Source organism: Acetivibrio mesophilus, assembly GCF_004102745.1.
Lineage (GTDB): Bacteria > Bacillota > Clostridia > Acetivibrionales > Acetivibrionaceae > Hungateiclostridium > Hungateiclostridium mesophilum.
This window is the reverse complement of record NZ_RLII01000013.1, coordinates 1-57,671: the sequence shown is the minus strand read 5'-3', so window position 1 is coordinate 57,671 and position 57,671 is coordinate 1. Positions and strand designations below refer to the sequence as shown.

General features: G+C 37.9%; 38 protein-coding genes, 3 tRNA genes and 1 other annotated feature (1 of these 42 running past the window's edge). Of the genes, 30 read left to right on the top strand and 11 right to left on the bottom strand.

Features of this window, described 5'->3' with window-relative positions:
* A protein-coding gene (gene ypeB / locus EFD62_RS10660; RefSeq protein WP_083225217.1) for a germination protein YpeB crosses the window boundary here: on the top strand, positions 1–875 show its 3' portion. The gene continues 520 nt to the left of window position 1, outside the view; 875 of the gene's 1,395 nt are visible here — the last part of the coding sequence; its start codon lies beyond the left edge, outside the window; it ends in the stop codon at positions 873–875.
* 238 nt (positions 876–1,113) lie between these two features.
* Positions 1,114–2,202 (top strand): type II CAAX endopeptidase family protein, encoded by a 1,089-nt coding sequence (locus EFD62_RS10655; protein WP_069195442.1) that lies wholly within the window; start codon positions 1,114–1,116, stop codon positions 2,200–2,202.
* Positions 2,203–2,248: 46 nt separating this feature from the next.
* On the opposite strand, the gene EFD62_RS10650 is transcribed toward EFD62_RS10655, so the two are convergent.
* Together EFD62_RS10650 and EFD62_RS10645 are read right to left on the bottom strand one after the other, a co-directional pair.
* Positions 2,249–3,277 carry an ATP-binding protein gene (locus tag EFD62_RS10650; RefSeq protein WP_069195443.1) on the bottom strand — a complete coding sequence of 343 codons (1,029 nt, stop codon included), beginning with the start codon at positions 3,275–3,277 and terminating at the stop codon, positions 2,249–2,251.
* A gap of 33 nt (positions 3,278–3,310) precedes the next feature.
* Positions 3,311–4,288, bottom strand: coding sequence for a DnaD domain-containing protein (locus tag EFD62_RS10645; RefSeq protein WP_069195444.1), 978 nt, complete (start codon positions 4,286–4,288; stop codon positions 3,311–3,313).
* 257 nt (positions 4,289–4,545) lie between these two features.
* Here EFD62_RS10645 and EFD62_RS10640 point away from each other — a divergent pair.
* Positions 4,546–4,622 (top strand) — tRNA-Arg (locus tag EFD62_RS10640).
* A gap of 254 nt (positions 4,623–4,876) precedes the next feature.
* On the opposite strand, the gene EFD62_RS10635 is transcribed toward EFD62_RS10640, so the two are convergent.
* The 3 genes from EFD62_RS10635 to EFD62_RS10625 form a co-directional block, all read right to left on the bottom strand.
* Positions 4,877–5,932 carry a DUF5050 domain-containing protein gene (locus tag EFD62_RS10635; protein ID WP_069195445.1) on the bottom strand — a complete coding sequence of 352 codons (1,056 nt, stop codon included), beginning with the start codon at positions 5,930–5,932 and terminating at the stop codon, positions 4,877–4,879.
* Positions 5,933–6,272: 340 nt separating this feature from the next.
* Positions 6,273–9,266, bottom strand: a complete 2,994-nt coding sequence (locus tag EFD62_RS10630) for a cellulose binding domain-containing protein (RefSeq protein WP_128706088.1) — start codon at positions 9,264–9,266, stop codon at positions 6,273–6,275.
* Positions 9,267–9,360: 94 nt separating this feature from the next.
* A complete protein-coding gene (locus EFD62_RS10625) occupies positions 9,361–10,191 on the bottom strand; it encodes a copper amine oxidase N-terminal domain-containing protein (RefSeq protein ID WP_069195447.1) in 831 nt (276 codons plus the stop codon).
* A gap of 396 nt (positions 10,192–10,587) precedes the next feature.
* Between EFD62_RS10625 and EFD62_RS10620 the strand changes: the two genes are divergently transcribed.
* From EFD62_RS10620 to prmC, 4 genes are all read left to right on the top strand, one after another.
* Entirely contained in the window at positions 10,588–11,418 is an 831-nt protein-coding gene (locus tag EFD62_RS10620) for a motility protein A (RefSeq protein WP_069195448.1), read from the top strand.
* Positions 11,419–11,431: 13 nt separating this feature from the next.
* Complete coding sequence (locus EFD62_RS10615; RefSeq protein WP_128706087.1) at positions 11,432–12,229, top strand: flagellar motor protein MotB; 798 nt, start codon at positions 11,432–11,434, stop codon at positions 12,227–12,229.
* A gap of 318 nt (positions 12,230–12,547) precedes the next feature.
* A complete protein-coding gene (locus tag EFD62_RS10610; protein ID WP_069195450.1) occupies positions 12,548–13,504 on the top strand; it encodes a DUF1385 domain-containing protein in 957 nt (318 codons plus the stop codon).
* A 12-nt stretch (positions 13,505–13,516) separates the two neighbouring features.
* The gene (gene prmC, locus EFD62_RS10605) at positions 13,517–14,413 is read left to right on the top strand and encodes a peptide chain release factor N(5)-glutamine methyltransferase (protein WP_069195451.1); all 897 of its coding nucleotides are present in this window, start codon (positions 13,517–13,519) and stop codon (positions 14,411–14,413) included.
* Between the two features lie 8 nt (positions 14,414–14,421).
* Here prmC and ytvI read toward each other — a convergent pair whose 3' ends face one another.
* Positions 14,422–15,489 carry a sporulation integral membrane protein YtvI gene (gene ytvI / locus EFD62_RS10600; RefSeq protein ID WP_069195452.1) on the bottom strand — a complete coding sequence of 356 codons (1,068 nt, stop codon included), beginning with the start codon at positions 15,487–15,489 and terminating at the stop codon, positions 14,422–14,424.
* 548 nt (positions 15,490–16,037) lie between these two features.
* On the opposite strand from ytvI, the gene rsxC reads away from it, so the two are divergent.
* The 6 genes from rsxC to EFD62_RS10570 are packed head-to-tail and all read left to right on the top strand — an operon-like array spanning position 16,038 to position 21,028.
* The gene (gene rsxC, locus EFD62_RS10595) at positions 16,038–17,357 is read left to right on the top strand and encodes an electron transport complex subunit RsxC (protein ID WP_069195453.1); all 1,320 of its coding nucleotides are present in this window, start codon (positions 16,038–16,040) and stop codon (positions 17,355–17,357) included.
* A 1-nt stretch (position 17,358) separates the two neighbouring features.
* On the top strand, positions 17,359–18,315 hold the full coding sequence (locus EFD62_RS10590) for an RnfABCDGE type electron transport complex subunit D (RefSeq protein ID WP_069195454.1): 957 nt from the start codon (positions 17,359–17,361) through the stop codon (positions 18,313–18,315).
* Positions 18,308–18,901: an RnfABCDGE type electron transport complex subunit G gene (locus tag EFD62_RS10585; protein WP_069195455.1), complete on the top strand. Its 594-nt coding sequence runs from the start codon at positions 18,308–18,310 to the stop codon at positions 18,899–18,901. The genes EFD62_RS10590 and EFD62_RS10585 overlap by 8 nt, the downstream gene beginning before the upstream one ends.
* Before the next feature lies 1 nt (position 18,902).
* Entirely contained in the window at positions 18,903–19,565 is a 663-nt protein-coding gene (gene rsxE, locus EFD62_RS10580; RefSeq protein ID WP_069195456.1) for an electron transport complex subunit RsxE, read from the top strand.
* Positions 19,565–20,185 (top strand): electron transport complex subunit RsxA, encoded by a 621-nt coding sequence (gene rsxA / locus EFD62_RS10575; protein ID WP_235832634.1) that lies wholly within the window; start codon positions 19,565–19,567, stop codon positions 20,183–20,185. Before rsxE ends, rsxA begins: the two co-directional genes overlap by 1 nt.
* A gap of 39 nt (positions 20,186–20,224) precedes the next feature.
* Complete coding sequence (locus tag EFD62_RS10570) at positions 20,225–21,028, top strand: RnfABCDGE type electron transport complex subunit B (protein WP_069195457.1); 804 nt, start codon at positions 20,225–20,227, stop codon at positions 21,026–21,028.
* Positions 21,029–21,079: 51 nt separating this feature from the next.
* Here EFD62_RS10570 and EFD62_RS10565 read toward each other — a convergent pair whose 3' ends face one another.
* Entirely contained in the window at positions 21,080–21,316 is a 237-nt protein-coding gene (locus EFD62_RS10565; protein WP_069195458.1) for a hypothetical protein, read from the bottom strand.
* Between the two features lie 216 nt (positions 21,317–21,532).
* Between EFD62_RS10565 and EFD62_RS10560 the strand changes: the two genes are divergently transcribed.
* The 11 genes from EFD62_RS10560 to EFD62_RS10510 all read left to right on the top strand — a co-directional run bounded on the left by EFD62_RS10560 (position 21,533) and on the right by EFD62_RS10510 (position 43,596).
* Positions 21,533–22,042 (top strand): shikimate kinase, encoded by a 510-nt coding sequence (locus EFD62_RS10560; RefSeq protein WP_069195459.1) that lies wholly within the window; start codon positions 21,533–21,535, stop codon positions 22,040–22,042.
* A 567-nt stretch (positions 22,043–22,609) separates the two neighbouring features.
* On the top strand, positions 22,610–23,215 hold the full coding sequence (locus tag EFD62_RS10555; RefSeq protein WP_069195460.1) for a tetratricopeptide repeat protein: 606 nt from the start codon (positions 22,610–22,612) through the stop codon (positions 23,213–23,215).
* A 140-nt stretch (positions 23,216–23,355) separates the two neighbouring features.
* Positions 23,356–23,898: a hypothetical protein gene (locus tag EFD62_RS10550; protein ID WP_069195461.1), complete on the top strand. Its 543-nt coding sequence runs from the start codon at positions 23,356–23,358 to the stop codon at positions 23,896–23,898.
* Positions 23,899–24,020: 122 nt separating this feature from the next.
* Complete coding sequence (locus EFD62_RS10545; RefSeq protein WP_069195462.1) at positions 24,021–24,725, top strand: class I SAM-dependent methyltransferase; 705 nt, start codon at positions 24,021–24,023, stop codon at positions 24,723–24,725.
* Positions 24,726–24,892: 167 nt separating this feature from the next.
* Positions 24,893–25,183, top strand: a complete 291-nt coding sequence (locus EFD62_RS10540) for a chorismate mutase (protein WP_069195463.1) — start codon at positions 24,893–24,895, stop codon at positions 25,181–25,183.
* Positions 25,184–25,394: 211 nt separating this feature from the next.
* Entirely contained in the window at positions 25,395–37,967 is a 12,573-nt protein-coding gene (locus tag EFD62_RS10535) for an S-layer homology domain-containing protein (RefSeq protein WP_128706086.1), read from the top strand.
* Positions 37,968–38,307: 340 nt separating this feature from the next.
* Positions 38,308–39,588: a radical SAM protein gene (locus EFD62_RS10530; protein ID WP_069195465.1), complete on the top strand. Its 1,281-nt coding sequence runs from the start codon at positions 38,308–38,310 to the stop codon at positions 39,586–39,588.
* Positions 39,575–40,561 carry a radical SAM protein gene (locus EFD62_RS10525; RefSeq protein WP_069195466.1) on the top strand — a complete coding sequence of 329 codons (987 nt, stop codon included), beginning with the start codon at positions 39,575–39,577 and terminating at the stop codon, positions 40,559–40,561. Before EFD62_RS10530 ends, EFD62_RS10525 begins: the two co-directional genes overlap by 14 nt.
* Positions 40,562–40,596: 35 nt before the next feature.
* On the top strand, positions 40,597–40,839 hold the full coding sequence (locus EFD62_RS10520) for a hypothetical protein (RefSeq protein ID WP_069195467.1): 243 nt from the start codon (positions 40,597–40,599) through the stop codon (positions 40,837–40,839).
* Positions 40,840–40,973: 134 nt separating this feature from the next.
* Complete coding sequence (locus tag EFD62_RS10515; RefSeq protein ID WP_069195468.1) at positions 40,974–41,912, top strand: S8/S53 family peptidase; 939 nt, start codon at positions 40,974–40,976, stop codon at positions 41,910–41,912.
* Positions 41,902–43,596 (top strand): ABC transporter ATP-binding protein, encoded by a 1,695-nt coding sequence (locus tag EFD62_RS10510; RefSeq protein ID WP_069195469.1) that lies wholly within the window; start codon positions 41,902–41,904, stop codon positions 43,594–43,596. The genes EFD62_RS10515 and EFD62_RS10510 overlap by 11 nt, the downstream gene beginning before the upstream one ends.
* Positions 43,597–43,604: 8 nt before the next feature.
* Here EFD62_RS10510 and EFD62_RS10505 read toward each other — a convergent pair whose 3' ends face one another.
* The 4 genes from EFD62_RS10505 to EFD62_RS10490 all read right to left on the bottom strand — a co-directional run bounded on the left by EFD62_RS10505 (position 43,605) and on the right by EFD62_RS10490 (position 52,557).
* Positions 43,605–46,850, bottom strand: a complete 3,246-nt coding sequence (locus EFD62_RS10505; protein ID WP_069195470.1) for an SNF2 helicase associated domain-containing protein — start codon at positions 46,848–46,850, stop codon at positions 43,605–43,607.
* Positions 46,851–47,009: 159 nt separating this feature from the next.
* Positions 47,010–48,818 carry an oligoendopeptidase F gene (gene pepF, locus EFD62_RS10500; protein ID WP_128706085.1) on the bottom strand — a complete coding sequence of 603 codons (1,809 nt, stop codon included), beginning with the start codon at positions 48,816–48,818 and terminating at the stop codon, positions 47,010–47,012.
* 43 nt (positions 48,819–48,861) lie between these two features.
* A complete protein-coding gene (locus EFD62_RS10495; RefSeq protein WP_069195472.1) occupies positions 48,862–49,218 on the bottom strand; it encodes a nucleotide pyrophosphohydrolase in 357 nt (118 codons plus the stop codon).
* A 210-nt stretch (positions 49,219–49,428) separates the two neighbouring features.
* Positions 49,429–52,557: a fibronectin type III domain-containing protein gene (locus EFD62_RS10490; RefSeq protein WP_069195473.1), complete on the bottom strand. Its 3,129-nt coding sequence runs from the start codon at positions 52,555–52,557 to the stop codon at positions 49,429–49,431.
* Between the two features lie 449 nt (positions 52,558–53,006).
* Between EFD62_RS10490 and EFD62_RS10485 the strand changes: the two genes are divergently transcribed.
* The 6 genes from EFD62_RS10485 to EFD62_RS10460 all read left to right on the top strand — a co-directional run bounded on the left by EFD62_RS10485 (position 53,007) and on the right by EFD62_RS10460 (position 57,550).
* Entirely contained in the window at positions 53,007–53,660 is a 654-nt protein-coding gene (locus tag EFD62_RS10485) for a hypothetical protein (RefSeq protein WP_128706084.1), read from the top strand.
* A 326-nt stretch (positions 53,661–53,986) separates the two neighbouring features.
* Positions 53,987–54,063, top strand: a tRNA-Arg gene (locus tag EFD62_RS10480).
* Between the two features lie 199 nt (positions 54,064–54,262).
* Positions 54,263–54,745 (top strand): tRNA adenosine(34) deaminase TadA, encoded by a 483-nt coding sequence (gene tadA, locus EFD62_RS10475; RefSeq protein ID WP_083225219.1) that lies wholly within the window; start codon positions 54,263–54,265, stop codon positions 54,743–54,745.
* Positions 54,746–54,826: 81 nt separating this feature from the next.
* Positions 54,827–54,917 (top strand) — tRNA-Ser (locus EFD62_RS10470).
* A gap of 295 nt (positions 54,918–55,212) precedes the next feature.
* Positions 55,213–55,479 (top strand) — a binding site (T-box leader).
* An 88-nt stretch (positions 55,480–55,567) separates the two neighbouring features.
* Positions 55,568–57,211, top strand: coding sequence for a methionine--tRNA ligase (gene metG, locus EFD62_RS10465; RefSeq protein ID WP_128706083.1), 1,644 nt, complete (start codon positions 55,568–55,570; stop codon positions 57,209–57,211).
* Positions 57,212–57,232: 21 nt separating this feature from the next.
* On the top strand, positions 57,233–57,550 hold the full coding sequence (locus tag EFD62_RS10460) for a hypothetical protein (RefSeq protein ID WP_235832633.1): 318 nt from the start codon (positions 57,233–57,235) through the stop codon (positions 57,548–57,550).
* Positions 57,551–57,671 lie beyond the last annotated feature (121 nt).

Here is a 57,671-nt window from a genome sequence, read left to right as displayed (position 1 = left end):
GAGAACTCGCAAATAAAGGGACCCCGTTGTTTCAGAAAACATCTCAGAACATGCCCATGGAGCAGTTTGAGAACATAGATAAGACCTTTCAGGATTATCCTACTTTGATTTATGATGGTCCTTTTTCCGACCACATGAGTTCAACAGAGCCAAAGGGACTTACTGGAAATGATATGACCTCGGAAGAGGCAAAGCAGAATGTTATAAATTTCTTTGGCAAGGATAAGGTTAGTGCAGTAGAGGATACCGGAAGAAATGATGCGACAACTATAAAAACCTACAGCTACACGGTTAAGTTTAATAATATGCCCGAGGATCAGACAGCGATTGTGGATGCGACCCAAAAGGGAGGCCATGTTTTATGGATGCTTTACAATAGACCGATTGGGGCAGAAGAAAATATAAACATCGACCAGGCGAAAGAGTTGGGGAAGAAGTTCTTAGATGAGCGTGGATACAAGGATATGGTGGATACCTATTACTTGAAAGAGGACAATACAGCGATTATCAATTATGCTTACAAGCAGGGAGATGTTGTTGTATATCCTGACCTTATAAAAGTAAAAATTGCATTGGATAATGGTGAAATAATAGGCTTTGAGAGCAAAGGGTATCTTTCCAACCATATAGAGAGAAATATTCCGTCTCCAAAACTTACTATGGAAGAGGCACGGTCCAAGATTTCATCGAGGATGGAGATTTTAAGCTCCGGCCTTGCAATAATACCTACAGACTACAAGACGGAATTATACACTTATGAGTTTAAGGGCAAGCTGAATGATAAGGATTTTCTTGTCTATATCAACACCGAAACCGGTAGGGAGGAAAACATCCTTATGATAATTGATACACCAAACGGAGTGCTGACAATGTAGAGTTGTTGTTTTATATGATATATTATTGATCCTTCTTCTATAATAATCGGGCATGCTAAATTTGCCCGATTATTATATTTTGGCCTCTTGGAATGAAATGAAAGAGGCAAAAGCGAAGGGACTCGATGTACCAAGATTTTATTTGGCCTCTTGGGAATCTTTAATAATTATTTTAAATAGTCTATAATAAATACATAGTACTTTTAGCTTTGCATTAATTACGAAGGGGGAATTAATCGTGGAAGAGTTTTCAATGGAGCAAAGCAGTTTGGATATGCAGGGAGTAGAAAGTCAGACTGAAGATATTAAAATGCCAGGCATAATGCAGGTGGGAGCCCTTTATTCCATTGTAGTGATACTTATGGTGTTTGTATCCACGAGATTGCAGAAAGGATTGGGGTTCAACCTTGGAGGAGCTCTTTCGGAGGTTCTTCTCATAATGTTGCCTCCTTTGCTTTTTTTGGTATTGTTCAGGTTTGATGTAAAAAAAGTATTGAGAATAAATAAAACGGGCTTTATGAATTTCTTTCTGGTATTTTGCATCATGTTCTTTTCCATACCGGTAGTAGGACTTTTTAATATTTTGAACATGCTTCTGGTAAAGCTTTTGTTTGGTACTGTGGAAATTACCCAGGTTCCTGTTGGAAGTGACGCTGTAGGTTTTCTTATCAGTATACTGGTTATAGGGGCTTCTGCAGGAATATGTGAGGAATTTCTGTTTAGAGGAGTAATCCAGAGGGGATTGGAGAGACTTGGGATAGTCAAATCTATTCTAATAACTGCATTTCTCTTTGGACTTATTCATTTTGATTTTCAGAAGCTTTTTGGGACTTTCTTGCTAGGCGCGTTAATAGGATTTCTGGTATACAGGAGTAATTCTATACTTATCGGAATGTTTGCTCATTTTACCAATAACTCTTTAGCTGTAGCTGCCCTTTTCTTGTCTATGAAGATGACCGAGTACATGGAAGAAGTGGGTATTCCCGGTGCATCCGGAGTGAATGCATCGAATGCAGGAGATGTGTTTGCGGAGCTTCAAAAGTTTTCCGGGGTCCAACTTGCCATAGTAATAGTCTTTTATTCGATGGTGTTTGTTATCACGGCAGCAATTCTAGGGGTTTTTCTTTATGCTTTTATTAAGAATACATCAAAGGATGCCAGAGAAATAAAGAAGGAGAAGTCCGGGATTAAAGCAGTAGATGTTATTACCTTTATGCCGGGGATTCTGATGGTGATTTTGATCTATATCTGCAATGGGCTAATGATGGCAGGCACTATTGATGCTGAGACTATGAGGATTATATTAAAGGCTATAGGGGTAGGTTGATACGTACTAAGAAGGACATAGCCTTTGTTGGCTATGTCCTTTGTTATCAAGCCTGTATGGTCTTTTTTAACATCCTAATATCATTTCCTGCAAACCTAAACAGGTCAAATCCACCTATAATTCTTGATACTATTCTTTCATCATAGTACTCATTAAGTAGGTTGATTCCAAGGTTAGAAGCTATAATAGTCTTGCAGGGAACAGACAAATTGTTTTCCTGCCGAGTGTTTAAAATATTAAGCAGTTCTGCGTATCTTGTTGCCGTTGGAGACTCGGTTCCAAGATCATCTATAATAAGGAGCTCAACATTGAAAATATCGGAATAGACGGTATCTTCAAATTCATTGTCCTTTAGAGCCGATAGCCTGTAATCATTAATAACCTTGAACAGGGACTGGGCTGTCTGATACAATACGGTTCTGCCCTTTTTTAGAAGTTCTGAAGCTATACAGTTTACCATAAAGGTCTTGCCAACCCCTGTGGGTCCACTGAAAAAAAGGTTCTTATCCTGCGGGTTGTCGATATTCTCAATAAAGGCTTGGGATCTTTCCCGTATTTTAATAATATTCTGCCTTGGAGATATTCTGATTCCAAACTTCTTTTCATTTACTTCATCAGGATAATAGCCTTCGTTAAAAGTGGAAAAATTCTCCGCGTCAAGGACCTTTATATTTGACTGCTTAAAAAGGTGATTAATATATTGCTGACGGTAGCAGGAGCATTTTTCCGTACCGGTGGAAGTTTCAACAAAGCCTGTATCCTTGCATTGTTTGCATTGGAATTCAAGCTCTAGATAATTCTCCGGATAGGAGAAATCCAACAGAAGCTGCCTTTTTTCCCTTTTAAGGCAGTCTATCTTGTCTAAAAGCTCGCTTATCGCTCTGTCCGATGGTTGGATGCCTAAAAGTATGGCTTTATTGTATTTTATCCCCGTAAGATGTATCTGATTATCAATTTCCTCAATACGGGGGATCTTTTTATAGACCTCTTCCTTTTTCAATAATTGCCTGTGAGAGGCTGCTTGCTGTCTGGATTCATATTCATTTATTATTATGCGGTGAATATCCCTGTTCATGCTGCCTCCTTATTTCCCAGTACCTTTTTAGGTTTATGCGTTTTCATAAAGACTGTTCAAATACCCATCCTCGTATTTTCTTTGCTCGAAGTTGCCTCTTTGAGGCACAGCGGCAGATGCCACAGAGCTGGTTTTATTTGAAGTCTTCTTTCTTCTTGCGGTTTCATAAACGGCAATATCTTCTTTGGTTTTTAGGCTATTTTTGTGCCAGTCGGTAATTATGCTGTCCAGATAATTGAAATTCGGGTTGGTTTTAGAGGTTGTCTTTTTTAAAGCAAGCTCAATGGTGTCAATGCTGTATCCATAATCCATAACCCACTTTTCAACATATTCCTCCTCAAACTCGGTGAGGTTTCTGCCGAGCTTCAGCTTTTTAACAATGGCACTGCGAACATCCTTGAACTTTTTGTATTCGATAGAGTAATTATCAAGGTCGAAGGAGTTCTTGATATTCCTGTTTTTCCAGTTCTCAGCTACTTTTTCTATGTAAGGTTTGACAAGCCCCTTCTGGTCAAAGCAGTATTGAAACAGTGCCAACATAACATCTTCGTCAAATTTGTACCTATCAAACCAAGTATCGATATCGGTATACCATGAAGGAGACATAATACCTTGGAAGAATGTATTGTTTATCGTATAAATTATTTCATTGCGCTTCTTGTTCTTTTCACAGTTGGACACAGCTTCCTCCGGTGTGGAGGTGGTTTTTAAGCGATACATTTTCTTAATTTCCTTTTCTTTAAGGTCATGAAGCACAAGGCCGTTTTCCTTCCAAGAGAGTACACCGAGGTTTTCAAGCTGGGCGAGACATTCTTTTACCTTTGTGACTTCAAGTCCCAAGCTTTTGGCAAACTCTTCTGTTGAAGCACTCTTGTTGTGCTTGCTTAAAAAAAGGCAGTATAAATACACCTTTACACTGTCGGAACTGAGCAAAGGCATGTACTCGGTAATAAAAATATCCGGAACTTGGGTATCCGAATACAAAATTGATTTGTAAGACTCAAAAAACATTAAATCATCCCCTCATTATTATGGGAAAATATTCTTTTCAAATATCCTTATTATATCATATAAAATTGACATGTTACAGGAATAATAAACCTTATATAAAGTATTCAAGGAAAATAAACTTCTTTTAAACTTGTTTTTGAAGTGTTTTGGCAATCTAGCAGGTGTTTTGAATTTTGCTTTTGAGAAAAAGAAAATAATGTTGTTGATTTTTTTTATAATTTATATTATTATATTATATGTTCATTAAAATTACTTTTGCGCCCATAGCTCAATTGGATAGAGCGTTTGACTACGGATCAAAAGGCTAGGGGTTCGACTCCTCTTGGGCGCGCCAAAAATGACGGTATCAGGTGGTTCTAAAAAGGATCACCTGATATTTTTTAGCCTCTTGGAGTGAAATGAAAGAGGTTAAAGAAAAGGGACTCGATGGCATGAGCTTTTATTCTTAAATGAAGTATTCAAAAATCGATGATAATAAAGAACTATAATTTCTTTTAAAATAAAACATGAGTTGAAGAAATATTTCTTCAACTCATGTTTTATTTTAATTTACAAGAAGGAGCTAATATTATAAGCTTTTTAACTTAACTAAAAATCCTCAGATTTAAATATGGTGTCAATAACAGTTATTGAGTTGTTGCTCAAATCCAGCTTGCACAGGTCAAGCTTTTCACTTATGGAAGCGCTGTCTTTAACTTTTTTTCTTGCCGATAATATGTAGTAAAGACTGTTATCGTTTTCATTGTAACAAAAACCTGTAAGAGAATTATCAATAGTGTAATTATCTTCTGTAACCGCATCATATTTGGTAATAAGGTTAAGCTTGTTGTCTTTTTTTGAAATACTAAATATAGCTGCATCTTTAGGTTCCTTCATGCGTCGTCCTTCAAAATACATTGTATCGCTGACAGAGTATTTCGAACTTCTTACAGAAAAATTATTATTATCTTCACGGAGGTAACTGTCAAGCTCCGATTGATTGAAAGGATAATTCAGTGTCATTATTGAGTTGTATTGTTCCTCAGATACATCGCTGACATGTTTGCTGTCTTCAATCAATATTGCGCTGTATTTGCTTACAAGCTTTCCTGTCGGCTCACCTAAATCATTTGTACCACCGTCACCCTCAAATACGATAAGTTTATGTATTATCAGGTCATTGGCTACTAGCATTGACCCTACTCTTTGACAGTTTACACTGGCAATTTCAGTTTTTTCTGAGCCGTCAAAAGACTGCTTAATAATATTATGAGTATAATTGGTATTAGCTATGGTTTTGTCTTCGGTAATTCTTTTAGTATAATATAAGTAATTATTATATATATTGATATTTAAGATTTCTCCAGACTCCAGTTCGAGTTTGTTTGAGCCGTCTTTATTGGTTCTGTAAAGACCTTCGGTGTTTGAATAGAAAATATATTCATCCGTTACAGCAAGAGAATCACATGTCAAAGCGTTTTTCACATTTGTATCAAGACTTATGGGTGCGTTTAACCTTGAACGTATAGACTCGGGTTGAGATGGCTGAGAAGGCGATTCCGAGCCAAGCTTAGATATAAGAACCACAAACAGCAAAATAAGAATTACGGCCGAAGAAACCAACATTATTTTGGAGTTATTTTTGTTATTTTGTTCACTGCTCATTATTTGACCTCCTGACAAATTACTTGCAGAATTTTGCTATTAGTAATGTTTGAAAATCTGCACATAAAGCATTATCATATAAAATTACACGTACGTACATATTATAACATATAACTTCACAATATTACATAACAATTATCTCACATCTTGAATTTTTTGTGCTCGCAAAAATGAAAGAGCGTAAAGAGTTATGTTAGATGAATAGTACTATTACTAATTATTGCTTAATGAACAGCGTAAGCATTTAATGGATAATCGCTAATTAGAGTTGCTAAATATTAATAAAAGCTCTGGGATTTGCGCCCCAGAGCTTTTTGTAAGAGTTGCTTTTTATTTCGGCTTAGTTTATATCCTTCTTATAGACTACGTTAAACTTTATGTTGTCGAAAGGTACTACAACTTCAAACTCATCTTCACCTTCGGATTTTATGCCGTCACCATTTTTATCTTCGTACAATTCGTATGTTACCTGAGGTCCGGCAATATCAACAACACCTTCAATGGATAGAGTATTCTCGGTGAAGTCATCAGAATAGTTGACAATCAGTGTGAGGTATAGTTCACGGCTTTCTAAGTCGTAGCTCAAACCGTCATCAATACTTGTGAGGTTCGCAAGCTCATCATCGGTGAAGATGTGACTGATATTGTACTTGCCACCGGATGGCGTAAGCTCAGTCAAATTAACAATTGATTCTTTCGAACCATCTGCTTTCTTGAAGAACAGTTCAACCGGCTTGAGGTGGCTTGGCAGTGACAATTCAAATTTCGCTGAATTGATTGTCAAGTTTTCCACAGCCAATTTAGGTGGAATAGTGTTTGAAATATATGCCAGCTCATTAATAATTGAAAGAGATTGTATATCCTCTAATGAAGGACAATAGTAAGCTTTCTCTTCAGAGTCATAGACACTAATTCCCAAGTCGGAAGCAAGACTTCTTAAATCATCGATTTCAATATCAGACTCTTTCACACCATTTTTTATATTTGATTCTTTAATATAGGTAGTCAAATCAATAAGTATAGGTCTTATTTTACCATTGCCTGAGGTGCGATTATAAGCATCTATTAATTTCATTATTTCTATAACATATTTATTTCCATTATTGTTGCTTCCAGTTTCATCAGAAATATAGAAGTCACTAGTGTCGTATGCTGGGTCGGTTTCAAACTGGCTTCCAGTATGAGATCTGGTATATGCATTTGGATCAAGGCCTGTGAAGATATATATATATTTCTCAGACTCAGGGTCGGAATGTTTAATAAAGACATCCAAAGCTTTTCTTAAGCCATCACCAAGATTGCTTTTCTTGGAATCTACGTCTGCTGACAGCTCTATAGTATAATCTAAGAACTCCTCCCGTTCAGTGGAAGAATCAAAGAATTTCCAACGATCTTTAATGTGTGAATCATTTATATCTGCATAGTCGGAATAGGTTATGATTCCCGCTCTTGTATACTCATCAAATATATAAGGAAGTAAAGCTATTGCATTCCTAATTGTGTCAAAACCCTCAGTAGTTTTTAAGGCATCTTCAATGTCGTCTAATTGGCCATCACTGGGTCCCTTAAAAGAGGTATTACCTGAGGTGCTTACAATAGAGTTTCCAACAAAACTACCTTGAAGAGTGTTGTTTTGACCATTAATTTTAATTTCTCCATTTGGGGCAAATGCAATTCCGGATATAGTAGAACCAGTTGTTTCAATATTAATATTTCCATATTTGGTTATAAGATATACATCTTCAAAGTCTGCATCTGTACCTTGTAAGGTTATGTCACCGTAAGCATATATAAAAGCGGATGTAGCTCCACCAATTAATTCTTGCTTAATGTTTTTGACACTTATTACAAGATTACCATCAAAAAACATATTAGACTTAAGTACAAATCCGCCGTCGTCCCTATCTTGTTTTATAAGATATTCTGGGAAAGTATTATCATAGGTACGATTAAATCCTCCAGCTTCTTTTGAACGATATGCTATAGATACAGACCTGTCAGTATCATCATAGTAAAACTCTGCAGCTCTTTTACGCCAATTGGGGTCTGTATGGGCTGCAGGGTAATAGTTTGGGATAATATCTTCCATAAACAAAAATTTAGCATCATCTTTCTCAGGCAGTTTTGCAACTTTATCCTGTATCATTGAAAATAGAGTTGAATAGTCTCCATTTTCATCAGGTGCAAGATAGCGATCATATCTGCTTGCTTCCTTACTATCCATCTTTGATTCATCAGAACCTAATGGTCCACCATAGGATTCAGTAGTTCTTTCGCTATACTCAACTTTTCCTGTCACATCGATCCTTGACATTCTAACATCCATCAGATTTCTTGTGAACACATCGCCCTCTATTGTTATTCCTTCTCCTTGATATAAAGAATCACCGCTTGAGAATAGACAATATTTAAAAATGTTACTTAGTTCAGATTCTACTTTGGTAGATTCATAAGATGAATCAAGCAGAATCAGGGCTTCTTTTTGACGAGGAGAAAAACCGACATCTATAGAACCTTGATGAGGGAATCCTATATTGGCTGGCTCAAATAACCCAGCAGGAGTAGGGTTTGGTCCAACTATATTTCCGTCAGCAGTAGCCAATATTTTCTCACCTGGACTAACCGCAGGAGAAGGAGAAGGGGAGGCTACAGGTGTTGTAGTTGGCGTTGGAATCTTGGATGTCTCACTAGGTAATACGCCAGACAGGAGTACAAAATCAGATTTACTTGAATCATAAATAAAAATTGGTACTCTTCCCGATGCAAAAAAGTTTTCAGGTAAAAAAGGAGCATAGTAATTATTATTGGAATAGTCATTGAATTGATTGAAGTCATTGTATATGTCGCTTTCTTTTATATGAAGCTCAATGTATATAGGTTTTCTATCATAACTCAGTTCTACAGATCCTGTAAACTTTATTTCAACATAGCTATCAGCACCTGCATAAGGCAAACCTTTCACCAATGTGGTTTTAACCAATCCTGGATTATAGATCAGTGCAGCTGTACCGAACGATTTTACATCTATGTCTATAGGACTGCAGCCATCATCAGAAAAGTAGTATCTTAATTTAAGGTCGTCTAAATTTATATTTCTTCCTTTATTTAAGTTAATAATACCAAGTTGCAGAGCTATGGTGTCTGATGGAACATCTTTCCTAATGTTTTTTAATGTTACAGAAACCCTATTACTTAAGACCGGGAATTCGACCTCTTCAGCCGCAAATACATTTTCTACAAAAAGGCCATTAAAACCTGTCATTAATGAAAGGTTAAGAAAGATACCGAGAACCATCAGAAATGCAAGAGTTCTAAAACAAGAATTTCTTTTCATGTACATACCTCCCTAATATTTTTTATAGTCTTTCTAAAATACCCGGTTAAAAAATTGAGTGGCTATGATGTCATATAAAAGTTTGTTGAAATCATTAGATATCATATCTTGCAATTCTTATATATTTTTCATCCTTAAATGGCGTTGTTACATACATTACTTCTGGAACAAAAGATTTTGAAGCAAAAGCCGAGCCGGAAAACTCATATGTATCAGATTGTGATGGTTGGGCATAAACTCTGACTTTAACAGATTTACCGGTAGTACTGTAAAGCTCAAGAAGTAAAGTCGAACCCTTTATATTGGTTTTGCCTTTTACAGTTATTCTAACGTCATTAGTTCCTTCTACTTCTTTAACTACAACTTCGTCAAAGGAAAATGTCATGTCTTGATATGTAGTTTCATCGCCTAAGCTTTTCCTTTCTACAGCTGGTGGCGTTTCTCCTGAGGAGGACGGCATATTTTCAGGCATTGTTATGTACACAGACTTGGTGCTGTCATCCCAAGCAACATCAGCTCCACAGTTTTCACTGACAAATCTTAATGGAACAAAGGTTCTGCCATCGGTTATTTCCGCAGCGACATCAAGTTCCTTTTCTTCTCCGTTTACAAGGGCAATTTTTTTCCCTATGTAAAGAGTCATTTCAATGTCGTTTCCATTAGCTGTAACCATACGGAGCGTAGAATCCCAGCTAACATCCATACCCAAAGCTTCAAATATTCTACGGAAGGGAATAAGTGTTCTTCCTTCCTTAATATAAGGAGCTGGATCGTTGGCGTTAGTTCCAAATTCCATTAGTTTGCCATCAAAATATACTTTTACGTTGGTAGATGCAATACTTTGAAAGGTGGTTGATAGAAACAGCGTACAGAGCAAAATAGAGTAGACAACAAAGCGAAAAGCAAGAGTTCTTAACTTTTTCATTGTGATTCCTCCCCAAAATTTCTTATCTTTGTTAATCTTCTTTCTAAATTATATGATTTTTACATAAGGTTGTGAACAATAAGTTCAAACGAGGTTAATTCTATCACTCCTCTTTTACATATGATTATATGAGTAAGACTACAGATGTTTATAAAAAGGAAAAATATACTTTTTCCCAGTATCATTATATCGCAAATAAGATAAAAAATAAAGCGATTTTTGCCATTAATACAGAAGAATATGTTTATTTAAGGACACAGATGCAGTAGTTATCAAGGTTTAATGAGTCAATAGAATAAAAGAATAAAAAAACATAGGAAATTATAATCTTATTACTTAATTATTCCGATATATAGATAGCAGGTTCAAAAATATAAGGATAGAAGGCGAGAATTTATGGATCTAGCTACTCTTATAGGAATGATTGTAGGTATTGTATGTTTAATATGGTCTATTATGATTGGAGGAAGAATATGGTCCTTCGTGCATCTCCCGTCGATTATTATTGTTCTTGGCGGAGGACTTTGTGCCACTCTTATCTCCTGTAAGATCACCGAGTTTGCAAAGATTATGAAGGTGGTTGTAAAGGTGCTGGCTGGGAAGGAATCTAGGCCTCAGGACACCATCAAGATGCTGGTCGAGCTTTCGCTTAAGGCTAGAAGAGAAGGTTTGCTTTCTCTTGAGTCAGAACAGGAAAATATCGATAATGACTTTCTAAAGCAATCTCTCCAATTGGTTGTTGACGGTGTTGAACCGGAAGTTATAGTTGACACAATGGATCTTGAGTTGGAGAATATGAAAGCCCGCCATGATAAAGGTGCAGGATTATTTAAGACCATGGCTTCACAATTTCCGGCATGGGGAATGATTGGTACTCTTATAGGGCTTATACAGCTGTTGGAAGCATTGGATGATCCCTCAGCAATTGGTTCAGCTATGGCGATAGCATTAGTTACAACTTTCTATGGAAGCGTTCTTGCCAATCTAATATGTAACCCTATTGCAAGTAAGCTGTCTCAAAAGAGCAAGGAAGAAATACAGGAGAAAAAGATGATTATTGAAGGGGTTTTGTCTATACAAGCAGGAGAAAACCCAAGGATATTGGAGCATAAACTGAAAACCTTCCTTTCGCCAAAACAAAAGCTTGAATATGATCAGATGACAAATCAGGCTTCAGAAGAAAGAAGAAGCGAGAGAAATGAAAAAGGCAGAGAGGCTGCTGTATAAGTGAGGTGTAATTATGAAAAAACCAAGAAGGCAGATGCCGGAGGATGAACCGTCAGAAGGTGCACCCGAATGGATGACAACTTACAGTGATATGGTTACACTGTTGCTCACCTTTTTTGTGCTCTTGTTCTCCATGTCGAGTGTTGACAGCGAAAAATTTCAACAGATTACAAATTCGCTGAGTGCGGCCTTTATGGGAAGCGGCAGCGGAGGTATTTATGGTTATAATGACGGAACAGTGGTTTACAATGTAAAGGAGAACAACGTTTCCGGGGATATAATGGAGGACGGCGACGAAGCTTTTAATGAAGGAAAAAGTGCTGAAATTGGGGCTTTTACAGGGGGAAATGCTGCTAGTGAGGCCCAAAAAATCGAAGATTTTGTTGAGGATGTGCAAAGTCTTGTTGAGGAAATGGAACTGAATGAATATGTAAAGGTGATTGAAGATAATACATATTTGACAGTCAGAATAGACTCTGTCATACTCTTTGACCTTGGTAAAGCAGACATAAAGCCATCAGGAAAAGAGGCATTAAAAAAGATTGGTGAGCTTCTAAAAGAGCTGAATAGAGGTGCTACCATACAGGGGCATACAGACAATTTGCCGATAAACACGATGTTGTTTCCTACAAACTGGGAATTGTCTACGAAGAGGGCAACCAATGTAGTGTTGTTTCTTGTAGAGGAAAGCGGAGTAAATCCGGAAAAGCTTACTGCTACCGGTAACGGTGAATTTAAACCTATAGCACCTAACGACACAGAAGAGAATAGACAGAAAAATAGGAGAATTGATATCGTAATAGATAAATAATGGATACAATAAAATTATGATAACAAAAGGCTTTATGGCAAATCAAAACCATAAAGTCTTTTTTAGCTCTTCGAGTAAAATAAAAGACGTAAAAGCGAAGGAACTCAATGTCCCGAGCTTTTATTTTTGTCCTCTAAATCATACAAAACGGTGGAAATATCAAGCTTGACTGTAATAAAGAAGAAAAGAAAATTGTTTGAAGCCTTGGAATAAGTGAAATCAGTAATAACGAGGGATCTCGATAAGCTAGAGTTTTTATTGAGTTTATAAATTTAATAATGTATAATAAATTTAATAAAACTATAAGTGAGGTCTAGGATGAAACAGGATATTTTTGAGAAACCCAGGCATATGACTAGCATAGGTGGACAGGCCCTAATTGAGGGACTTATGATGATAGGCCCAAAGGAGGCTGCCATTGCAATAAGAAAGCCTGATGGGGAAATCATCGTTGAAAAAAGACCTGTTCCCAAAAAGAGTAAATTTTCGAAGCTCCCAATAATACGGGGATTTGTAGGTATTTTTAAGCAGATGGTTCTTGGAATTAAGGCATTGATGTATTCGGCAGAGTTTGTAGATTTGGAAGAAGATGAAGGCAAAGAGCCTTCGAAGGTTGATAAGTTTCTTGACCGAATTTTAGGTGATAAGCTGCAGGATGTATTGATTTATATCTCGGTTATATTTTCAATAATTTTCAGTGTACTGTTATTTATGGTGCTTCCAAACCTGGTTGCCTCATTTTTGCCCATTGACAAATCAACAAGTGTGGGGTCAATCATATATAATGTAGTTGAGGGTATTGTGAGGGTTGGACTTTTTATACTGTATATGGCTCTTACATCGACAATGAAGGATATCAAAAGGGTTTGGCAGTATCACGGAGCAGAACATAAGACCATACACTGCTATGAGAATGAAGAGGAGCTCACTGTTGAGAATGTCAAGAAATATTCAACAAGACATCCCCGGTGTGGGACATCTTTTCTGTTTACAGTTATGATAGTAAGTATACTGGTGTTCTCGCTGGTAGGTCAGCACGGCTTGTGGATAAACATACTTCTTAGAGTTATTTTGATTCCTTTGGTAGCCGGCATATCCTATGAGATAATAAAGATAAGCGGAAGAAGTCAGTTAAAAATAGCAAGGATTATCAATACACCGGGATTGATGTTCCAGGGATTTACTACAAGGGAGCCGGATGATAGTCAGATAGAGGTGGCTATTGAAGCCATGAAGAATGTATTGGTGGACAACAAGGAAGAAGATAAATGGTGATAGGGTGATAGCGTGATACTAAAGGATGCCCTTTTAAAGGGGATAAAGCTGCTTAAGTCAGCAGATATTGATACCCCGGCACTGGAGGCCGGGGTACTTTTGTGCCATGTATTGAATGTTGATAGGAGTTTTCTCTATTCTCATGATGATTACAGCATGAAGGATGAGGAGTATGAAAAATTTGCAGCATTTCTTGACGAAAGAGTTAGGGGAAAGCCTCTTCAGTATATAACCGGACATCAGGAGTTTATGTCTCTTGATTTTATCGTAACACCGGATGTGCTGATACCGAGACAGGATACCGAGACCCTTGTTGAGGTTGTATTAGGGCATGTGAAGGATACCGGACTTAAGAATGCGAGAATACTTGATATTGGTACCGGATCGGGATGTATAGCTGTAAGCCTTGCTCACTTTGTAAAGGACTGCAGGGTTCTGGCAGTAGATATCTCGGAAGGAGCGCTGGCAACAGCCGAAGCAAATGCAAGAAGGTGCGGTGTGGAGGACCGGGTGTCTTTTCTAAAGGGCGATGTTTTTGGAGGACTCTTTAATGCTATAGCTCAAAGTCCCTTTGCAAAAGTCACTGAACACAATGAGGAAGGTATTTTTGACATCATTGTTTCCAATCCTCCCTATATACCTGCGGAAGAAATAAAGACCCTCCATAGGCAGGTTAAGGATTTCGAACCCGGTACGGCGCTAAATGGGGGTGAGGACGGCCTTGACTTTTATAGGGTCATAACCTGTGAAGCCACAAAGCTTCTAAGCCCGGGCTCATTGCTGGCCTTTGAAGTGGGGTATGGCCAAGCAAAAGATGTTTGGGGCCTTATGGAAAGAAGCTATTGCGCCATTAAAAGCGTAAAGGACCTAGCCGGTATTGACCGGGTAGTTATGGGCTATAGAAAGTAGTTGATGTATCAATCGCTCCATACACTTATAAGACCGGACTTGTGGAGACTTTTTAGAATTGTCACAAACATGGGTCCTATGAAAAGTCCCGGAAATCCGAAGAGCATCATTCCCAAATACATTGAGATGAGGGTTACAAAGGGGTGAATTCCTGTCTGGCTTGCAACTATTTTCGGCTCGATTATCTGTCTTAAAATTACTCCAAAAAGGTATACTGCCGTTATGCCTAGAGCCATTTGAATGTTTCCGCCGATAAAATTCCAGGCTATAAGCGGAAATAGAACAATGCCTGTTCCTACAATGGGCACTGCATCTGCTATCGCAGCAATAAAGCCGATTAGTACTGCGTATTCGGATTTTATGACAATAAGACCCAAAGTGGTTTCAATGAAGGTAATGCACATAAGTATGAGCTGAGCCTTTATATATCCGGCTATAGTTGAAAAGGTGTCGCTTTTGATGCCGATAAAACCTTGCTTAAAATTTACAGGGAGCTGTCTGTAAATAAAGCTTCTAATCTTTCTGCGGTCACTACTAATAAAGTAGGAAGATAAAAGAGTCACAGTAGTGAACACTGCAGCTTTAGGTATTGAGGCGATACTATTTATAATTGATTCGGCTATTCGACCGGTTATAATCTCAAGCTTGGGCAGCAATGATTTAAGATTATACTCAAAGATACCGGACAGGTTCTCCGGAAGATAATAATAAAAAACGCTGACACGGCTGTAGCAGTTTGAGGCGGCGGCAGAAAAAGATTCTATATAATGGGGGAGATTGGCATTAAGCTTTACCAGTTCATAATATACTTTAAATACACATAAGGAAATCAAAACGATAATTATGCTTACCGTAATAGTGAGGGATATGACTGAGGCAATTTTTCTGCTCAACCTAAGCTTTGTTTCCATACAGTTAATAAGAGGCTCGTTGACAGAAGATATTATTATGGCAATTAAAAAAGGCAGAATAAGAGCAAAGAGATAATTCATTATAATATAGAGCAAGATTAGCAATATTGATACGATCAACAGACTAATTATTGCTTTTTTTTGCTTTTTCCATAAAAAATTCATACCATTACTTCTCCAATACTATTATTTAATAAAGGGATATGCTTTAATCAAAAGTCCTATATAAATATATATGTTGGTAAATTTATAAAAAAACCGATGCAAACGAATATAAGGATAACGCTGTTTTATAGAAAATAGAATGCAAACGGGTATTATGAGGTCTTGAAATTTGGCAAATTCTTATTTGACTTATTAGAGAGTTGCAAATATAATATTCAGTGTAAAAAGATAACCTGCCGAAGAAAATAAAAAAGACCTGTCAATGGGGATGGGGTTTATTGCTCTACTCGAATAGCTTATTGTAGAAATTGCTCATTTTTAGTATGCATTGTGGAATATTTAAAGTTGTATACAGTATACCTACAAAGATTACAAAAATCCACTAATTTTGCGCCATGGTAATAATTGCCTGTTTTACACAAATCAAAATATTTTATTAAAATTGCCGATATGTTATTATGAAAGAGTGAGCATATAAAAGACAGATACTTGCGCTATGTGTAATTTTATTGCAGGAAATAAAAACTATTTTAAATGGGGTCATTCAAATGTTTGTTAAGAATTTCTTTAGGGGGGGAACTACAGTTCCTCATTCGAAAAATACTGCTGGATGTGAAACGGTCAAAATGGGGGTTCCGGAAAAGGTAACAATTCCTATGCTTCAGCATATCGGAGCACCGTGCGAACCCTGTGTGAAGAAGGGAGATACTGTTCGGGTGGGACAGATAATTGGGAATTCTAATAAGTATATATCGTCGCCCATCCATTCAAGTGTATCCGGAACAGTAACCGATGTAGCTCCGATGCTTTATGCGGGAGGGGTTTACGTTACATCAGTGGAAATTAAGACCGATGGAAATCAAGAAGTCTATGAAGGTATTAAACCACCTAATTTTTCCAACAGCAACGAATTTATTTCAGTCATTCGGGAATCCGGACTGGTAGGACTTGGCGGTGCGGGATTTCCGGCTCATGTCAAGCTTTCACCTCCTCCAGGCATAAAGATAGACACATTGATTATCAATGCCGCTGAGTGTGAGCCATATATAACTTCCGATTACCGAGAAATTATTGAGAACTCTTGGAATGTAATCAGCGGAATCAATATTATTATGGAAGTTCTTGAAATCGATAATGTACTGATAGGTATTGAGGATAACAAGCCGGAAGCCATAAAAGAGATGACTCGTGTTGCGGCAACAAACGATAAAATAAATGTAATCAAGCTTAAATCCCGGTATCCGCAAGGTGCAGAGAAAATGCTTATTTATGCCACAACCGGAAGAAAAGTTCCACCTGGGAAGTTGCCTGCGGATGTTGGAGTAATTGTCATGAATGTAAACAGTGTGTCGTTTATATCGGAGTATACCAAGACCGGAATGCCCCTTATAAAGAAAAGGGTCACGGTGGACGGACCTTCAGTTAAGAGACCGTCCAATGTGGAGGCTTTGATAGGGACACCGGTATCTGAAGTTTTCAATTTCTGCGGAGGTTTCGGTATCGTTCCAAAAAAGATTTTGATGGGTGGACCAATGATGGGAATAGCCCAGTTTACGCTAAATACACCGGTGCTTAAGCATACAAATGCGCTACTGGCTTTTGATGAAACAAGTGCTGTATTGCCTCAGGAGCAAGCTTGCATAAGGTGCGGAAGGTGTGTAAAAGCGTGTCCGATGAATTTACTTCCTCTCTATCTGAATAACAATTCGTTAAAGGAAGAAATTGAAGAGCTTAATAAGTACCATGTAATGGATTGCATTGAATGTGGCAGCTGTTCCTATGTGTGTCCGGCAAAGATAAATCTTGTACAGTCAATAAGGCTTGGCAAGGCACAGGTAAAACAGGCGGCAGCGAAAGGGGGTAAATAATTTGGAGAATAGTTTTGTAGTATCATCATCGCCTCATATAAGGGATAATGCAAATACAAGGCGGATAATGCTGGATGTAATTATTGCCCTTCTTCCGGCGTCATTGGCAGGCGTGTTCTTTTTTGGGCCTAGGACACTGCTGGTGATTTTGGTAAGTATCTTGACCTGCGTGTTGTCAGAGTATTTCTCAAGAAGGCTGATGAAAAGAAGCAATACAATTTCAGATTTGAGTGCAGTGGTTACAGGGCTTCTGCTGGCGTTAAACCTTCCGCCTACAGCACCTCTGTGGATGGTTGCGATAGGAGCAGTTGTGGCAGTAGTTGTCATAAAACAGTTGTTTGGCGGTTTGGGGCAGAATTTTATAAATCCTGCACTGGGGGCAAGAGTGTTTTTGTTTATTTCCTATGCAGGACACATGACAAATTGGGCAATACCGGGTGTGGATGAAGTTTCTTCGGCAACTCCTCTTGCTTTGTTGAAGGCAGAAGATACGGCATCAATTGTTTTTCCGTCCTATAAAGACCTTTTTTTGGGTAATGTAGGAGGATGTATAGGAGAGGTTTCTGCTGCAGCTCTTTTGCTAGGGGGGATTTACCTTGTGGCAAGAAGGGTTATAGGTCCACAAATACCTCTGGCATACATCGGAACCCTGGGTTTGTTTACATGGGTGTTTGGTGGCTCGGTATTATTTAACGGTGACTTTTTATATCATATACTATCCGGCGGTCTGATTCTGGGGGCAATTTATATGGCTACGGATTATGCAACTTCGCCTATGACCATTAAAGGGCAGATAATTATGGCGATAGGATGTGGACTTCTTACGGGAATCATAAGACTTTTTACCAATTATCCGGAAGGGGTATCCTTTGCAATCCTTATAATGAATATTATGGTTCCATTGATTGATAGATATACTGTTCCCAAAAGTTTTGGAGGTGGAAAAGCAGTTGAGTGATATAGTTAAACCAACAGTAGTTTTATTATTAATATGTTCCGTTGTTACTTTGGCTTTGGCATTTACCAATTCCTTGACAAAGGATAAGATAGCCGAGGCGGCAAGACTAGAGGAGGAGAGTGCAAGAAAAGAAGTATTGTCCTTGGCCGAAAGCTTTGAAGAAATTCAAGGTCTTGAGGCAGTAATAAACGATAATGAGGCTCTTTTTCCTGTAAAGAAGGCATTTGTAGGATTTAAAGGAGAAGATGCCATTGGCAGAGTGTTCCTTACAGAAACAAAGGGGTATGGAGGCACGATAAAAATAACAGTGGGGATAGACAGCGAAGGGACAATAACCGGAGTAAAGATTGGTGACAACAATGAAACACCGGGTCTTGGTTCCAAAGCAAAAGATGAACCTTTTATATCCCAGTTTCAGGGTATTTCGCCAAAGGGTGCGCTGACTGTGGTGAAAAATAACAAGACAAAGGATGAAGAGATTGATGCCATAAGCGGAGCGACCATAACTTCAAAGGCTGTAACAAAAGCAGTTCAGGCAGCTCTTAATGTTAACACGGAGCTTAGCAAATTAGAGGGGGATTTATGAAATGAGCGGTTTTAAGACTGTAACGAAAGGGATAATAAAGGAGAATCCGGTATTCAGGCTCGTTCTTGGTACTTGCCCTACTTTGGCTGTAACAACATCGGCCGAAAATGCTATTGGAATGGGTGCTGCTGTTACACTGGTGTTGATGGGTTCAAATGCAGTGATTTCCCTTTTGAGAAAAGTAATACCTGACAAAGTCAGAATACCAGCCTATATAACAATTATTTCGGGTTTTGTGACAATAGTGCAGATGCTTCTTAAGGCATACCTTCCTGCTATTGATAAACAGTTAGGCATATTTATACCTCTTATAGTTGTAAACTGTATAATACTTGCCAGGGCAGAGATGTTTGCAAACAAGAATAATCCCGTTATGTCGATTCTTGATGGTGTGGGTATGGGGATAGGCTTTACCCTTGCACTTCTTGTTATGGGAAGTTTTAGAGAGATACTTGGGAACGGCACATGGTTTGGAATGAATGTTACCGGTGGAGTTTTTGAACCGGCAATAATCATGATACTTCCTCCCGGAGGGTTTCTGGCGTTTGGATTTATATTGGCAGCCATAAATAAATTCTCAGCAGTAAAGATTGAGCATAAGGGCTGTGAATCATGTCCCATGCCTTGCGGGGCTTCAAATAATGGCGAGGAGGCTCAAATGTAATGGAGTTATTTTATATAGTAATGGAGGCTTTATCTAGACTTGGTAGTTTGATGACTATAACTATATCTGCTTTGCTGGTGAAGAATTTCGTACTTTCGCAGTTTTTGGGAATCTGTCCGTTTCTCGGGGTTTCGAAGAAGCTTTCAACAGCAACAGGAATGGGCTTTGCAGTAACCTTTGTTATGACCATTGCTTCATTAGTGACAAGATTGCTGTATAACCGTTTACTTGTAACCTATGGGCTTGAATACCTGCAGACTATATTGTTTATTCTTGTTATAGCTGCGCTTGTACAGCTTGTTGAAATCATATTGAAGAAGTTTGTACCTCCGCTTTACAGGGCATTGGGTATTTATCTTCCGCTTATTACCACTAACTGTGCTGTGCTGGGGGTTGCATTGCTGAATGTTGACGTGGGATATGATGTTTTGGAATCCACCGTTTATGGTTTTGCGGCAGGGCTTGGATTTACTCTGGCACTGGTTTTATTTGCAGGGGTAAGGGAAAAATTGGAGTACAGTAATATACCGGAATCGTTTAAGGGACTTCCGATAGCACTGATTTCAGCGGCTTTTGTTTCCCTGGCATTTTTTGGTTTCCAAGGACTTCTTGGTATATAAGAATGTTTTTCCAGATCATTAAGAGGGGTTGTTTAGAATATGGTTTACGATTTGTTAATACCAACTGCTATTATTGGAGGTATAGGCCTTTTGTCGGGGCTCGGTCTTTCCATTGCGTCAAAGAAATTTGAAGTGAAGGTTGATGAGAGAGTTGGCATGATAAGGGAGGTTTTACCGGGTGCCAATTGCGGTGCCTGTGGACAGACGGGCTGTGATGCATTTGCAGAGGGCGTTGTTGAGGGAAAATGCAAACCCAATGCCTGTCCTGTAGGAGGCCAGGAGGTTGCCGATAAAATTGGTGAGATTCTCGGGGTAAAGGCTGAAGCGGCTGTGGTCAAGGTTGCTAGGGTTATGTGCTCTGGGACTTATGAATCCTGCAAGCAAAAGTATGAGTACTCGGGAATTGAGGATTGCGCAGCAGCAGCGCCCCTTTTTGGCGGACCTTCAGCATGTACTTATGGTTGCGTGGGTCTGGGTAATTGTAAAAGAGCTTGTCCCTTTGATGCAATTGTGATGATAAACGGTTTGGCTAGAATTATTGAGTCAAGGTGCAAGGCATGTGAAAAGTGTGTAGCTTCTTGCCCTAAGAGAATAATAAAAATAGTTCCAAAGTCCAATGAGTATACAGTTGCATGCTCTAGTCTAGATAAGGGAGCTGTGGTGAGAAAGAACTGCACTGTGGGATGCATTGGCTGCGGAAAATGCTCCAAGGTTTGCCAACATGGTGCTATAGAGGTTCAGGGAACGTTGGCAAAGATAAATCCGGATGCCTGCATCAACTGCAGTGAATGTATAGGCGTTTGTCCTACCGGAGCAATTAAAAAGTATAAATGCGAAATCTAAATATCTTGAGAGAAAAGCTCAGCATTCGCTGAGCTTAATTTATTTGGATTATTATCTGAGTTGTCTTTTGGTAACAAGTATTTGATTTCTGCCGTTTTTAAAGGACTTTCTTACATCGTAGCCCTTCATAACCAGTGTATCGTATATGGTGTCCGTTTGGTCAAAATAGTTGTTTCCAACATCCAAAATCAAAGTCTCATCGGGTTTTAGCTCATTTGACAGCTTTTCCAAGGTTGCATCTATATTCAGACTTTCCGCATTCATAATTCTATCGTTGTTTTGATCCATTCTATTTTCCTCCTGATTTTTGGATAAACTAAATGATAAATGATTTAAGCCGAACTGAAAAAATGTTTGCAAGTACAACTTAATGCATATATATTCTGTATATAGTATTGACATATAGGTGTTATTATAACACCCAGGTTCAAAGAAAATTTTTCGGTTGCAGAAAAGTTTTCTTACCTCATATAAATAAAAAGATTTCTTATTAAGGGGTAGATTATGAAGAAAACAAATATTGTACTTATAGGTATGCCGGGAGCCGGCAAAAGCACTGTGGGAGTACTTCTGGCAAAAGCAATGAAAATGCCTTTTATCGATACGGATCTGCTGATACAGCAAAAGCATAACAAGTACCTACAGGAGATTATTAATGAAATTGGTGTTGAAAAATTCCTTTCTATTGAGGAGAAGATAGCTCTTGAGCTAAATGTCAAAAACCATGTTATTGCAACGGGGGGAAGTATGATCTACAGCAATTCGGCATTGAACCATTTTAAAAAGGATAGTATGCTTGTCTATCTGCAGCTAAGGTATGATGAGATTGAACGCAGGATAGCCAATATATCCAGCCGGGGAATTGCTATGGATAAGGACCAAACTCTGATTGCATTGTATAGTGAGAGGGTGCCATTGTATGAAAAGCACGCGGATATTACCGTGAATTGTTCGGGTAAGGATATAGAAGCTATTGTAACGGAGATAAAAAACAGATTTAGAGGGGAAGAATAATTTTTTTAAAAATTTTTATAAAGTTTGTATAAAAAGCCCGGATATGGGTCAATACTATAAATGACCTCACAAAATACATTTTGACCCCCTTTACATGGGTTAGTCTGTCAAAGGACTAACCTCTTTTTTTTGCCTCTTGGAATGAAATGAAAGAGGCAAAAGCGAAGGGACTCGATGTCCCGAGCTTTTATTTATGTATTAAAAGTATTGTTTATCTTAATGGCTACTAGACGTTAAAACAATAATGTCTATAAAAATTCTTGTTTATGATGGTAATAATTTGTTATAATGAGTTTATACAAATACTTTGGTAAATATTTTATTGATTCTCCAAGAATTACTCGCATATAAAGTTAATAAGGAATTTAGCTAAATTAGAGTATTAGCGACAGTAGTAAATGCCTATAAGTTGGGGTGTTATACGACGTATTTCTGAGATAAAGGATGCATTATAATTCCAGAGAATAACTTTGAGGCCAAACTATTTTAAAAGCACATATAAATTAAAATGAAATACTGAGAATAAGGAAGATATTAAGAAGATAACAGTATATTAGGGGGTGAATTATGAGAAAATCGATAGTAATAGTTTTTTCAAGCATTCTAGCTGTATTGATAATAATTATCATTATAAATTCCTTTACTTTTAATAGTATTAATTCTTATGTCAATTCGAATGAGTGGGATAAATATTATACAGCAGGAAATCAATATTTTTATGATAATGATTATAAAAATGCTATTGTGCAATATGAACAGTCAATTAGTGCGCTTAGAAAAGAAATTTCAGAAGACATCACCAAAAGAATTTTTATTTTTCAGGTGCTTTTAAGTAAAGCAAAATGTTTGGAGGAAATTGGTGAGGATGAGGAGGCGATGCAAGTTTATGAGGAGGTAATAGCAGAGAATGAAAAAGTTCATTTAGATCAATATAAAAAGTCTTGCAATTCTTATACTGCGGTAGCGTTAATTCAGCAAGGACTTATTTACTTGAATAAGGATGAAAAGGATATGGCGGACAAAAAGTTCACTGATTGTATAGTATATTTACAGAATGGAGATAAAATTGATTATAGTACAAAGAAGAGCATTGAAAGAATAATTGAATTTTATAAAACAGATAATGATGAAAAAAAGTCAAAGATATTTGAAGGATTTTTAGGTACTAATTAATAAACAAACATAGAAATAATACTACCCTAAGGCAGTAATAATCATTGCTTCAATATTTACATGGGTTTATGCTGCAATAATTTATATAATGATAACAAGGAGAAAATGATTTTTATGACTAGAAAGCTTAATGCTGATGGGTGAGTATACAAAGAATAGTTATAATTGACGGTTTGGAGAGGGTGGTACAAATTAACAGAATTACTCAGGAAAAGATTATGGAAATATTATCAAATTGCAGTGATGTTAAAGAACTTGAAGATACTGTACAATGTTGTGGTCTTATACTTGAAAGAATAACTTTTAAAGGTCAAAAAACTGCCATTAATGAAATTGATGACCTTAACATTGATGATTTTGACGGTGAACAGATTAAAAAAGCTTTAATCTCATTGCTTAAAAGAGAAATTATTAATGATTACAAAATAATTTGGGCGCTATCAAAGAGTTTTGATCCTACACTTAAAATGCTTTATTTAGAAAAGTTACAACAGTATTATAAAACTATTGAATCTCAGTATACAAATATGTTTCAGACGATTATAGCACTTGATAATATCGGCGAGATAATTATTCCATGCGACAACGTAAATCCACGCTATATTTCTCTCTTGGACATTCAAAAAAATATAGAATCGGTTCGCTCATATATAAACAATATTGATTTAATTAAGAATGAATAAGTGCAATTACTAAAATTTGGGAGAAGACAGCTCTGGAGGGCGGGTGGTATAACGCTGTGAATCAAGGTGTTACTTGAAACTGACTAAATCCTAATATATTAGTTGAGGAGAGTTGAGAAGAGATGAGTAGAGAAATTGAATTTAAAGGATTAGATTTGCCGGAGATCGTATTTATCGGAAGAACTTATGATGAATACAAGGCAATGTTTGATTTGTCAGATGATGTTGTTAAGAATAATACAATTCTAGATGTACCTGCGGGTTCTTGTTCCTTCGCTGCAATTGCAAATTCTTTAGGAGGAAAGGTAACAGCTGCAGATATTGCCTATTATCATTCTGCTGTAAAACTCTATGAGAAGGGATTAATGGACATTTCACAAATAGTTTCAAGTTTATCTATGACTAGGGAACAGTATATATGGAATTATTTCAAGGATGTGGATTCCCTTAAAAGGAGCCGTCGCCAGGCATTGTGTGATTGTGTGGCTCATATGAAATCAAATCCGGATGTTTATGTTCCGTGTGTTTTGCCAGAATTGCCTTTTGAGGATGAACAGTTTGATATTACGTTGTCTGCGCACTTTCTCTTCACCTATGCGGACCGGTTAAGTCTTGCTTTCCATAAGGAAACTATTAAGGAGCTATTACGTGTGACGAAAAAGCAGGTTCGTATTTTTCCATTGGTAGATTTAAAGAGCAAGAGATATAGTGAGATGGAAACACTCCTTGAATTTATTCAAAGCAGTGGTTGGAAGGTAGAAGAACAATTAGTTGATTATGAATTTCAAAGGAAGGCAAATTCAATGTTGAGGATCTATAAGAGCTAATGGGAGAATTTATTTGTACCAAATACTTTTTTATCAAGAATAATAGATTTAATACGATTATTAGGTATATTATGTTAAAATGGTTGCATTAAAATAGTTTAGTTTACATTTGTTTTATAGAACTAAATGCTGATTGCTTGCAAAAATCAATTAAGGAGGAGTATGAAATGGAATGTAAAAGTTTAGAGGAAGTTCGTATCAATATTGATAAAATTGATACTCAAATAGTTAAGCTTATTGCTGAACGTAGCTCGTTTGTAAAACAGGCATCAAAATATAAAAAAGATAGTAATGATGTTAAGGCGCCTCAAAGAGTAGAATCGGTTATTCAAAAAGTGAGGATTTTAGCAACTGATTACGGAGCGGATCCTGATATGATAGAAAAGATATACAGAGTTATGATAGATGGTTTTATTAATATGGAAATGGATGAGTTTGAGAAGAATAAAGGGCTATAAATATTAAACTGAGGGAGAATAAATGGGGATAATTGAAACACTTATTAGACTATAGACACAGAAGAAGTAAGAGCAGGCATCACACCGATTTGTTGAGCTTAAAATAATTTTTCACTTCTTAGTTGAAAATAATATTATTATGTCAAATACATGATATAATCATATTATATAATTATATATTTTTTATTTTATTATTGGGGGGTAAAATATAATGCCGAGAAAAATAGCCAATAGGCTGGTGCTATTGGTTGTTGTGTCGTTATTGGCAAATATGCTGATGAGTGGTATATTTGTTTTTGCAAATAGCGATGTGCTACAGCAACCAATTGAGTCTTCCGACATTATCGAAAACATTGTTGGGAGCAATGAAAGCGATATACGCTTTTCGGAAAGCTATGATGGCGATAAAAAAAACATAGTATTGCCATTGTTACAAGAAGGAGATCAGAAAGACAATTTTCGAACCTTAAAGGAACCTGTCACAGTAACAACCCAAGTTTTTGACAAATCTTTTCAAATCAGCGATGGAGCAGCAACTACAAAGACTCAAAAAAGTATGAATACTGGATTTTCCTTAATGTCCATTCCACCGGATGCAATTTATGTTAATGAGGGTGAAATCAAGATACTGAATGATAAAGGCAGTGAAGAAGCTACTACTTATTATAGTTTTGTATTTACGCCTTTGGCCACCGACTGCTATATAATAACCGCGTCGGGCTCAGAAATCCCCTACATATACATTTATGACAGTGAGTACAACAGCCTGGGATGGAACCGTACATATCCTAAAAAAAGTGATTCTGTGGCGGTAAAATTAAATAAAGGTCAGCAGTATTTAATAAGCTTATCGAGTGTAAGCCTTGACAGTGCTACGGAGTTTTCAATAAACAAGTATGAATCCACATCAAACGACATTATTTATACCTTTATAGATAATACATATATAGCCGATGAAAATGCTTCAGTAGTTGTGACTGCCCCCTATATAGGAGCAGATATTTTGTACGGAATATTGGACAGAGATATACTTATTGAAGCCAGGCTATTAAAAGATGGAATATTGATTGACACGATAAATGAAATTCCTGAAGAGTGCATAAAGGGAGCAAGAGGAACCCCCGATGATAATATATTGCAATTTGTATGTGAGTTCGGTAATAAGGTTGAACACGGGGAATATACTATTGAAATAACCTGTAGAGACATTTTGGGAAACATAGTTATAGATACCTGTGAAAGCGTAATAGCAATAGGTAATTCACTATCGGTCTATATGCCATCTGACAGTGTGTCATATACCGGAGACTATTACTCGGATTACAGAGTATTTTTTAAGGACGTAAATACCAACAGAGGGAAATTTGTAGTATTTGATGGGGATAGATTAATTGGAACCAGCGACACTGTAAACATTAATAGTACCAGACTAAGTTATAGTGACTTTTTTTCGAATTACAACACTATAGACAGTAAATATGATCCTAATAAGTTTGAAAAAACTTTATATTATTCAAGTATACCTTCTATCACTCTTAATGAAGTTTCCAAGCAAGGTAAGAGTTATGAGATTAAGCTTGTGGCTGGGGTGTCGGAATATGATACGACTGCGAAACTAATACCTACGGACGCCTTAATTCTTAATTATGTTTCTAGCGGCTCACTAAATGAATCGGTTACGCATTTTAATGTATATACACAATTTTATAATATAAAGAATATAAATGCCGACGATATTTTTGTTGAACTGTTAGACTTGTACGGAAATGTTATAGCATCAAAAGCGGATTATGTTTGCTACAGCGCAATAAACAACGAGGAGCAGGCATATATGCAATTTAAATTGCTTGTTGAAAAGCCTCTGGAAGCGTACAAAAATTACAGTATAAAAATCAGTTATCCGGGAGAGTTTTATACAAATACAAGAGGTTCATACATAACGGCTTATTCCGGGAGTGACTATTTAAGCCTTGGCACTCCTAAAATATTGGACGCTGAAAAATCAATTATAAGTGTTCCTACATATAACGTCAGCAATTCGCTGGAATATGACGTAGTCCTAAATAGAATAAATAACGGCCTGGAATTTCCCATTTCTGAGCTGTCGAAAGAAAAACCCAACGAATATGGCACTTTTGTATTGGATTTTTCGAAGAATATGGGCGGACCCCTTCTAATTCCGGGAGAAGAATACAGCATTGTATTTTCATATAAAACATCTTCTAATTATACAGAATATGCGATCACAACCTTTAAAGTGCAGTCAAAGGAGTATGCTGCTGTTGGGGACAAAAGCGTTTTATTTAGTCCTCCAATGATTCCGGATACAATCACAGAGACTGAATTTACAATCAGCGGATACGAAATTGAAAACGGAATTATGGGTGCGGATAATGAGAATATAAACATAGAATTGGTAGCCGATAACGAGGTTTATGGGGCAATTAAAAAAGATACCCTTAAGAAAAATGCATCGATCTATAATGCAAATCCAAATTACAGCATGAGTCAGGTAAATATTACCGGTATACTGGAAGTATTCAAAGAGTTGAAAGAAGATACACAGTACTACATAAGAATTAACGGTACTGATTATGAGTATTTCTATAATTCATCAGAAGGATTTGTATACAGAGACTGTGAGATAAAGCATTCATGTTCCAATGCCGAATTTAAAGAACTATCCGGTTCAAATTCAATTGTACATGAGATTTCCGAAAGAGAATCACTAGAGCTTAGTTGTACCTTTGTTAGAAGAACCCCTGAGGACTTGGTACTTATCATGAAAGGCATTAATTCAGGCAAAGCAATTGAAGCTGGGAAATGGGATACAACTAAAAGTCATTTTAATGGGGAATTTAGGGATATTTCAATAAAAGTTGATATGGAAGGTGTTGCCGGGAACGAGATATATGACCTGTATTTGGGGGCTGGTGAAGAAGAGTACCGCCTAAGCAAATATATCAGGGTAATCGAGCCTAGAGAAGCAAGCACATTTACCGTGCAAGAAGCGGTATATGAAGGTGATAAAATTACAATTTCAATACCTTCTTGTGACATAATAGATGGATATTCCTTTGATATTCTCGATTCCATGGATAATGTTATCGACTGCGAAATTATTACTGAAAGTATAAGGCAGGGCGCAGACAACATTAAATATTTCGATATAAAGGCAGAGAAGGCTTTAACATACGGCGTTTATCGTATTCGTATGTACGATGCGGATAATGAGTTGAAGATTTCGCAACAATACACTGTTTCAGTTAAATACTCAAGCCCGTATCTTGAATACATTAAGAATGGGATTCCATACCTTATTTTTGGAAAGAACCTTCCGGAAGAGGGAGACTATACTGCCGACATTATGGATGCAAATAATATCAGAGTGATAAAACGCGGAATTCCTCTTGTAAAGAGAGCAGGAGAGAATGTTTTAGAGCTGCATGAAAATAGTATCGGTGCTTTACCTATTAGTGATTATTATAGTGTTTCTGTGAAGCTAAACGGAAGCTTTATAGGGTCTGCATACTTAAATTATTACGGACCACTTGACCTCAAACCTTTGATTATTGCAAAGGAATGGGCAGAGGCGGCAGGGAAGAGTCCAATAATTAGAAGCAATAATGTTGAGTTGTTGATAAAGACTATGTATTATACCAAGGTTCGTTATGCTGAAAGCTTGGATGAACTTCAAGATGAGGAATATCAAACCTTGACCAACAATGTTTCTTATGAATTTGAAAACCCGGAAAAGCAGAAAACCCTTTATTTCCAGTTTGTTGATGATAACGGGCAGGAAAGTGAGATAATCACCTTCAAGGCTTATTACCCGGGAGAACAAAATAAAATTACAATTATCTCTCCGGATGTAAATGAGCCTATAGTTGATAATTGTCTTATTAAAGCCGAGGTTTCCGGCAACCCTTATTCGGTGTGGGCGGTAATTAAGCTCCCGGAACCTATAGTTACGATGATGTCTGCTTCCCAAATATATAAGAGCGGCAATGATAATTGGATGATTCCTCTTACCCGGGAGGAGGGTACCGATTATTATTCCTATGAAATAACGGCGAATGACCTAGGGTATTTTGACAGAATTGATATTTATGCGATGGATGAGTATGCAAATATAACAGGCTCTGAATCGTTAATACTAAAAGAACCCGAAACACCTCCGCCGACCACACCAAAAATTCAAATTACTAGCCCTAATTCAGGCTATAACAAAAGGAATATAACCATATCAGGAAGCAATGCATATGCCCACAGCAATGTTAGAATATATGCGTACGAAGTTGATGATTATGGCCGAATTATTGGATCATCCTACAACGTAACAGTTGTTGCAAATGAAGCTGGGGAATTTGAGGGAATGTTGAATATTTTAAAGGATGGTCGTTGGCGTATTTCTGCATCGGATTCCAGCGGAAGAGCAAGCGGCAACTATTATACAAGAATTGACACAGTAGCTCCTGCGTTAAAGAACTATTCTACGGTAGCTCAGGGAGTTAACAGTGTAAGAATTTCCTGGGATGTATCTGACAGTAGTTCCTGTACCTATACTCTATGGAGAGATGGCAAGCTTATTGCAACCCAATATAATGATAAGCAATATATTGCGACGGGACTATCTAAAGGGCAAACCTATATTTTTAAGGTAATGGCAACGGATAGTGTGGGAAACAATTCGGAACCGGTTGAAATAACTGTTACGGTGGGAGACGAAGAAGCACCGGGCATACCGAAAAACCTGCATGTAAGCTCCCGCGCAGGAAAAAGTATTACGCTTTCTTGGGATGCACCGAGTGACAATAGTTATGTGGCAGGATATGATATCTATAGGGATGGTAAAAAAGTTGGGACGTCTTATACAACAAGCTTTACCGACAAGGGATTGACAACGGAAGCAGAATACAGCTATTGTATAAAGGCCTTTGATCCGTCAATGAACTATTCCGACTTTAGTGAAGCTACGGTACACGCTCCTGCAGCACCATTTATACAGGATGCCTATGACGGAAGCTACAATGTTGTTTCGATAACTGCCAAAACATTGACACTTAAGGCCTTGTCCAAGGACATTTTAAATAACAACAACATTTCCGTGACTTTTGAATATTCAAAGGATGGAGGAGAAAATTGGATAAGGATAGGCAAAGTAACTGATTATACTACAACGCCTAATGGTCTTCTGTTTAGCACAACATGGAGAATAGAAAACTATGATAGTGGGGACTATGTTGTAAAGTACATTGTCACAGACCGTGACGGATTGACCGATGAAGACTTTTCACAGGTCATACGCCTACAAAAAACCGATGATTTTACAAACCCAGTCATTTCATCCATTTTACCTTGGCCGTCATGCTTTAGGGAGTCGATACCTTTGACAATTTTGGCTGAGGATAATGCCGCATTGAGGAGAATAATTCTGCAAGGCTCCCTGGACGGTGTAATATGGGAAGACATAACATCAGTATCAATATCCGGCACATACAAAAAATACTACTGGAATTATACCCTTGATGTTTCCGGAATAGATGAAGGTGCTTATTATATACGAGCTATTGCGGAAGATACTAGCGGAAACCGAAGCAACAGCACCGAGACCGCAGCGTCTAACCAATACATAATCGACAGGACCGCTCCGGAAAAGATGGAAGATGTGACGGTATTAAGCGGTATAGGGCATATTGAGTTGAAATGGGGAATTAATTCCGAACCATATATAAAAGGTTTTACAGTTCAGCGTTCTGTAAGCATCGATGGACCATACCATACTGTTGCTTCAAATTTAAACACATTAAACTACATTGATCAGGATGTAAGACAAGGTGTTGTGTATTATTACAGGGTAATTTGCAATGATATTGCAGGAAACTCAAGCCTTCCTAGCGATCCGATAAGTGCAAAAGTGCTTGATGTTAATGAAATAGCAGATAATATTTCTCCGGAGATTATCAGCTTGACTCCTAAGGATGGCTCTACCGTCGGCAGCAATTTCTCCATAGCGGTAACTGCAGAGGATGATATCATGCTATCTAAGATAGTTGTTCAATACAGCACGGATGATGAGGTCTGGCATGATTTGTATACACATAATACGGCATATTCCTATGATGGATTTAACCAAAGTATGGATACAACTGGGTTTGAGACAGGAACCGTACTTAAAGTAAGAGCCTATGCCGTTGATGCTAAAGGAAATATCGGGGACTATGTGTACAGGGATTATATAATTCACAACACTCCTCCCACAAAGCCTGTGGTTAGTGTGGTAGCTAGAAATAGAGGCCTTGAAGTGTCTTGGTCTTGTGATGACGAGAATGTAAAAGTATTCAGAGTTTATCGAAAAACAACGGTTTCGGATTTCTTAACCGTTATAGGTGAATATACCAAATTAACTGGTATGATTCTGGATCAGAATTTAGATCCTTCATATCGGTATATATATAAGATTGTTGCAGTGGATGCCTATGGAAATACATCATCTTCAGAGAGTATTCCTATTTCTCCTTTGGATATAGATGATACAGCGCCCTTTGCCCAGATAAACTGCACTTCATCGGCTGAAGCGGGTGCAGATATTGAGTTTGATGCAAGTGCTTCGAGAGACAACATAAGAATTGCGAGATACGAATGGGATTTTGGAGATGGCACAAAGAAAAGCGGGGTAAGTGTCAGACACTCTTACAGCAAAGAAGGAGTATATGAAGTTGTGCTTAAGGTTACCGACCCTTCAGGAAACTCAAGTACGGCTTCTAGGAATGTAACAATTGTGAAGAAGGGAATGACGGGTACTATAAACGTCTCCGTGTTCGACGGCGATGGAGGAAACTTGGCTTATACAAATATATATGTCAATTTGGGAGACGACAACATTTTTAAGAAGATTTCAGATTCTAAGGGAATGACATCCCTGCAATTGGAACCGGGGATCTATAAAATAGGTGCCTATAGAGATGGGTATGCGCCACAACAGCAGGAGGTTCTGATCGAGGAAGGAAAAGAAAACAATCTAACCTTTAGGTTAAGGAAGTCCCAATTGGTGGTAGGAAGCCTCACTGCTACTAAAATGACCCTTCAGGAAATAAAGAATGCGGGTATTGATGTAACGGCACCGGGAAATCAAAATGTGTTCAGATACCAGATCAATCTTGTATACCAGAACAAGCCTTACAATATTATCCATCTATCAACGAATGATTCGGAAAATTCTATTAGCAGAAATCATATTATAGGCGATAGAATTGTTCGTGTAGGCACAATAGGAAATACAGGTAACAATAACAGGGCACCGGTGGTGGTGATTCTTGATATCCCGGGTTCTGTGACATGGCTCAAGGATTTCTTTGATGTAAAATTGCATTTAGTCAACACCATGGGGGACTATGACATAAACAACTGCGTAGTAAATTTAAATACTCCTGCAGGGGTTTCCATAGTCGGCGGCAGTAAAGCAATTGAAAACATAGGCACGCTTCCAGCCAGCGGCAGTAAGACTGTAAACTGGATAGTTCGAGGTGAAAGGGCTGGAAGCTACAACTTGTCTGCCGACTTTAACGGTATGCTTGAGTCGTTTAATGAAGTTATATCTGCAACATTTGCTTCGGATGCTCCCATTGTTGTGGAAGACAGTTCAAGACTCAAGCTTATAATTGAAGTGGAAGACAGGAAGTATCCGTCAGATAAATTGTTGTACAGGGTAGGGTTTAAAAATGGAAGGAACTCGGATTTAAACCGTCCAAGAATAACAATGCAGGATTCCGAATTTATTAGAAGCTATAAGACAACGGAAAGCATGCAGCTTGTTAAAACATCTTCCGAGGTTGTAAAGCCCGGAGAAATATTGTGGAACGAATACTTTGTAGATCCAAAGTTTTTTAGCGGTAAAAACAGTGCTATACTTACCCTTAAAGAATATGCAGCAAAGGCTTTGGGCGGGATGAGAATACCGATAGAAATAAGACCTGTTGAATATGGCACTTTTGGAAGGGTAAAACCCAGCATATATGTTATTGACCCTGTTACGGGCAATGAATCAAAAGTAGACCCCCTTGAACTCATAAAATATCGTTCAAAAGAAAATGATATAATGCCCGACTTGAAAATAAAGACAGGAAGAGGAATATCCAAAGATGTTATTGTAACAGAAGCGTGTGATCTGACTATTACAGATTCACTCTTTGGCGTAACAAATAAAATAACCACTGATAACAATGGCGAGTACATTTACAAAGGCGGAAGTATTGACGATGTATTTGTACTTCCGGGCAGGGGATATAGCGATTACATTATTAAAGTTACATCGGACACAAACATTTCCGATAGGTTAATGGTACGGGTAATCGATCAAAACCTTATATCCAAAGAGGACTTCGGAAGTATAACGGGATGGGTCTACAATGAAGATGACAAAAAGAGTATTGAAGGAGCAACGGTAATTGTTGGATCCAACACAACCATTACAGACAATCTCGGTAGATTCCGATTTGAAGATATCATGCTTGATGAAGACAAGATAACGGTAAAAGCATCCGGGTTCCCGGAAAAAGCCTTTTATGAAAGATTAAGGGATGGAAGACACATCATAATCAAATTAAGTAAACAGCCTGAGATTACCGAAGTTTCGTCAGCGTATTCCAGCAGCAAAAATAACAGGAGTTCTATCATTCCTTTAAATCTTTTGGAAAACTCGGTTACATTCAAGTTAACCGCAGATTTAAAAGGTGCGGGAGAAGTTATCGCTTATCTCTATAGAGTGGTTGACAAAAACGGAAATGCAAAGTCGGAACAAGCTTTCCACACTAGCACTATTACTATACATAATATAAAATCAAAAATGACGGTGGGAGACAGAATCCAGTTTGCGGTTAAAACCAGTGGAGATTATGGTGAGTTTACATCCGATTATGTTGATGCAAAAATGACTATAGCACCTGAACTGAGAATATTAAATCAGTTCACTTGGAGAAATGCGCCATGGGACGAACCTATAGAAATTTCTGCAACTGCCTTTAATCCGAAAATATCAAGTTTTAATAATGTGGTGAAATTTTTTACCGGTTCGAGTGATGAACTTCCGTTCCCCGATGATTGCGGATTGTTTAAATCAACAAAACTTGTGCCGATAACGCCAAGTATGAGTCTTAAAGTCGAATATGATCTTTTGGACGGTAAAGTTACTATTTCCAATATGAACGGTGCAGAAGGCGAGATATTGGGTGACTTAATGAAATGGGATTACGGCGATTTGGGAAAAGAGAGCCGCGCGATAAAATTTGGCGGAGATTTAAAAGCAACATTTAACGCAGAAATTGTATATAACGACCGTTCCATGAAGTGGGAATTTGAATCTTTGGAAATGGAATGGAGTTCCGGCGCAAACATAAACATTGAATTTAAGTTTAGAGCACCTTTGGATGGTGCTTTAGGAGGAGTCTTACTTTCGGGGTATGTGTCTGTGAAATTTGAAGGGGGAGTAGAGTTGGTTTATAATGTAGCTGTCCCGGATGTTTCGCGATTTGAAAGTCTTTCTGACTTGGTGGTACAAATACAGCTTAACATATATCTTGCGATAAGGGCTTCATTAGGTCTGGAAGTTGGATACGGTTTGCTTTCTGGAGAAGCATTTGTTCAGGGACAAATTGATGTCAATCTTCCTTCATTAAGAACCGAAGTGACTTTGACTGTCGGAGTTGGATATGGCTACCTGTGGTTTTTCTCGGAAGAAAATATTTTGGGAGAATATACTTGGACATTGTATGCCGGGCGTTCGCCAAGAAATTTAATGATGATTGCCAATAATGCATTTGACAGTGAGGGAATGAAGTTTGTCAGTGCTACTCGTGAGTACCTGGAACGCCAGGAGTGGATCGGAGAGGATGAAATTGTACGGTATGCTTATCCCGATTCGAAGGCACAGATAAAAGCTGTTGACAAAGAAATCGGCGATTTGATGATGGTGTTTATTGGCGATGACAGCAACAGAAGCGATAACAACAGGACAGCCGTTTATTCATCAATATATAAGGACGGAAAATGGTCTAATCCAATACAAATTGAAAATGACGGTACCGGAGATGCTTTCCCAGCCCTTGCAGCAGACGGAAAGAATGTATATTCTGTATGGCTTGATATGTCGGAAGAAATGGGAGCAACCTCAATCATGACAGAGGATGATATAACCAGGAATGTACTCGGTAAAATGGAAGTATCAATAGCTAAGTATGACATTGGCAAAAATACTTGGAACAATGTGCTGACCAACAGAACCGAAGGGGTTAACAAGCTTCCAAAAATAGCGGCCGCAAACGGCAAGGTTATTGCCACATGGGTAAACAATACCGGCATGAAAATGACCGGAGACAGTAAGAACCCGGACAGCGTATACTTTGTGTACAATGACGGTACAGGCTGGACAGAACCGCAGGCTTTTGTAACAAATGTAGCCAATGTTTCCGAAAGTGAATTGTACATGTATGGAAATAAAGCATATTATGTTTTTGTTACAAACGAGTATTCGGAAGAAGGCATATACAAGGTTTACTTCACAAGTTTTGACGGCAGAAGCTGGACCAAACCTATAGAACTTCTTGACAATATGTATGAGGACAGCCACCCGGCAATAGCCGTAGAAGGCGGGGAACCGGTTGTATTTTGGCACAATGACGGAAAGATATACAAGGTGTCCTTGGAAAGACCCTTTGGTGCTGAGATAATAATAAACTCAAACCAGGCTGAAGACATCTTAGAGCTTAGTGCAACCAATACAGAACAGGGAATTGCACTGGCTTGGACAAATGCAGTGGGGGGAGAACAAAGACTTTATATAAGCACTTATGAAGAGGAGAGCTCTACATGGACCGAAGGAATTGAAGTGAATTTCAATTCCATGGAAGTACCGCGTGGTGTGACCATTGCCGGTTTTAAAGACACAATTATGGCGGTATACAATAAGACAGTATACAAGCTTGATGAAGATAAAAACACTTATTTCAAAGACGGTACGCAGCTTACTTCAACCAGTTATGTGAGGAAAACCGACCTGGCTGTTTTGGAGGACGGGTTGTATTTTGAAGGTGATACTCCGCTGCCCGGAGAGGAAACAACCGTTGTGGTAAAAGTAAAGAACGTGGGTGATTTAACGGCAAAAGGCCTCAGGGTATCGCTGTATGAAGGTAAAAACCTGATTGCTGAAAAAGATATGGGAGATGTTCGTCTAATCCATGGAGATACGATACTGGCAAGCTTTGATTGGAAAGTTCCTGGTAATTGCTCTGCCTTTGAGTTGAGGGCGGTTTTGGAATCCGATAACGATAATAATTCTTCCAACAATGAAGCATCATTGAAGGTGCTATACACCGACGTCGAAATAACCGGGGTTTACAACGAGCTTTATACCGACAGCATCGGAGCAGTTTATGTAGATGTAAGAAACTCCGGCTACAGCACTATAGAGAGTGCCACAGTACAGATCTCGACCGATAAAGAGTTTAAAAATATAATCGGTTCGAAAGAAATTAAAGGCCTGAAACCTTATGAAGAAAAGACGGCGGTATTTGAACTTGCAGTAAATGAAGAGCAAATATCCGAAAGAGCAAGAATATATGCAAGAATTCAAGCAGACAAAGATGAGATTACTTATTTAAACAATACAGGTTTTACGATTATTAGGGGATTGGATTTCTATTCGGCAGTGATTGCGACGCCAGAACCAACACCGGAGCCAACGATAGAACCAACGCCGACTCCGACGCCAGAACCAACACCGGAGCCAACGATAGAACCAACGCCGACTCCGACGCAAGAGCCGTCACCGGACCCAACGACAGAACCAACACCGACTCCGACGCAAGAGCCAACACCGGACCCAACGACAGAACCGACACCAACTCCAACACAGGAGCCAACACCGGACCCAACGACAGAACCGACACCAACTCCAACACAGGAGCCGACATCCGAACCAACATCGGTGCCGACACCGAGTCCCACACCAACTTCGACACCGAAGACAAGTCCGATGCCTAGTACAACGCCGGACCCGGGTTCGATTCCTGGAGGAGGAAGCGGCAATGGAGGTGCTTCCGGAGGAGCGGGAGGAGGCAATAACAATATACCGGAGACTCCTATGGTGGTTGAGCCGACGCCTTCACCTACGGAAATTCCAATGCCTTCACCTACTGATATTCCTTCATCCGGGGAGATTGGTAAATTAAAAGCATATATGAGAGGGTACGAGGATAATACCTTCAGACCGGAGAATAGTCTTACCCGGGCTGAGATGGCTGTGATTCTTGCCAATCTCGACGGAGCTGAAAAAGGCAAAAATGTAAATATAAATTATAAGGATGTTTCAAAAGACCATTGGGCAGCATGGGCGATATCTTATGTGTCTGAAAAAGGGTATTTCCGCGGATATGAAAATAATGAATTCAGACCGGACAGATATATTACCAGGGCAGAGCTTTCTGTGGTACTTTGCAAATACCTTAATCTTGAGGCGACAGACATAAGTGATAATAGGTTTGCAGACATAGAAGGTCATTGGGCTCAAGGCTTTATAGAAAGGCTAGTATCCGATGGATATATTAGAGGATATCCCGACAATACATTCCGGCCGGACAACAATGTAAAGCGTTCCGAATGTGTCTCACTGATAAACAGGATACTGGGAGCGGAGCCTTTAAAGAACGTTGAAACACGATTTACAGATGTAGACAAAGATTACTGGGCCTTTGGAGACATCATGGCAGCTGTATTGGGAACAGAGGAGTAAGCTGCAAATTAAAAGAAAGCAAGAAAGCGTCAGGTTGGATATCGGCCGGGCGCTTTCTTTAATTTGCCCTCTTGGAATGAAATGAAAGAGGCAAAAGCGACGGAACTCGATCTCCCGAGCTTTTATTAAGTGGCAATATTAGAGATCCAGACCTTTTTGACTCAAATCATTTCCTTGTCCCTATTCTATGGACACGGTCGAATTTTGATGTTGTAATATGCAGATGCTTGTTGAAATATATACAAAACATGTTTAAAGTTTACAAGCATAATGAAGTGATTTATTATCTAATGGAAGACATGAGATAATATTCCTTTTTGTCTGGAGAGAGGGGGATATAATGAATTTTGGTTATGCTGTTAATTTTAAAAAGGCGGTAAAGATAATTAAAGGAAATGAAAAGTCATTAGTTTGCAACATAGATAATGCAGAGAGTATTTTTTTGAGTAATGAATGTGTGGATATTATCAATGCTGCTATAAAAGAAAAGATGACATTTAACGAATTGCTTGACGCAATTGAGGAGGACAAGTCTAAAGAATACATGAACAAGCTTGTCAATAAGCTTGAATCTCTACATATGTGGAGCTACGAAAATAATGAACTTATCCAAAGCAATCAATTTAGTATTTCAATAGATATAACAGATAAATGTAATCTCAGATGTAAGCATTGTTGTATTAGTGCCGGAGAAAAGATAAAAGGAGAGGATTTATCACATGAGGACCTATTGAATGTGGTATATAAGGTGGCAAAACTTAATCCGCAAATCCTTACATTGTCCGGCGGCGAACCTCTTATGAGAGAGGATTTTAAAGAAATAACAGAATCCATTAGAGCTATCTATGATGGAACCCTGACATTAATGACCAACGCAGTTCTTATAGATGAAGATATGGCTGCCTTTATTGCAGAGAACTACGATGCAGTTGACGTTAGCATAGATGGCGTAGATGAGCAAAGTTGCGCTCTTCTAAGAGGCGAGGGCGTTTTTGAAAAAACCATACATGGAATTAACTTATTAAAACAGGCTGGAGTTAAGCAAATCTCCGCGTCAATGGTAAAAACTAAAGAAAATCATTATGCTGTTAGTGATTTTAATAAGCTCTGTGAAGAGCTTAAAGTCACACCAATGATAAGGGCTTTAGACAATTCAGGTCGAGCGCGAAGCATCTATGACAATATTAATATAATCGATAGTAGAGAATATGATGAAAAACGTGCAGAAGATTCATTTGTCAAAAACAAAATTTACAGACTTCGTCCTCAGATATTCGCATGTCAAGGAGCAAAACGTCAATTTCAGATTGATTACACCGGTAATATTTTTCCCTGCGCAGCATTAATGGAGGATGAATTTTGCCTTGGAAATGTTCTCAATATTGATGATTTGAAAGATTATCTTGAGCAAAGGAAATTTGAAAATACAAAAGGATATAAAAAATTTAATTCATTATTGCCATATAACCTCAAAGGATGTAAAGAATGTGATGAAAATATACTTTACTTTACATGTGTTAATGAAATTAGAAGATACATTGAGCAGGGAAAATTAGAAGAGGTATGTAAAGAAAGTGAGCATTACTATAAGTTGTACTGGGGGAACTATGAAAGCGTTTAATATATGGGTTACCAGAAGGTGTAACCTTAGATGTAAGTATTGTTATGAAGGCATCGAAAAAAGAAATCTTGACTTTAGTAAAGAGAATATAGGAAAACTTATTGATTTTATTAGGTGCAGTAGTATCAATGAACCTGAACTGACTATTAATTTCCATGGTGGGGAACCCTTGTTGCGTTTGGATATCATAAAAGCAATTTGTGATCGACTAAATGAATTTGATATTCCCGCACGTTATTCATTGACTACCAACGCTCTTTTATTAAATGAATCAATAATAAGTACTATTATGGAATATAAAATATATCTTTCTATAAGCTTGGATGGCGATAAGGTGTCAAATGATTCTAATAGAATAGACATGTTTGGAAACGGAACATATGAAAGAGTTGTAAAAAATGCTCAAAGGGTAGCCGAAATGGGGCTCAATCCAAGGATAAGAATGACGGTTACACCCAATAATGTGCATAGCTTTTATTATAACATAGAGCATCTCTTAGAGCTTGGATTTAAGAATATAGTAGCAGTCCCGGACTTCTTTGATAAATATTGGGATGATGAAAAAATTGAATTATTGAAAACAGAATTAATTAGAGTCAAAGAAAAAGAGGTTGCTGAGGATGTAAGCATTACTTTTTTCAAAGATAATATCTCAAAGAAAGGTCTATGCGCAGGTGGGATTGTCCAATGCAATATAGATGTAGATATGTTAGTTTATCCGTGTACATATGGAGTGGGAGATATTGACTTAAGTATAGGCAATATAATAGACGGCATTGATAAGAGCAAGAATGCCGTATTAATGGAATTAAATCAAAAAGAAAATATAGAATGTAGAGGTTGCACATATGGTAAATACTGTACGTCCACCAGGTGTAAAATACTAAATAAAGTATTGACTGGAGATTATCTCGGTACTTCACCGGTGATATGTGAATTGGAAAATGTGTTTTATCAAGTATATCATGATTGACCAATCACAAAAAAAGTAAAGGGGAGGTTTAGTCAATGAAAATTAAAAAGATTGAAAATATGTTGGATATTGAAGAACAATTTGATGTTGAGTTACAGGCATGTCATGATGATTGCAAAGAATACTTCAACAAAACACAAGCTGATTATTCATTCTTGAATCGGGCTGGATGTAAGGTTGATGGAACTGCAACCGTTGCTGAAATCAGGGAGATTTTAAATGTCTTCGGTTTCTATTGTTATAGATTATTGACTCCGAAGACATCGATTTATCTATAAGAAGTACATACACTTTGTGATTGGTTATCTGATAAATATCTGGCGGACATTTTTATCCGCCAGATATTAAATATGTGGGATTATACTAAGGTTAATTAGTGATAAAGGGCAAAAAGAAGGATTGATGCATTATTATGAAAATTGCGGTGATAGATGACGGAGTAGATATTGAAGATATAAAGCCGGGAATAGTCATTAAAAAAAGTGACTGCAAAATTAGCGGTTCGAATACAGGAGTAAGGCATGGCTCTAAGGTTGTGTGCACTATCGAAAAATATAACAGCAGCTATAAAGAATACTATATATATGATGTAATATCAGGCGGGGATAGTGCTGCAAAAATCATTAAAGCTTTAGAAGAACTGCTGACAGATAAAGCTGACGTAATTTTGATGTCTTTAATTATACATAATAAAACTTATCATAGCAGAATAGAAGAGCTTTGCAGGAAACTCACAAAAGAAGGAACTATCATTGTTGCTGCCGGTGCAAATAGAGAAAGTGTCTATCCTTTTCCTGCATGCCTTGATTGTGTAATTGGAGTGGGGAGAGCAGCATGCTTAAGTGGTGTGATGATTTGGAATAATAAAGAAGACCTTCAAGTGTTAGGAGATGTGACTCCTGAGTTTGTTCCGGTGAATGAGAATAAATTTTGGCTGTTTAGCGGCACCAGTAAAGCAGCTGCAATTGTGGCGGCAAAAGTAATGAAGTGTGTTGAATTGGGAAGTGTTGGAGTTGAAAGCGTTCTCAATATGTTAAAATTAGAATCCGGTGATGCAAGCACAAATATAATTCATAGCCTTGAAGATGAGAATTCTGAAAATCTATTATATTATCAATATGTATATGAAAAAATAATAGGTATTGTTAAAGAACTAGGCTATGAAGTGCCAGAGGATGGTTCAAATTTGCTTTTCGGAAGTATTGTAAAAAATATTGATGAGTTTGGATTATTAATATATGAAATATGCCTAAGGCTTAAGTGCAATATTGACATTACAAACATGAAATATTCGGCATTTAAGTCAATATACGATTTGACTGGATATGTTGGTGGATTAAATGAAAAATAGTAAGTATTCCAAGGTGAAAATTGTTTTTGAATTATTTACTAGATACTTTAAGTATAATATATGTTTTGCTGTTTTGTCGTTGCTGACATTGGCAGTAGCGTATTCTTCTCCTATGATAAATGCTGTTATTATTGATAATGGTATAAATAAAGGTAGCGTAAAAGTACTTATATGTGGCGTTATGGCATATCTAGCTATCAATTTTATAAATGAGTTGATGTTATATGCCAAAACAATGGTAAATTTGAAGTATCAGTATATTGTCGAGAGGGATATTAAAAATGAGGTTATAAAATACTATGTCAATACATTTAGAGCAGATTTGAATAGTACTTCCGGAGGCGAGTTGGAAACATTAATTAAGAGCGATGTAAATAAGTTTATAAACCTTATATCCAGAAACATTCAAGACATATTAATCTCTTTTTTAAGAATGATTATATCATTATTTTTTCTGATAAAACTTCAGACTACTTTGGGGCTTATAGTAATAGCAATTCAATTTGTCATTGTTTATGTTAAAAAAGCATTTAATGATAAACTAGCAGAAAATAGTACCAATATTAGAAAAAGCTACATAACCGTAATGGAAAGGATTAACGAGATCATATATAATATTAAGGATTTATCTCTTGTTAAAGCAGATAAATACTTGGTAAGCAGATACAATGATGCATATTATGAGTCGTACCGACAAGATAAAAAGAGTACTAGGATATCACAGAACATATTTTCTATTGTAAATATATTAAGACTATTTATGGATTGTACTATATTGGTGCTTGGCGGGTTCTTTGTAATAAATGGTGAAATGTCTTTGGGCATACTAATTTCGTTTATTAGCTATGCCTCAATGCTTAGTAGTCCGTTAAGTGAAATTCTTGATATACCTTCACAATATAGTAATGATAAAAAATCAATAGATTGTGTTTTTGACATATTGGTATTAATGAAAAATAAAAAGAATATGAATTGCTATATGAAAGATATAAAAAGTAAAAAACATGTTGAAAAAATATCTATTGATAATGTTGCTTTTGAATATGAAAACGGCAATTGCATTTTTGATGGTGCTAGTGCAATTTTTGCAAAAAACAAGATAAACTATATTGTCGGAAGAAGCGGTGTGGGTAAGTCAACTTTGGTAAAGCTTATTTTGGGCAAGATTGTTGCAAAAAGCGGAGAAATTCTGTTTGATGATATCAGTATCAAAGATATCATTGACAATAACGAAATACCTCAGTACATATCTTGGGTGCCGCAGGAGCCTGTACTTTTTCGTGATACAATTAGAAATAATCTGCTTTTAGGCTCGGATGTTTCAGAAGATAGACTTATATCTGCTTGTGAGGAGTGTTCGATTCTCGAAGATATAAATAATCTTCCTGATGGATTTGATACGATGCTGGGGGATTTCGGTGATAACTTGTCAGTCGGTCAAAAACATAGGTTGGGATTAGTGAGGGCATTACTTCAGGAGAATCCTATAATTATTATTGATGAAGGTACAGCAGGCCTTGATTATCAAACCGAGCAGATGATAAAAGATAATATTCAAAAGTTTTGTAAAGATAAAATTGCTATTATCATAACTCATAGTGAAGATTTTATAGTAGATGGCTCAACTGTGTATGAGATAAAAGATAAAAAAATAGAAGAAAAGGTGGCAGTAAAATTCCCGTAGTCATGTTACTAAAGCTCAAACAATTCCCGGATTTCACTTTCAGACATTTTGGAAAGAAGGGTTTCGCCGGGCTGAATGACGGAATCAATCATTTCCTTTTTCTTCTGCTGAAGCTCAAAGATTTTATCCTCTATTGTTCCCTGAGTAATAAGCTTCATCACATGGACAACGTTCTTTTGTCCTATCCTGTGGGCACGGTCCGAGGCCTGATCCTCAACCGCAGGATTCCACCATGGGTCAAAATGGATTACTGTATCGGCTCCGGTAAGGTTTAGGCCTGTACCTCCCGCTTTTAAAGAAATGAGAAACAGCTTTCCTGTACCCTGATTGAAGGCCTTAACCATCTCCACACGGTCTTCGGACTTGGTAGAACCATCCAAATAAAAATACTCAATACCTTTTTGGTCAAGGAACCGCTTTATAATTTCCAGCATGCTTGTAAACTGCGAGAACAGTAAAATCCTGTGCCCGCTATCAATGGCATCTGTCATTATTTCTTCTAACAGCTGCATTTTCCCGCTTTCACCGTTATAATTCTCAATAAAAAGGGATGGATGGCAGCATATCTGGCGAAGTCTTGTCAGTATGGACAGTATTTTTATATGACTTCTTTCAAACCCGTGTGTTTGAAGCTCTATAGCAACTTCACTTTTCGCTTTCTTAAGATACGCCAGATAAATTTTCTTCTGCTCTGGGGTCATTTCACAGATCATTTTAGTTTCAATTTTTTCGGGGAGGTCCTTTAACACATCCTTTTTCAGTCTCCGGAGTATAAAGGGACGTATGTGCCTGCCCAGCTCATTTAGAGCATTTTGGTCGGAATATTTCATAATCGGGCTCTCAAACTTTTTAATAAACTTGGCATGGGACAAAAGATATCCCGGCATAACAAAGTCGAAAATCGACCAGAGCTCCGTGATAGAGTTCTCAATAGGGGTACCTGTCAGGGCAAAGTTCATTCCTGAATTGATTTGCTTTGCAGTTTTGGCATTAAGAGTATTGGGATTCTTAATATGTTGCGCCTCATCAAGGAAACAGTATTGGAATTTTATATCCTTATAGAGGTCAATATCCCTTCTTAATAAAGGATAGGAAGTGACCACGATGTCAGCATTTCCTATATTCTCAAACTTCTCATGACGTTCCGAAACAGACCCGGAAATAACCAGGACCTTGAGCTCCGGGGCAAATTTTTTGACTTCCTCCTGCCAGTTGTATACAAGGGAAGTTGGTGCGACAACAAGGGAGGGGGCTGTTGCATTGTCCTTTTCCGACAATATAAATGATATAACTTCAAGGGTTTTACCCAAGCCCATATCATCGGCCAGAATCCCGGATAATCCGTAAAACGCAAGGGTTTTAAACCATTTGTAGCCAACCTTCTGATAATCCCTTAGAACATTTTTTAGTTTGTCTGGGATTTCAAAATCCATATCCCCCGGTTCCTTTATATTCTGAACCATATATTTAAAATCAAGGCTTCGCTCAATACCGTTCATATTGGCTTCACGGAGCAGACTGTCAATATACATGGCTCTATATTTAGGGAGCTCTATAACCTTTTTGGATAAATCTTTCCCTTTAATATCAAGCTGTTCGACCAAATTGCTCATACTTTTAAGTTCCGGCAAGTCAAGGGGCAAGAAGGACCCGTCCTTGAGCCTGTAAAACTTCCTTTTTTCTATTATGGAAGAAAAGATATGCTCAAGTTCGCTGCCATCAATATCTCCATAATCAAAAGAGAATTCCAGCATATTTGAATCCTGATTGAGGCGGATTCCACCGGAAAATCTGGGAGGAAATTTTACAGTGATATTCTTAAATGCATCGGAATAGTATACCTCCGATAACTCCTGAAGCCGGGGCAGGTCATTTGTCAAAAACTCAAATAATTTATTCTCATCTACCAGGTAGATTGTGTTTTTATCCACAATAAACTCTGCTGCTTCAAAAATCCCAATGATATTTCTCTCGGATTCCATATCCCTTACGACTATTTTGTCAGGGTCATTAATATAATTTTGTCCGGAGAAAGGATTTAAAACCGATTCCCCATAATGAAAATTGATAACGGCACAAATACCTTCTTTGTATTTGTCAAAATATATTTTTGAAACAAGCTCTTCCTTAACAAGCTTATCCTCTATTTCCTTATCCATGGAAACGTTGCCTAGCTTGCGAATATGGGGCAGAACCTCAGAAACAAATCTTTCTGTCTGAGCCGCGGAAAAAGGAAGGCTATCTGTTTTGCTGTCCAACAACTTGGAAATAAAAGGGATATAGTATTTTTGCTGTTTTTCGGAAGGGTGGTATATTCTGTCGTTGTAATAGAAATAAACCCCTTTCTCGGTGAGAGGCACAAGGGACCTATACGATTTTAAGTGCAGCAAAACCTTATCGCTTCTACGGAATAGAGAAAAATCAAGGGGAAGATCCTCATTGGCTATTGACATAAGTTTTTCGCCGTTGTTCAATACCTTTGCATAAAAGTTTTTATTTTTTAAAGCATCAAATACCCTTAGCAAATATGGTGTTGAGAGCAGCACCTTTTTACCGGTGAATACCCCGGATGTTGCCTGATAAGTATATCTAAATCTTTGCTCTAAAAGCTTCTCATTTTCGTATATTTCCATAAGTATATCGATAATTTTTTGATCCCCTTCAGAAAACGTATGTTGTGCAGGATCAAAAGTGAAATTTTTACCAAACTCTAAAGGTGTATTGGTGTATATGTGGGACAAAAATTCCTTCATATCCTTTACAATGTACAGTTTACCGATGCCCAGTCTAAGCTCCAGTGTGGATGTATGACTATTAAAATAATCTCGGTTAAATTCGTAAGTTATTTCTAGTTGAACTTCCTGCCTTGGATTTTCATCCAACAAGCCTTCAAAAAAAGTAAATACATCTTCAAAGGTATTTTTATTCTGTTTCCTAGGGTTACCATATTTGAATTTGAGAAGCTCGCTTTGAGCCGTTTTCATTACTGCCACAATATGCTTGCATGCGCCGTAGTAACTGTAGTAGGTCGGACATGTGCACTCGTATTCGTTGATATCGCCACTATCGTCAAAATATATTGAGACATCATAATCCTCCGAGCCTCTAACCACAGCATTGATTACCAATTTATCATAGTCGAATTCAAAGCGCCTTACCCGATGATTGAGACTATATAATATGCCCTTTTTATAGGTTTCATTGTTTGACGCGTGATGGAGTATTGTTTTATCATGAACATTAAGTACATTCATATGTTAACACCTCTAAAGTAACAGCTATAACTTCAATTAATTAGTATATAACAATTTATAAGCAATTAAAACAGTATGGAAGAACAAGAAATAGTGAAAATTGGGCAATTAAAGAATATTGCGAGTTCAAAGCCGTATAAGAACTCGCAATATATACTGCTATATCAGTGCTTCAAGTTCGGTCAGAATTTTTTCAAATACATCCAAGGCATCTTGTACTGGCTTTGGTGTGGAAAGGTCGACTCCGGCAATTTTAAGAAGCTCTAAGGGGTAATCGGCGCTTCCGCTTTTTAAAAACTTAATATACCTATCCACTGCAGGCTGTCCTTCTTTCAGTATCATGCTGGATATAGCGGTTGCAGATGAAAAGCCGGTAGCGTATTTGTAAACATAGAAGCTGGTATAAAAGTGGGGAATTCTTGCCCATTCCATGGAAATTTCCTTATCTACGTTTACCTCGGCTTCAAAATACTTTTTATTAAGGTCATAGTATATATTGCTTAAGATTTCCGATGTCAAGGGTTCTCCATTTTTATGTTTCAAGTGAACTATTTTTTCAAACTCAGCAAACATAACCTGTCGGAAGATAGTTCCGCGGAACTGCTCGAGGTAATGATTCAAAAGATAGGCTTTTTCCATTCTATCTGCTGTTTTGTCAAGAAGGTAATTCATAAGCAGGGATTCGTTAACCGTTGATGCCACTTCGGCAACAAAGATTTTGTATTCCGAATAAACATAGGGCTGGGTTTTGTTGGTGTAATAGGAGTGGATTGCATGGCCCATTTCATGAGCTAGGGTAAAGACATCATTTATTGTACCCTGGTAGTTTAAAAGGACATAAGGGTGCGTCGTATAAGCGCCCCATGAATATGCACCGCTGGTTTTACCCTGGTTTTCATACACATCTATCCAGCCTTTTGTAAACCCTTCCTTAAGGTATGAGAGATACTCTTCTCCTAAGGGATGCAGTCCCGATTCCACCATCTTTAGGGCCTCTTCATAGGGGATGTTCTTATTTGATTCTTGAACAATTGGAACATATAGGTCATACATATGAAGCTCATCAATCTTTAAAGCTTTTTTCCTTAGCTTCAAATACCTGTGGAGAAGAGGTAAGTTTTTATTTACCGTCTCAATTAAATTATCATATACATCTACGCTTATATTGTCGGCATCTAAAGAAGCCTCAAGGGATGAGCTGTACTTAGCGGAAGTGGCATAGAATTTAGAAGCCTTGATATTACCGATAAGAGAAGCAGCAAGGGTGTTTTTGAATTTGCCGTAAGTGTCGTAAAGGGCCTCAAAAGCATCTTTGCGGACTCTTCTGTCCGTGCTTTCAAGGAATTTAACGTATCTGCCCTTGGTGAGTTCCACTTCTTCACCATCTTCATCCTTTATAAAAGGAAACCGTATATCTGCATTGTTGAACATGGTAAAGATTTCTCTTGGAGAGCCGGCCATTTCTGAGGAAAGGGCCAACAATTCCTCTTCCTTTTCCGAGAGTACATGCTCTTTTTGCCGCAGAATCTCATGAAAAAATTGGCGGTACAGCTGAAGGTCCTTATTCTCTTCAAGAAAGCTATTTAGCTTATCCTCGGGGATAGATATTATTTCAGGGACAATAAAAGATACAGCAGCATAGGCTTCAGTCATAAGGGCAGATGCTTTATCGGCCAGACTCTGATATGTAGAATCTGCGTTATTTTCATCCTTTTTCATCCTTGCATATACAAAGACACTGTCGTTTATGGACATTAGCTTGTTGCTGAGCTTCAAACATTCTAGGAGAGTATTTGAATCCTTATTCAAAGTACCTTTAAACCCAACTATTTGGGATACATATTCCTTAACCTTGCTAAAGTCCTTCTCCCAGTCATCAATACTGGCACATATATCTTCGAGCTTCCATTTGTATTTACTATCTATTTCATCTCTTTTGGGAAGTACTTTTGCTTTTAATTCCGGCATACGAAAGAGCCTCCTTTAACTAATTTTATTGTTAATGTTAAGTTCATAGATCATTGTATTTATTGTTTTTACCCCGGCACTTAGCGACGGGATATTTTAGCTCATTCTTTTTGACTTTGTCGAGAATTGCTTGGTTAAGATCAATTCCGAGGTCATGGCTTAAAAGCAGCAGGTATGATGCAATGTCGGCAATCTCGTCTTTTACATCGTCAAATTTGGATGAAGAAAGATACTCTTTTGCTTCATCATCGGTTTTCCATTGGAAATGCTCCATAAGCTCTGCCGCTTCTATTGCAATCGAAATGGCCAGATTCTTTGGGGTGTGGAACTTGCTCCAATCGCGCTGAGATCTGAATTTTAGCAGTACATCTAAAGCGGCAGTCAGGTTTAAGCTATCCATTATACTTAAAAGTCCTCCTTGTAAGAAAAGGGATAAGAGTTGTATATATTTTACTCCAGATTACTATACCATTATAACCCAACATATTGTGTTTTCCAAGGTTAATATTAACGAAAAAGCAGAGTTTTATTACAAAAAAAAGTGCGCCTTCCATGGAAGAAAGGTGCAATAAATGGGTTTTTTCATATTAGGAGAGTGTATGAAAACAAATTATAATTTTTTTAGAGCTTTATATATTATTACCGCAGCTTCTGCCCTTGTAGCATAATCTTTTGGAGAAAGCTGCGTACTGCTTTTGCCGTTTATGATTTCTTCTCCGTTCAATATAGCCATACTCTGCAAGGCATAGATGGATACAAGGTTTTTGTCGGAGTACTTATCCAGGACTGAGTTGCTGTGATTTGGCAGCGGTTTGCCGACGATCTTAAAGGTTTTTGCCAGAATTACAGCCATGTCCTCCCTTTTTATAGGCTCATTGGGATAGAAGTAGTTGTCACCTGTCCCTGAAACAATGCCCATGTTTTTGGCAATCATGACGTTTTTGTAGTACCAATGATTGGGCTTCACATCGGCGAAAGTGCCTGTTGGTGTTTTATCCAATTGGAAGGCCTTTATTATGAGAGTTATAAACTCTGCGCGGGTTATACGGTCATTGGGTGCAAATATTCCAAGTTCCTCGGATTTTCCATGTATAATTCCTCTTGCTGCCAGACTTTCTATGGATTCCTTTGCCCAAGGAACAGAATTTAAATCCTTAAAGGTTTGGGAAGGTGTAGTTTTGGCCATTCCAATATTGGTGTAATTGGTGTATATGTTTTTGTCATAGCCTTTTATTCTATAGTAATAGGTGGTATTGGAATAAAGCTGATTATCTGTGTATTTTTCAACATTCCTGCCTACCCTCGCAATTTCCGCGAATTCCCCTTGATTTGACTTTCTTTCAATGACGAAGCCATCCTCATCATCGGAATTATCCTTCCACTCCAGGAGAATTTGATTTGGTGAAATAACCTTTACTACCAAGCCTGACGGCGCGGATAGAGATTTCATAAGCACCTGAATTTCCTCGCTGTATACCTCAAAACGATAGGATGACCTTTCGGCTACTACTCTAAAATAGTAAAGGGTATCGGGTTTTAAGTCTTTAATTGTGCAGCTGGTGGTGTTCTTAGAAAGCGAAGCGGCTTTTCTCCAGCTCTGGTCATTCGCTGTTTTCATTTCTACCCTGAAGCCGGATTCATTATCGGTCATGTCGATCCAGCTCAAAATTATTTCGGTATTTGATACAATGGAAGCATTCAGGCCCTCGGGCGGTTTGAAGCTCATGCCGTCCACAGAAGATTCATTTGAATATTCCGACGAGTTAAAGGCATTAGCGGCCCTGATTCTGTATGTGTAACTGGTTTCCGGGTCTATGTCGTAATCATACCATACAGTTTTATCTGCGTCCTGCTTGTCGATTTCTATAAACCTGCCATTTCCAACTTTTCGTTCAATTATAATCTCTGACTCGCCCCAGGACTCATACTTCCAGGAAAGTTTCACAAATCCGGATGTGGTCCAGGCCGATGTCAATTTCTCAGGAGCTTCCAAATAAGTATAGACTCCAGTTCCGTCGGCTTTTTCAGGATAAGGTCTTGAGTAAACTCTGCTGGCAAGATTTGTTCTTACCCTGTAAAAATATTGGGTGTTTGGAAGGAGGTCCGTATCTCTGTAACTTGTATAGCCTGCTGCCAGGGTAGTTATTATTTCCCAGGCATCATTATCGCCGGTTTTTCTTTCAATAACGGTACTATAACTTGCGGAGCCCGCGTATCTCCAGTTGAGTTCAATCTCAGTTGGAGATACCGGTGTAACGGTCAATGATCCGGGAGCCACCTTTAAAATAGAGGTTGTGCAAGAAACTTCATTGCTGTAGGCTGAAGCATCCCCTGCCGAATTAAAGGGTATGACCCTATAGGTATAGGAGGATAGGGTGCTTACGTTATTGTCAATATAGGAAGTGGTATTTGCGTTCAAAGTTGCAATCGGAACAAAGTCACCTGTGTCAACCTTTCTTTCAACTCTAAAGCCGGATTCATTGCTGGAAGAATCCTTCCAATTCAAAGTTATTTTGGTAGGAGATGTTATTTCTAATCTCAGGTTTGATGCGGCGGACGGTACTCCGGTGTATATGGAATACACGGGAGATGAAGCAGAGTTGCCGTTCTCATCATAAGCTGTTATTCGGTAATAATAATACTTGTTCGCAAGAATTCCCTCAGTGTCCGAATAAGTTGTTATATTACTGTCAAGGACAGCTATTGTAGAGTAGCTTCCCGAACCGATTCTTTTCTCTATTTTAAGGGTGAAGTTGCCTTTTGAGGGGAGGCTCCAGCTTATGTCGATTCTTCCGGAATCGACTGGGACACATTGAAGATTTGAAGGAGCCAAAAGCCTTGACACAGGCTTTGATATATTACTGAAACCTTTATATTTTTCATTGTCAATACTTAATCTGTACCTGTATGTTCCATCGCTACTGAGGTGGTCTGTGATACTTGTGCTGTTTTTCGGCAAGTTAGTATTTATTATTTGCCATGAATCCCATTTCTTTTTATCTTCCAGGTACTTGGATCTCTCAAGTCTAAATTCCTGAATATAAGCATGTTGTCCCCAGGAAATCGTTGCTGTGCTGTTTTTTATCGATGCTTCTATAACTGGAGGGGCTATAGGTATTATAGAAACAGGAGAGGATGAGGTTGATGAATATCCGTTCCCGTCTATTGACATAATGGTGTATTGTGATTCGACGCCATAAGTTAGGGTTGGGTCTACAAAACTGATAGAGGTTTTTTTGCCAGACACTTGAGCAACCTGTCCAGCTCCAGACTTATTCACTATGGTACTGCTGGCAGCAAGAGAATTGTTTAGCCATGTCAGCGTAACCTCATTATTATTAATATCCAGGTATGAGGAGATAATGGAAGGAGCTCTCATTTTTAACGTAGAAGCCGTGCTATAGGCTGATTTGATGGCCTTTCCGTTGGGATCTACAGCAGTTAGAGTATAGCTGTAGGAGGTTTGAGGCACTAGCCCGGTATCCTGAAAGCTCAAATAGTTTCTGTCAACGTTAACATCTATATTGGCAATATGTAAACCGTCTCTTGAAATGCTGTAGTAAACAGCATTTGTGACTGAAGTCCAGTTAAGATTTATTTGAGTATCGGAATTGAAGTCTGCAGGAGTAGCATTAAGGCTGAAATTAGCTAGAGCAGTGTCCCTTAGGCAAAAAGTTGTAATTAAGATGATAAGGATGAAAATGATTAGTTTTTTGAAGTTATCTATGATTAATTTCATGGTTACCCTCCCTTGTGAAATAAAAGAAAATAAATAGGCTGTTAAACTTTCTATCGAATAATTTTGAAACAAAGTTAACGAGTTTTTAATGGCATTATATTTAAATTAATTTCTGACATTAACAAAGTCACTGTTGGACAACTTTGCTAATTAACATATCCTTATAGGGCAAGAGCAAACCGTCGGATTAGCTGGTGGTCATGATTGCAAATTGCAATATTGGTTACATAATTATATATCAATTTATAAATTTAATACTTGAATGGATGAATATTACATGATATAATAATGCTGAATTATCTTCTTTTAATTGTTGCAACAATTAAGATATGTCAAAAGTGCTTAACAGAAAAATATGAAACGAGTGTGTCTTTGTGAAGAGGAAGAAAGTAGGGATAGTTTTATTTGTTTGTTGTTTTTGTTTACTTTTAATTAGGGAGGGTGGAAAAATGATTAATAAAAAAGGTATAGTCTTAATATCTGCTGCTGTAGCCCTTCTTTTAGGGATTACCGGATGTAATACAGGAAAAGATGAAAGTGTTAGTAACGCAGGAGAAGCTATTGTTACAGGTGGAGCTATGAGTGCTATTAAGGCTGAAGGATTTAATAACATATCTGAATTGAAAAAAAATGCAGAGGAAATTGTGCATTTAAAAATTTTGTCAACCGAAACTGTTGAAGACCAGGAACTATTTTTTACATATAGTAAAGCAGAGATATTAAACGTTATCAAGGGTAACCTTGCCAAAGGGGATATAATAAAACTTATTCAAACGGGTGCAATTATAGACGGTCAAGATATCAGTATAATGGGGGATCCAATTTATAGATTAAATGATGAAGCAGTGCTTTTTTTAAAAAAAGGTAAAGATTCCACAGGAGAATATATATATCGAAGCTTAGGAATAAGCGACGGAAGGTTTGATGTAATAAATTCGAAAATTATTGCCAGAGGACTTGGTTACGGTGATGAGTCTATGTCAAAAGAAAAGGGCAAACTGAAGAAATCTGATTCCATCGCCGAAATGAGTTTCAGCGATATTACTGGACTTGATTTTACGGTAGAAGAGTTTATACAAAAAATCGAAGGGGTAAAGGAATAAACGGTAAGTGGAAACTCGTTCGGCTTTTGCTGAACGAGTTTGTGTTATATGTGCGCCACGCATGGCGCGTAACTTGGTAAGGATGTCATCTCTTTTTTAGGCTATAGTAGACTTTATTGCTTACCGATGACTAGTTAAGGTTTATTGACCAAACGGTCAAGGCAGGATAATTAATAGGTTTAAAAGCTTGAAAAAAGGAGGCTTATTTTGGAATGTAATGGTGTTGAAATATAAATTTAATTTTGGGAAAAAATACTCTTGAATTATTTGTGCTTTTTTAGTATACTATTAATCGTTGATTTTGGATATAATATAATATATTATATGTGCCCATAGCTCAGCAGGATAGAGCGTCGGTTTCCTAAACCGCAGGCCGGGGGTTCGAATCCCTTTGGGCACACCAGAGGAAAGCCGCTCAAATTAATGGTTTGAGTGGTTTTTTAATAATTTATTTATACAAAAACCCACAAAGCATGAAGTAATATCAAATCACCTAACAAACAATGGGTTTGACAATAAGCATATTTTTAGTTATAATTTTATTCGCAACGTTTGGCAGTTATTCCGCCTTACACTCGTTTAATTGGAGGCTTGGACGTAAGTTGGAGTTTGAAGAGGGCTCACAGCATTGGTTTATGAGGGAGGCCTTGAAGGAAGCCTATAAGGCATACAGCAAGGATGAGACTCCCATAGGGGCAGTGATAGTCAGAGACGGCAAAATAATTGCCAGGGGGCATAATGAAAAGGAATTAACCAATGACCCCACCAATCATGCTGAGATAGCTGTAATTAGGGAAGCATCTGCAAAGCTTGGTACCTGGAGACTTAACGACTGTGATTTGTATGTTACATTGGAGCCTTGTACAATGTGTGCCGGTGCAATTATACAGGCTAGGGTTGGAAGGCTTTTTATAGGGACTGTGGATCCTAAAGCAGGGGCAGTTGGGTCGGTAATAGATGTACTTAGGGTTGATGCTTTTAACCATAAAGTTGAAGTGACCTACGGAATATTGCAGGAAGAATGCTCTGAGATTTTGAAGAATTTTTTCAAGGAGCTTAGAAAGAGAAAGCCAAATCAAAAATAAAGAATATGATTTTTATAGTTGATTTTATGGAGTTTTTTAGGTATTATTAAAATCTGAATAAAGATGTTTTAAATAATATATGGAGACGTATCGAAGTGGTCATAACGAGCCTGACTCGAAATCAGGTTGTCGCGTGAGCGGCACGTGAGTTCGAATCTCACCGTCTCCGCCATGAACCTGTTTGCGGTTAATGTCCGTAGACAGGTTTCTTCATTTTGTCTGTATATGTGGGGGGTAAAAATGAGCCCGCTTGCGTATATCGCGTAATCGTGAAAAAGTAATAAAATTCAATTAGATGGTTATTTCTGTTGATTATTATTACTGTAAACTATTGATTGCAAATGCATATCATGTTAATATATTTATATAACTTGCATAAAATTACATTCAGACTAAAAATGTGAATGAAACCGGATTTATGACATATCCTATTAAAGGTGGATATATAGTTTGATTACAATAAAATTATAGATGCGATGAAGAGAAGAGTAAGTTATTGATGTCTTTTACAGAGAGCTCCGGTAAGCTGAGAAGGAGTAAGGAATAGATAACCGAAGATGGTCTTGGAGCTTTCGCACCGAATCCTTTTAGGGTTTAGACTGCGACGGGTGCTCCCGTTATAGTGCCGGAGTATAATCAGGATTCATTTATCCTGCCGTACTTGCTGAGGTTGGTGTTGCGAAGCATCAATGAACCGGGGTGGTAACACGAAGTATCATGCTCTCGTCCCCAGGATTTTATCCTGGAGGTGAGAGCTTTTTTAATGCGCATTTTGCTTATATAAATATGTCAATCCAAATCAATTAGAAATGAGGTGTGTTTATGAATATTTTAATAGGAAATGCATGGCCTTATGCCAATGGTTCTTTGCATATAGGTCATATAGCTGCATTATTGCCGGGGGATATATTGGCAAGGTATTTTAGATCAAAAGGAGACAGAGTGTTTTTGGTTTCAGGCAGTGATTGTCATGGTACGCCAGTCGCAATCAGAGCTAGGCAGGAAAACAAGACACCTGAGGAAATAAGTGATTATTACCACAATGAGTTTGTCGATTGCTTCAATCGTCTTGGCTTCACTTATAATCTATACGGAAAAACATCCAGCAGCGAACACAAAAGCTTTGTTGAAGATTTCCACAAAAAACTCTATGATGGAGGGTATGTTTATGAGAAAAGCACTTTGCAGGCATATTGTATCCAATGCAAGCAATTTTTGCCGGATCGCTTTGTAAAAGGTTTATGCCCCCATTGTGGTAAGCCCGCAAGGGGCGATCAATGTGAAGTGTGCGGAAGTGTACTGGAGCCGGAAAACCTGCTTCAGGCAGAATGTAGCATATGCAAAAAGGCACCGGAATTCAGTTCTACCAATCATCTTTACCTTGCTGTCACCCGTATGAAGAAAGAACTGGAGGAATATATTGAGAGTCACAAGGACTGGAGAAAAAATGCTTATGAGATGTCAAAAAGATATATTCAGGAAGGACTGCGTGACAGAAGCCTGACCCGTGACCTCGATTGGGGTATTGATGTTCCGAAGGATGGGTTTGGCGATAAGAAAATATATATCTGGGCTGAAAATGTTCTTGGATACCTTTCGGACTGTTATACGCTATGCGGTCAGCAGGGAATTGACTTTTATGAATTCTGGAACAGCTCAAGGCAATATTACGTACATGGAAAGGATAACATACCTTTTCATACAATTATTCTGCCCTCGCTGCTCTTAGGTCGCACCGATATCAAGTTGAAGCTCCCGGACGATATTATATCCAGCGAGTATTTGACCCTGGAAGGCAGGAAAATTTCCACCAGCGAAAATTGGGCAATATGGGTAAAGGATTTCATTGAACGATACGAGCCTGATTCCATCCGTTATTTCCTGATCGGTAATGGTCCCGAAAAAAGGGATACCGACTTCACCTGGAGAGAATTCATTAACAGTCATAATGGAGAGCTTTTGGGGGCATACGGAAATTTTGTGAACCGCAGTCTGGTGTTTATTCAAAAGAATTTTGAAAACAAGATACCGGAGGCTCGATGTAATGAGAATATTCTGCAATCATTAACAAATATCTATCCTCGAGTTGGAGAACTCATAGAACAGGGTAACTTCAAGGAGGCACTGGATGCAATCTTTGTATTTGTACGGTCAGCAAATAAATACTTTGATGACAGTAAGTCGTGGATTACAATAAAGAGTGATGTTGAAAAGTGCAGGGAAACTCTTTATACCTGTGTGCAAATTATCGCTAACCTTTCTAATCTGCTTGAACCTTTTTTGCCGTTTTCCTCTGCGAAAATAAGAAACATCTTAAAGATTGAAAAAGCAGTCTGGCAGTGTATAGAAGTTCCGGGCAGCCTGGAGATTGGGCAGGTGGAAATCTTATTTGAACGGATTGACAAAAAGGTCATACAAGAGGAAGAGTCACATTTACTTGATATAAAACATAGAATGATACCATGACGTTAGGAAGGGATGGGTAATATGTATAATACAAATAATAATTGGTCATATCCTTATTTTGCACATGCACAATTATATAATCCACACAGCATATATAAGGATAAAATGTGCCAGTGTCCCTGTTTTCCGAATATGCCGATGTATAACTTCAACCTATGCAAACCGTATCTGCCTCAATATATTCCCTATACAGATCAGTGTAAGGGCGGCATGCCGATTAAATTAAAGGACTATGGGCCGGAACCCTTTGTAGTGAATATTGAAGAGGCTGCAAAACAAAACAATAACTTTCGCACAGCTTTGTGGACCGGAGACCATTTACAGCTTACATTAACTTAAACTTCGCAGATTAATAATCTCTATGCACCTTGAAAATTCAATATTTGGCTTTAAGTAAGTATCATGATTCTTGCTCTTATGCACACAGTAAAAGCCTACCCTTAAGTTCCTTTGGAAGTGC

What these genes read in the sequence shown, in the direction of transcription:
- EFD62_RS10650 (WP_069195443.1), bottom strand. Translation starts at nt 3,277, where the DNA reads ATGAACAGGGATATTCACCGCATAATAATAAATGAATATGAATCCAGA.
- EFD62_RS10645 (WP_069195444.1), bottom strand. Translation starts at nt 4,288, where the DNA reads ATGTTTTTTGAGTCTTACAAATCAATTTTGTATTCGGATACCCAAGTT.
- EFD62_RS10635 (WP_069195445.1), bottom strand. Translation starts at nt 5,932, where the DNA reads ATGAGCAGTGAACAAAATAACAAAAATAACTCCAAAATAATGTTGGTT.
- EFD62_RS10630 (WP_128706088.1), bottom strand. Translation starts at nt 9,266, where the DNA reads ATGAAAAGAAATTCTTGTTTTAGAACTCTTGCATTTCTGATGGTTCTC.
- EFD62_RS10625 (WP_069195447.1), bottom strand. Translation starts at nt 10,191, where the DNA reads ATGAAAAAGTTAAGAACTCTTGCTTTTCGCTTTGTTGTCTACTCTATT.
- EFD62_RS10620 (WP_069195448.1), top strand. Translation starts at nt 10,588, where the DNA reads ATGGATCTAGCTACTCTTATAGGAATGATTGTAGGTATTGTATGTTTA.
- EFD62_RS10615 (WP_128706087.1), top strand. Translation starts at nt 11,432, where the DNA reads ATGAAAAAACCAAGAAGGCAGATGCCGGAGGATGAACCGTCAGAAGGT.
- EFD62_RS10610 (WP_069195450.1), top strand. Translation starts at nt 12,548, where the DNA reads ATGAAACAGGATATTTTTGAGAAACCCAGGCATATGACTAGCATAGGT.
- ytvI (WP_069195452.1), bottom strand. Translation starts at nt 15,489, where the DNA reads ATGAATTTTTTATGGAAAAAGCAAAAAAAAGCAATAATTAGTCTGTTG.
- rsxC (WP_069195453.1), top strand. Translation starts at nt 16,038, where the DNA reads ATGTTTGTTAAGAATTTCTTTAGGGGGGGAACTACAGTTCCTCATTCG.
- rsxE (WP_069195456.1), top strand. Translation starts at nt 18,903, where the DNA reads ATGAGCGGTTTTAAGACTGTAACGAAAGGGATAATAAAGGAGAATCCG.
- rsxA (WP_235832634.1), top strand. Translation starts at nt 19,565, where the DNA reads ATGGAGTTATTTTATATAGTAATGGAGGCTTTATCTAGACTTGGTAGT.
- EFD62_RS10570 (WP_069195457.1), top strand. Translation starts at nt 20,225, where the DNA reads ATGGTTTACGATTTGTTAATACCAACTGCTATTATTGGAGGTATAGGC.
- EFD62_RS10565 (WP_069195458.1), bottom strand. Translation starts at nt 21,316, where the DNA reads ATGGATCAAAACAACGATAGAATTATGAATGCGGAAAGTCTGAATATA.
- EFD62_RS10560 (WP_069195459.1), top strand. Translation starts at nt 21,533, where the DNA reads ATGAAGAAAACAAATATTGTACTTATAGGTATGCCGGGAGCCGGCAAA.
- EFD62_RS10555 (WP_069195460.1), top strand. Translation starts at nt 22,610, where the DNA reads ATGAGAAAATCGATAGTAATAGTTTTTTCAAGCATTCTAGCTGTATTG.
- EFD62_RS10545 (WP_069195462.1), top strand. Translation starts at nt 24,021, where the DNA reads ATGAGTAGAGAAATTGAATTTAAAGGATTAGATTTGCCGGAGATCGTA.
- EFD62_RS10540 (WP_069195463.1), top strand. Translation starts at nt 24,893, where the DNA reads ATGGAATGTAAAAGTTTAGAGGAAGTTCGTATCAATATTGATAAAATT.
- EFD62_RS10535 (WP_128706086.1), top strand. Translation starts at nt 25,395, where the DNA reads ATGCCGAGAAAAATAGCCAATAGGCTGGTGCTATTGGTTGTTGTGTCG.
- EFD62_RS10530 (WP_069195465.1), top strand. Translation starts at nt 38,308, where the DNA reads ATGAATTTTGGTTATGCTGTTAATTTTAAAAAGGCGGTAAAGATAATT.
- EFD62_RS10525 (WP_069195466.1), top strand. Translation starts at nt 39,575, where the DNA reads ATGAAAGCGTTTAATATATGGGTTACCAGAAGGTGTAACCTTAGATGT.
- EFD62_RS10520 (WP_069195467.1), top strand. Translation starts at nt 40,597, where the DNA reads ATGAAAATTAAAAAGATTGAAAATATGTTGGATATTGAAGAACAATTT.
- EFD62_RS10515 (WP_069195468.1), top strand. Translation starts at nt 40,974, where the DNA reads ATGAAAATTGCGGTGATAGATGACGGAGTAGATATTGAAGATATAAAG.
- EFD62_RS10510 (WP_069195469.1), top strand. Translation starts at nt 41,902, where the DNA reads ATGAAAAATAGTAAGTATTCCAAGGTGAAAATTGTTTTTGAATTATTT.
- EFD62_RS10505 (WP_069195470.1), bottom strand. Translation starts at nt 46,850, where the DNA reads ATGAATGTACTTAATGTTCATGATAAAACAATACTCCATCACGCGTCA.
- pepF (WP_128706085.1), bottom strand. Translation starts at nt 48,818, where the DNA reads ATGCCGGAATTAAAAGCAAAAGTACTTCCCAAAAGAGATGAAATAGAT.
- EFD62_RS10495 (WP_069195472.1), bottom strand. Translation starts at nt 49,218, where the DNA reads ATGGATAGCTTAAACCTGACTGCCGCTTTAGATGTACTGCTAAAATTC.
- EFD62_RS10490 (WP_069195473.1), bottom strand. Translation starts at nt 52,557, where the DNA reads ATGAAATTAATCATAGATAACTTCAAAAAACTAATCATTTTCATCCTT.
- EFD62_RS10485 (WP_128706084.1), top strand. Translation starts at nt 53,007, where the DNA reads ATGATTAATAAAAAAGGTATAGTCTTAATATCTGCTGCTGTAGCCCTT.
- metG (WP_128706083.1), top strand. Translation starts at nt 55,568, where the DNA reads ATGAATATTTTAATAGGAAATGCATGGCCTTATGCCAATGGTTCTTTG.
- EFD62_RS10460 (WP_235832633.1), top strand. Translation starts at nt 57,233, where the DNA reads ATGTATAATACAAATAATAATTGGTCATATCCTTATTTTGCACATGCA.